58 protein-coding genes and 1 pseudogene (2 of these 59 cut by a window edge) are annotated in these 57,454 nt (G+C 55.1%); 12 read left to right on the forward strand and 47 right to left on the reverse strand.

All coding sequences use genetic code 11. The features are described 5' to 3' along the window. Positions 1-620 carry the 5' portion of an N-acetylmuramoyl-L-alanine amidase gene (locus ABLV11_RS11610; RefSeq protein WP_123830257.1) on the reverse strand. 211 nt of this gene lie to the left of the window's left edge, so only the first 620 of its 831 coding nucleotides appear in the window; its start codon is at positions 618-620; its stop codon lies off the left edge, out of view. Beyond that, positions 617-940 carry a heavy metal-binding domain-containing protein gene (locus ABLV11_RS11615; RefSeq protein WP_004100606.1) on the reverse strand — a complete coding sequence of 108 codons (324 nt, stop codon included), beginning with the start codon at positions 938-940 and terminating at the stop codon, positions 617-619. Before ABLV11_RS11615 ends, ABLV11_RS11610 begins: the two co-directional genes overlap by 4 nt. A 117-nt stretch (positions 941-1,057) precedes the next feature. Between ABLV11_RS11615 and ABLV11_RS11620 the strand changes: the two genes are divergently transcribed. From ABLV11_RS11620 to artJ, 6 genes are all read left to right on the forward strand, one after another. Next, entirely contained in the window at positions 1,058-1,573 is a 516-nt protein-coding gene (locus ABLV11_RS11620; protein ID WP_004100604.1) for a lipoprotein, read from the forward strand. Positions 1,574-1,897: 324 nt separating this feature from the next. After that, positions 1,898-2,626, forward strand: a complete 729-nt coding sequence (gene artP, locus ABLV11_RS11625; protein WP_126488861.1) for an arginine ABC transporter ATP-binding protein ArtP — start codon at positions 1,898-1,900, stop codon at positions 2,624-2,626. Positions 2,627-2,645: 19 nt separating this feature from the next. After that, positions 2,646-3,377, forward strand: a complete 732-nt coding sequence (gene artI / locus ABLV11_RS11630; protein ID WP_126488860.1) for an arginine ABC transporter substrate-binding protein ArtI — start codon at positions 2,646-2,648, stop codon at positions 3,375-3,377. Positions 3,378-3,383: 6 nt separating this feature from the next. Next, on the forward strand, positions 3,384-4,100 hold the full coding sequence (artQ, locus tag ABLV11_RS11635) for an arginine ABC transporter permease ArtQ (RefSeq protein ID WP_004100599.1): 717 nt from the start codon (positions 3,384-3,386) through the stop codon (positions 4,098-4,100). Further along, positions 4,100-4,768 carry an arginine ABC transporter permease ArtM gene (artM, locus tag ABLV11_RS11640; RefSeq protein ID WP_004100597.1) on the forward strand — a complete coding sequence of 223 codons (669 nt, stop codon included), beginning with the start codon at positions 4,100-4,102 and terminating at the stop codon, positions 4,766-4,768. Before artQ ends, artM begins: the two co-directional genes overlap by 1 nt. Before the next feature lie 171 nt (positions 4,769-4,939). Then, complete coding sequence (artJ, locus tag ABLV11_RS11645) at positions 4,940-5,671, forward strand: arginine ABC transporter substrate-binding protein ArtJ (protein WP_017146217.1); 732 nt, start codon at positions 4,940-4,942, stop codon at positions 5,669-5,671. A gap of 216 nt (positions 5,672-5,887) precedes the next feature. Here artJ and ABLV11_RS11650 read toward each other — a convergent pair whose 3' ends face one another. The 12 genes from ABLV11_RS11650 to ABLV11_RS11705 form a co-directional block, all read right to left on the reverse strand. Further along, on the reverse strand, positions 5,888-7,360 hold the full coding sequence (locus ABLV11_RS11650) for an ATP-binding protein (protein ID WP_004100593.1): 1,473 nt from the start codon (positions 7,358-7,360) through the stop codon (positions 5,888-5,890). After that, on the reverse strand, positions 7,357-8,073 hold the full coding sequence (locus tag ABLV11_RS11655) for a response regulator transcription factor (RefSeq protein WP_004100592.1): 717 nt from the start codon (positions 8,071-8,073) through the stop codon (positions 7,357-7,359). The genes ABLV11_RS11650 and ABLV11_RS11655 overlap by 4 nt, the downstream gene beginning before the upstream one ends. 78 nt (positions 8,074-8,151) lie before the next feature. Beyond that, positions 8,152-9,282 carry a 23S rRNA (uracil(747)-C(5))-methyltransferase RlmC gene (gene rlmC, locus ABLV11_RS11660; RefSeq protein WP_023320631.1) on the reverse strand — a complete coding sequence of 377 codons (1,131 nt, stop codon included), beginning with the start codon at positions 9,280-9,282 and terminating at the stop codon, positions 8,152-8,154. A 42-nt stretch (positions 9,283-9,324) separates the two neighbouring features. Continuing rightward, the gene (locus tag ABLV11_RS11665; RefSeq protein ID WP_004100588.1) at positions 9,325-9,813 is read right to left on the reverse strand and encodes a YbjO family protein; all 489 of its coding nucleotides are present in this window, start codon (positions 9,811-9,813) and stop codon (positions 9,325-9,327) included. A 57-nt stretch (positions 9,814-9,870) separates the two neighbouring features. Further along, on the reverse strand, positions 9,871-10,716 hold the full coding sequence (gene potI, locus ABLV11_RS11670) for a putrescine ABC transporter permease PotI (protein ID WP_064373587.1): 846 nt from the start codon (positions 10,714-10,716) through the stop codon (positions 9,871-9,873). Further along, complete coding sequence (gene potH / locus ABLV11_RS11675; RefSeq protein ID WP_004100583.1) at positions 10,713-11,666, reverse strand: putrescine ABC transporter permease PotH; 954 nt, start codon at positions 11,664-11,666, stop codon at positions 10,713-10,715. The genes potI and potH overlap by 4 nt, the downstream gene beginning before the upstream one ends. A gap of 10 nt (positions 11,667-11,676) precedes the next feature. After that, complete coding sequence (potG, locus tag ABLV11_RS11680) at positions 11,677-12,810, reverse strand: putrescine ABC transporter ATP-binding subunit PotG (RefSeq protein WP_004134592.1); 1,134 nt, start codon at positions 12,808-12,810, stop codon at positions 11,677-11,679. 102 nt (positions 12,811-12,912) lie between these two features. Beyond that, complete coding sequence (potF, locus tag ABLV11_RS11685; RefSeq protein ID WP_004111825.1) at positions 12,913-14,025, reverse strand: spermidine/putrescine ABC transporter substrate-binding protein PotF; 1,113 nt, start codon at positions 14,023-14,025, stop codon at positions 12,913-12,915. A gap of 348 nt (positions 14,026-14,373) precedes the next feature. Then, positions 14,374-14,853, reverse strand: coding sequence for a YbjN domain-containing protein (locus ABLV11_RS11690; protein ID WP_004100577.1), 480 nt, complete (start codon positions 14,851-14,853; stop codon positions 14,374-14,376). Between the two features lie 89 nt (positions 14,854-14,942). Further along, positions 14,943-15,845, reverse strand: coding sequence for a 30S ribosomal protein S6--L-glutamate ligase (rimK, locus tag ABLV11_RS11695; protein ID WP_004100575.1), 903 nt, complete (start codon positions 15,843-15,845; stop codon positions 14,943-14,945). Between the two features lie 116 nt (positions 15,846-15,961). After that, positions 15,962-16,684, reverse strand: a complete 723-nt coding sequence (nfsA, locus tag ABLV11_RS11700; protein WP_004111822.1) for a nitroreductase NfsA — start codon at positions 16,682-16,684, stop codon at positions 15,962-15,964. Continuing rightward, positions 16,668-16,958 carry a YbjC family protein gene (locus ABLV11_RS11705; RefSeq protein WP_348855317.1) on the reverse strand — a complete coding sequence of 97 codons (291 nt, stop codon included), beginning with the start codon at positions 16,956-16,958 and terminating at the stop codon, positions 16,668-16,670. The genes nfsA and ABLV11_RS11705 overlap by 17 nt, the downstream gene beginning before the upstream one ends. A gap of 203 nt (positions 16,959-17,161) precedes the next feature. On the opposite strand from ABLV11_RS11705, the gene ABLV11_RS11710 reads away from it, so the two are divergent. Then, on the forward strand, positions 17,162-17,425 hold the full coding sequence (locus ABLV11_RS11710; RefSeq protein ID WP_004100567.1) for a GrxA family glutaredoxin: 264 nt from the start codon (positions 17,162-17,164) through the stop codon (positions 17,423-17,425). A gap of 6 nt (positions 17,426-17,431) precedes the next feature. On the opposite strand, the gene ybjM is transcribed toward ABLV11_RS11710, so the two are convergent. Beyond that, positions 17,432-17,815, reverse strand: a complete 384-nt coding sequence (ybjM, locus tag ABLV11_RS11715) for an inner membrane protein YbjM (RefSeq protein WP_004100565.1) — start codon at positions 17,813-17,815, stop codon at positions 17,432-17,434. 267 nt (positions 17,816-18,082) lie between these two features. Between ybjM and ABLV11_RS11720 the strand changes: the two genes are divergently transcribed. Then, positions 18,083-19,768, forward strand: a complete 1,686-nt coding sequence (locus ABLV11_RS11720; protein WP_004100564.1) for an aspartate:alanine antiporter — start codon at positions 18,083-18,085, stop codon at positions 19,766-19,768. A 158-nt stretch (positions 19,769-19,926) separates the two neighbouring features. On the opposite strand, the gene ABLV11_RS11725 is transcribed toward ABLV11_RS11720, so the two are convergent. Continuing rightward, a complete protein-coding gene (locus ABLV11_RS11725) occupies positions 19,927-20,469 on the reverse strand; it encodes a TetR family transcriptional regulator (RefSeq protein ID WP_004100562.1) in 543 nt (180 codons plus the stop codon). Between the two features lie 181 nt (positions 20,470-20,650). On the opposite strand from ABLV11_RS11725, the gene ABLV11_RS11730 reads away from it, so the two are divergent. Beyond that, positions 20,651-21,853, forward strand: coding sequence for an MFS transporter (locus ABLV11_RS11730; protein ID WP_017146224.1), 1,203 nt, complete (start codon positions 20,651-20,653; stop codon positions 21,851-21,853). After that, entirely contained in the window at positions 21,853-22,668 is an 816-nt protein-coding gene (locus tag ABLV11_RS11735; protein ID WP_049593366.1) for a Cof-type HAD-IIB family hydrolase, read from the forward strand. Before ABLV11_RS11730 ends, ABLV11_RS11735 begins: the two co-directional genes overlap by 1 nt. Positions 22,669-22,715: 47 nt before the next feature. On the opposite strand, the gene ABLV11_RS11740 is transcribed toward ABLV11_RS11735, so the two are convergent. Continuing rightward, positions 22,716-23,951 (reverse strand): MFS transporter, encoded by a 1,236-nt coding sequence (locus ABLV11_RS11740; RefSeq protein ID WP_016808088.1) that lies wholly within the window; start codon positions 23,949-23,951, stop codon positions 22,716-22,718. A 319-nt stretch (positions 23,952-24,270) separates the two neighbouring features. On the opposite strand from ABLV11_RS11740, the gene ybjG reads away from it, so the two are divergent. After that, positions 24,271-24,864: an undecaprenyl-diphosphate phosphatase gene (gene ybjG, locus ABLV11_RS11745; protein ID WP_004100554.1), complete on the forward strand. Its 594-nt coding sequence runs from the start codon at positions 24,271-24,273 to the stop codon at positions 24,862-24,864. A gap of 124 nt (positions 24,865-24,988) precedes the next feature. Beyond that, on the forward strand, positions 24,989-25,747 hold the full coding sequence (gene deoR / locus ABLV11_RS11750) for a DNA-binding transcriptional repressor DeoR (protein WP_004100552.1): 759 nt from the start codon (positions 24,989-24,991) through the stop codon (positions 25,745-25,747). A 30-nt stretch (positions 25,748-25,777) separates the two neighbouring features. Here the strand turns inward: deoR and dacC are convergent, their stop codons facing one another. The 30 genes and pseudogenes from dacC to ABLV11_RS11900 all read right to left on the reverse strand — a co-directional run. Then, positions 25,778-26,980 (reverse strand): serine-type D-Ala-D-Ala carboxypeptidase, encoded by a 1,203-nt coding sequence (gene dacC / locus ABLV11_RS11755; protein ID WP_049128024.1) that lies wholly within the window; start codon positions 26,978-26,980, stop codon positions 25,778-25,780. A 771-nt stretch (positions 26,981-27,751) separates the two neighbouring features. After that, positions 27,752-28,942 (reverse strand): tail fiber domain-containing protein, encoded by a 1,191-nt coding sequence (locus ABLV11_RS11760; protein WP_142445525.1) that lies wholly within the window; start codon positions 28,940-28,942, stop codon positions 27,752-27,754. Between the two features lie 28 nt (positions 28,943-28,970). Continuing rightward, the gene (locus ABLV11_RS11765) at positions 28,971-38,285 is read right to left on the reverse strand and encodes a carbohydrate binding domain-containing protein (protein WP_201435320.1); all 9,315 of its coding nucleotides are present in this window, start codon (positions 38,283-38,285) and stop codon (positions 28,971-28,973) included. Positions 38,286-38,350: 65 nt separating this feature from the next. Further along, complete coding sequence (locus tag ABLV11_RS11770) at positions 38,351-38,941, reverse strand: tail assembly protein (RefSeq protein WP_201435322.1); 591 nt, start codon at positions 38,939-38,941, stop codon at positions 38,351-38,353. An 89-nt stretch (positions 38,942-39,030) separates the two neighbouring features. After that, the gene (locus tag ABLV11_RS11775; protein WP_126488854.1) at positions 39,031-39,303 is read right to left on the reverse strand and encodes a hypothetical protein; all 273 of its coding nucleotides are present in this window, start codon (positions 39,301-39,303) and stop codon (positions 39,031-39,033) included. A 5-nt stretch (positions 39,304-39,308) separates the two neighbouring features. Continuing rightward, positions 39,309-40,046 carry a C40 family peptidase gene (locus ABLV11_RS11780; protein WP_201435319.1) on the reverse strand — a complete coding sequence of 246 codons (738 nt, stop codon included), beginning with the start codon at positions 40,044-40,046 and terminating at the stop codon, positions 39,309-39,311. A gap of 1 nt (position 40,047) precedes the next feature. Further along, positions 40,048-40,803 (reverse strand): phage minor tail protein L, encoded by a 756-nt coding sequence (locus ABLV11_RS11785; protein ID WP_201435318.1) that lies wholly within the window; start codon positions 40,801-40,803, stop codon positions 40,048-40,050. Further along, positions 40,800-41,147, reverse strand: a complete 348-nt coding sequence (locus tag ABLV11_RS11790) for a phage tail protein (protein WP_047720855.1) — start codon at positions 41,145-41,147, stop codon at positions 40,800-40,802. Before ABLV11_RS11790 ends, ABLV11_RS11785 begins: the two co-directional genes overlap by 4 nt. A 50-nt stretch (positions 41,148-41,197) precedes the next feature. Then, the gene (locus ABLV11_RS11795; protein ID WP_201435317.1) at positions 41,198-44,344 is read right to left on the reverse strand and encodes a phage tail tape measure protein; all 3,147 of its coding nucleotides are present in this window, start codon (positions 44,342-44,344) and stop codon (positions 41,198-41,200) included. Further along, positions 44,328-44,600 carry a phage tail assembly protein T gene (locus tag ABLV11_RS11800; RefSeq protein WP_004111806.1) on the reverse strand — a complete coding sequence of 91 codons (273 nt, stop codon included), beginning with the start codon at positions 44,598-44,600 and terminating at the stop codon, positions 44,328-44,330. The genes ABLV11_RS11795 and ABLV11_RS11800 overlap by 17 nt, the downstream gene beginning before the upstream one ends. Positions 44,601-44,662: 62 nt before the next feature. Continuing rightward, positions 44,663-45,091: a phage minor tail protein G gene (locus tag ABLV11_RS11805; protein WP_004111804.1), complete on the reverse strand. Its 429-nt coding sequence runs from the start codon at positions 45,089-45,091 to the stop codon at positions 44,663-44,665. Between the two features lie 10 nt (positions 45,092-45,101). Next, positions 45,102-45,845: a phage tail protein gene (locus tag ABLV11_RS11810; RefSeq protein WP_047050089.1), complete on the reverse strand. Its 744-nt coding sequence runs from the start codon at positions 45,843-45,845 to the stop codon at positions 45,102-45,104. Positions 45,846-45,853: 8 nt separating this feature from the next. Then, the gene (locus ABLV11_RS11815; RefSeq protein WP_032448885.1) at positions 45,854-46,255 is read right to left on the reverse strand and encodes a phage minor tail U family protein; all 402 of its coding nucleotides are present in this window, start codon (positions 46,253-46,255) and stop codon (positions 45,854-45,856) included. Further along, positions 46,252-46,830, reverse strand: coding sequence for a phage tail protein (locus ABLV11_RS11820; protein ID WP_127719059.1), 579 nt, complete (start codon positions 46,828-46,830; stop codon positions 46,252-46,254). Before ABLV11_RS11820 ends, ABLV11_RS11815 begins: the two co-directional genes overlap by 4 nt. 3 nt (positions 46,831-46,833) lie before the next feature. Then, on the reverse strand, positions 46,834-47,076 hold the full coding sequence (locus ABLV11_RS11825) for a DNA breaking-rejoining protein (protein ID WP_230186246.1): 243 nt from the start codon (positions 47,074-47,076) through the stop codon (positions 46,834-46,836). A gap of 25 nt (positions 47,077-47,101) precedes the next feature. Beyond that, the gene (locus ABLV11_RS11830) at positions 47,102-47,428 is read right to left on the reverse strand and encodes a capsid cement protein (RefSeq protein WP_127719053.1); all 327 of its coding nucleotides are present in this window, start codon (positions 47,426-47,428) and stop codon (positions 47,102-47,104) included. A gap of 81 nt (positions 47,429-47,509) precedes the next feature. Further along, a complete protein-coding gene (locus ABLV11_RS11835; protein ID WP_127719052.1) occupies positions 47,510-49,531 on the reverse strand; it encodes a ClpP-like prohead protease/major capsid protein fusion protein in 2,022 nt (673 codons plus the stop codon). Then, positions 49,482-50,984 carry a phage portal protein gene (locus tag ABLV11_RS11840; protein ID WP_127719051.1) on the reverse strand — a complete coding sequence of 501 codons (1,503 nt, stop codon included), beginning with the start codon at positions 50,982-50,984 and terminating at the stop codon, positions 49,482-49,484. Before ABLV11_RS11840 ends, ABLV11_RS11835 begins: the two co-directional genes overlap by 50 nt. Further along, positions 50,984-51,196 (reverse strand): hypothetical protein, encoded by a 213-nt coding sequence (locus tag ABLV11_RS11845; protein WP_004111762.1) that lies wholly within the window; start codon positions 51,194-51,196, stop codon positions 50,984-50,986. Before ABLV11_RS11845 ends, ABLV11_RS11840 begins: the two co-directional genes overlap by 1 nt. Beyond that, positions 51,193-53,295 (reverse strand): phage terminase large subunit family protein, encoded by a 2,103-nt coding sequence (locus ABLV11_RS11850; protein ID WP_201435316.1) that lies wholly within the window; start codon positions 53,293-53,295, stop codon positions 51,193-51,195. Before ABLV11_RS11850 ends, ABLV11_RS11845 begins: the two co-directional genes overlap by 4 nt. Beyond that, positions 53,295-53,783, reverse strand: a complete 489-nt coding sequence (locus tag ABLV11_RS11855; protein ID WP_004111758.1) for a DUF1441 family protein — start codon at positions 53,781-53,783, stop codon at positions 53,295-53,297. Before ABLV11_RS11855 ends, ABLV11_RS11850 begins: the two co-directional genes overlap by 1 nt. Then, a complete protein-coding gene (locus ABLV11_RS11860) occupies positions 53,746-53,994 on the reverse strand; it encodes a hypothetical protein (protein WP_159103136.1) in 249 nt (82 codons plus the stop codon). Before ABLV11_RS11860 ends, ABLV11_RS11855 begins: the two co-directional genes overlap by 38 nt. Before the next feature lie 20 nt (positions 53,995-54,014). Next, positions 54,015-54,434 (reverse strand): hypothetical protein, encoded by a 420-nt coding sequence (locus ABLV11_RS11865; protein ID WP_049095305.1) that lies wholly within the window; start codon positions 54,432-54,434, stop codon positions 54,015-54,017. Beyond that, a complete protein-coding gene (locus tag ABLV11_RS11870) occupies positions 54,434-54,766 on the reverse strand; it encodes a hypothetical protein (RefSeq protein WP_049095306.1) in 333 nt (110 codons plus the stop codon). Before ABLV11_RS11870 ends, ABLV11_RS11865 begins: the two co-directional genes overlap by 1 nt. 90 nt (positions 54,767-54,856) lie before the next feature. Further along, a complete protein-coding gene (locus tag ABLV11_RS11875; protein ID WP_201435315.1) occupies positions 54,857-55,042 on the reverse strand; it encodes a hypothetical protein in 186 nt (61 codons plus the stop codon). Between the two features lie 293 nt (positions 55,043-55,335). Continuing rightward, positions 55,336-55,500: a YnfU family zinc-binding protein gene (locus ABLV11_RS11880; protein WP_217290983.1), complete on the reverse strand. Its 165-nt coding sequence runs from the start codon at positions 55,498-55,500 to the stop codon at positions 55,336-55,338. Positions 55,501-56,360: 860 nt separating this feature from the next. After that, positions 56,361-56,652 (reverse strand): annotated as a pseudogene (locus ABLV11_RS11885) (hypothetical protein). Further along, the gene (locus tag ABLV11_RS11890) at positions 56,649-56,843 is read right to left on the reverse strand and encodes a hypothetical protein (protein ID WP_227636709.1); all 195 of its coding nucleotides are present in this window, start codon (positions 56,841-56,843) and stop codon (positions 56,649-56,651) included. The pseudogene ABLV11_RS11885 and the gene ABLV11_RS11890 overlap by 4 nt, the downstream one beginning before the upstream one ends. Further along, positions 56,794-57,069: a hypothetical protein gene (locus ABLV11_RS11895; protein WP_201435313.1), complete on the reverse strand. Its 276-nt coding sequence runs from the start codon at positions 57,067-57,069 to the stop codon at positions 56,794-56,796. The genes ABLV11_RS11890 and ABLV11_RS11895 overlap by 50 nt, the downstream gene beginning before the upstream one ends. 7 nt (positions 57,070-57,076) lie before the next feature. Further along, positions 57,077-57,454, reverse strand: the 3' portion of a protein-coding gene (locus ABLV11_RS11900) for a glycoside hydrolase family 19 protein (RefSeq protein WP_201435312.1). The gene runs 252 nt beyond the window's last position; the window shows 378 of its 630 coding nt (coding positions 253-630); its start codon lies beyond the right edge, outside the window; its stop codon occupies positions 57,077-57,079.

Consider the following 57,454-nt stretch of genomic DNA (forward strand, 5'->3'; position numbering starts at 1 on the left):
CGCCCCTGCAGATAAAACGCCACGCGCCGGGCATCCGGCCATGCGCCAATCCCCTGCTCCGCCAGCCTGCGCCACGGGAACAGCGGCCCCGGATCGTCTTTGCGCTGCGGGGCAATGTCGGCATGCGCGACTACGTTCTGCGGCAGGATCTGATAGCGAGCGATGATGTCCTTCGCCAACGGGATCAGGGCGTCAATCTGCGCCGGATTAAACGGCGTAAAGCTTTTCACCCCCGCCGTTTTTTGCCAGCCGCGATTCTCCAGCTCAATGCCAATCGAGGTATCGTTAATGCGCGTGCTGCCGCGCCAGAAGCTGACCCCCGCATGCCAGGCCAGATCCTCTTCCGGCACCAGCTGCCAGATCCGCGGTTTGCCTCCGTGCAGCGGCGGTTTCTCCGGGATCAGATAGTGAGAGCTCACCTGATTATCCGTCAGCGTCGCTAAGGAAACGTCGAAATCATCGGCGGTATAGTGGATCACCAGCACTTTGATGCGCGGATAAGCGGCCTGCGCCGGATGGCGCGTATCCAGCTGATAGCCATCGCGATCGATAATACCTTTTTCGCTGACACAGCCCGCCAGCAGCAGCGCCAGCAGTACGCCTGCCCGGCATCGTTTCATCGGCGGGTCTTCACCGCGGTGCCGCTGACGCTGACCATCAGCATACTGCTGTCTTTTCCCACGGTTTCGTAGTCAATATCAATCCCGACCACCGCATTGGCGCCCAGCGCCTTCGCCTGCTCGCTCAGCTCTTCGAACGCAATTTCGCGGGCCTTGCGCAGCTCTTTTTCATAGGCGCCGGAACGACCGCCGACGATATCGCGAATGCTGGCGAAAAAATCGCGGAATACGTTGGCGCCGAGAATCGCTTCCCCGGTGACGACGCCGCAGTATTCAATGATGGGCTGACCTTCAAGGGTCGGAGTAGTGGAAAATTGCATGATGAAACTCCTTCTTTAGCGTTCAATGCGTTAGCTCTAAGGGTCAAGCACAATCCCTATCTGATACACTATGCTTGAAAAGATATTCTAACGTAGTGAGCTCATAAGGAAATCATCATGCGCTACAAAGTTCTTGCACTCGTCCTCCCCTGCGCGCTGGCGCTCAGCGCCTGTACTACCGTCACGCCTGCCTACAAAGATAACGGCACCCGTAGCGGCCCCTGCATCGAAGGCGGCCCGGATGACGTGGCGCAGAAGTTTTATGACTACCAGCTGCAGAATCGCAATAGCGATTTAACCGCGCTGCGTCCGTACCTGAGCGACGGTCTGGCAAAACTGCTGAACGACGCGCGTCAGGATCCGTCGAACAACGCCCTGCTGCAGTCTAATCTGTTCTCCAGCAGCAGTACCCCGGCCGACAGCGCCGAGGTCGCCAGTGCCTCCACGATCCCCAACCGCGATGCGCGCAACATTCCGCTGCGCGTGGAGCTAAAACAGGGCACCCAAAGCTGGAAGGATGAAGTGCTGATGATTCAGGAAGGCCAGTGCTGGGCGGTAGATGACGTCCGCTACCTCGGCAATAACGGCCATGCGCCGGCAGGCACCCTGCGTCAAAGTCTGGAAAAACGCTAACCGGCCGCTGGCTCCTGGCAAAGAATCCCCGGTCTCCTTCAAGGCGCAGACCGGGGGCCGGTAAAGGCGAGGCTCGTGGCTGAGCCGGGTAACAAAACCAACGCTTCTGCGGCCTGAAGTATGACGGGTATAACCCGGTAAAATGTCGGTAATTACTCTGGTATTGCCGACATTTACTCCCCCCGCCTCCACGAAGCCATATTTTGTGCTAACTTTAAATGTAAACGTGGTTTACATTTAACTTTTAACGCATAAATATTGCATAACTATTCTGCCAAAGGTACTATTTGCGGCCTCAATTGCTATTTGTATCAGACTGCCCAGATGAGCATTAAATTAAACGGCATTAATTGCTTCTACGGCGCGCACCAGGCGCTGTTCGACATCACGCTGGATTGCCCGCAGGGGGAAACGCTGGTGCTGCTCGGCCCAAGCGGTGCCGGAAAAAGCTCGCTGCTGCGCGTTCTTAACCTGCTGGAGATGCCGCGTTCCGGCACGCTGCACATCGCCGGGAACCATTTCGACTTTACCAAAGCGCCTTCTGACAAAGCCATCCGCGAGCTGCGCCAGAACGTCGGTATGGTGTTCCAACAGTACAATCTGTGGCCGCATCTGACCGTGCAGCAAAACCTGATTGAAGCGCCTTGCCGCGTGCTCGGTTTAAGCAAAGATCAGGCTTTAGCGCGCGCAGAAAAGCTGCTCGAACGTCTGCGCCTGAAACCCTATAGCGATCGCTACCCGCTACATCTTTCCGGCGGCCAGCAGCAGCGTGTCGCCATTGCCCGCGCCCTGATGATGGAACCGCAGGTTCTGCTGTTTGATGAACCTACGGCGGCGCTCGATCCAGAAATCACCGCCCAGATCGTCAGTATTATCCGCGAACTGGCTGAAACCGGCATTACGCAGGTCATCGTCACCCACGAAGTGGAAGTGGCGCGTAAAACGGCAAGCCGCGTGGTGTATATGGAAAACGGCCATATCGTTGAACAAGGTGATGCCGGCAGCTTCGCGCATCCGCAGACCGACGCGTTTAAAAACTATCTTTCACATTGATGTTTTCGGGGAAATGACGATGAAAAAAGTACTGATTGCCGCTCTTCTTGCGGGCATGAGCCTCTCCGCTACCGCTGCCCAGACCATTCGTTTCGCCACCGAGGCCTCTTACCCTCCGTTTGAATCGATCGACGCTAATAACAAAATTGTCGGCTTTGACGTCGATCTGGCGAACGCGCTGTGTAAAGAGATTGATGCGACCTGCACCTTTACCAATCAGGCTTTCGACAGCCTGATCCCCAGCCTGAAGTTCCGCCGTTTCGACGCGGTAATGGCCGGGATGGATATCACCCCTGAGCGTGAAAAGCAGGTGCTGTTCACGACCCCGTACTATGAAAACTCTGCGCTGTTCGTCGGCCAGCAGGGTAAATTCACCAGCATCGATCAGCTGAAAGGCAAAAAAGTCGGCGTGCAGAACGGCACCACTCACCAGAAATTCATCACCGACAAACATCCGGAAATCACTACCGTTCCTTATGACAGCTACCAGAACGCGAAGCTGGACCTGCAGAACGGCCGTATTGACGCCGTGTTTGGCGATACCGCAGTAGTGACCGAATGGCTGAAGAGCAATCCGAAGCTGGGAGCAGTCGGCGACAAAGTCACCGATAAAGACTACTTCGGCACCGGTCTCGGCATTGCGCTGCGCCAGGACAATACCGAGCTGCAGCAGAAATTTAATGCTGCGCTGGAAAAAGTGAAGAGCGATGGGACTTACCAGTCTATCTATAACAAATGGTTCCAGAAGTAACGCTGAATGAACGAATTTTTTCCATTAGCAAGCGCCGCCGGGATGACCGTCGGCCTTGCCGTTTGCGCCCTGATCATCGGTCTGGTGCTGGCGATGCTGTTTGCCGTCCTCGAGTCGGTGAAGCTGCGCCCGGTCGCCTGGCTCGCAACCGGCATTGTCACCCTTTTGCGCGGACTACCGGAAATCCTGGTAGTTCTGTTTATCTATTTTGGTTCCTCTCAGCTGCTGCTGACCCTTTCTGACGGCTTTACTATTAATCTCGGCATTGTGCAGATCCCGGTACAGATGCAGATTGAAAATTTTGACGTCAGCCCGTTCCTGTGTGGGGCTATCGCGCTTTCTCTGCTGTATGCCGCTTACGCATCGCAAACGCTGCGCGGGGCGCTTAAAGCCGTTCCGCAGGGGCAATGGGAATCCGGTCAGGCGCTGGGATTATCAAAAGCCGCTATTTTCTTTCGCCTGGTGATGCCGCAGATGTGGCGCCACGCGCTGCCGGGCCTCGGTAACCAGTGGCTGGTGCTGCTGAAGGATACCGCACTGGTGAGCCTCATTAGCGTCAACGATCTGATGCTGCAAACCAAAAGTATCGCTACCCGAACCCAGGAGCCGTTTAACTGGTATATCATCGCGGCAGCAATCTATCTGGTCATCACCCTGTTGAGTCAGTACATTCTGAAACGTATTGATCAGCGAGCGACGCGCTTCGAACGGAGACCAGGCTGATGCTTGATTACTTACCCGAACTGCTAAAAGGGCTGCATACCAGCCTGACGCTGACCGCGGCCTCGATCGTCGTGGCGCTGATTTTGTCGCTAATCTTCACCATCATCCTGACGTTAAAAACCCCGGGGCTGGTGTGGGTCGTGCGCGGCTATATCACGCTGTTTACCGGCACGCCGCTGCTGGTGCAGATCTTCCTGATTTACTACGGCCCGGGCCAGTTTCCGTCGCTGCAGGAGTATCCGCTGCTCTGGCATCTGATTTCCGAGCCCTGGCTCTGCGCGCTGATTGCCCTTTCTCTTAACAGCGCCGCTTATACCACCCAGCTGTTCTATGGCGCAATCCGCGCCATTCCGGACGGCCAGTGGCAATCCTGCGGCGCGCTGGGGATGAGTAAGAAGGATACGCTGGCGATCCTGCTGCCGTACGCTTTTAAACGCGCCCTCTCCTCCTACTCCAATGAAGTGGTGCTGGTGTTCAAGAGCACGTCCCTGGCCTACACCATTACCCTGATGGAAGTGATGGGCCACAGCCAGCTGCTCTATGGACGCACCTATGATGTAATGGTGTTCGGCGCCGCCGGCATCGTTTATCTGGTGGTCAATGGCCTGCTGACGCTACTGATGCGTCTGGTGGAACATAAAGCGCTGGCCTTTGAGCGACGCAATTAAAAACGCATATCCAGCCAAATCAAGACGGGTAGTTCACTGAATTACCCGTCTTTTTTTATTCCAACCAAATAAATATCCATATTTATTGAATATAAATTCATTTAGTGGCATTGTTACTGCCAGCCGCAGACACGGCACAACAACATAAGATTTACCGACGGGAGTTCCAAGATGAAAAAGTTAGTTCTGGCCGCACTGCTTAGTTCTTTCGCCTTTGGCGCCGCTGCCGCAGAAAAAATCAGCTTTGGCGTTTCTGCAACTTACCCACCGTTTGAATCGATGGACGCCAATAACCAAATCGCCGGTTTCGACATCGACCTGGCCAACGCGCTGTGCAAACAGATGCAGGCCGAGTGTACTTTTACCAACCATGCCTTCGACAGCCTGATCCCGGCGCTCAAATTCAAGAAATATGATGCGGTCATCTCCGGCATGGACATTACCCCGGAGCGCAGCAAGCAGGTGGCGTTTACCGACCCGTACTACGCTAACTCCGCGCTGGTTATCTCGAAGAAAGATGCTTTCCACTCTTTCGCCGATCTGAAAGGCAAGCGCATCGGGATGGAAAACGGCACCACGCACCAGAAATACCTCCAGGATAAACATCCGGAAGTGAAAACCGTGGCTTACGATAGCTACCAGAATGCGTTCATCGACCTGAAAAATGGCCGTATTGATGGGGTGTTTGGCGATACCGCCGTGGTCAACGAATGGCTGAAAACCAACCCGCAGCTGGGCGCGGCAACGCCGAAAGTCACCGACGCGCAGTACTTCGGTACCGGCCTCGGCATTGCGGTACGCCCGGATAACAAAGCGCTGCTGGAAAAACTGAACGCCGCGCTGAAGGCGATTAAAGCTGACGGTACCTACGATAAAATCAGCAAGCAGTGGTTCCCGGAGTAAACCCTCCCGGAGGCGGCGCTTGACGCGCCTGTCCGGGCTACCGGCCCGCAGACAGCCGTGGCCCCGTAGCCCGGGCAAGCACAGCGCAGCCCGGGAAGAAGCCACGCCAAAGTCTCCATCCCGGCGCATTCCCCGGGTTGCGGCGTAAACGCCTTCCCCGGGCTACCGTTGAGCAGACAGCGCTAAACCTGTATCCCGAGCGGCCAATCCGCCACCTTAAACCGGCAGGGTAAACTGGAAACAGGCTCCTGCCGGCGCTTCAAGCAGGCGAATATCGCCGCCGTGCAGCTGCAGCATCCGCCGGACAATCATTAATCCCAACCCTCCTCTCGATGCGCTTTGCGCGCCAGGTTCCAGCACCGAAGGTCGTTCAAACAAGGTTGCCCGCAGCTCGCCGGCGATGCCCGGCCCGCTATCGGCCACCTCGACGATAATCTCTGGCCCTGCCCGCCGAGCCGCCAGGCGAATAACCCCCCCCTCCGGCGTATGACGAATGGCGTTATCGAGCAAATTGGTCAACACCCGTTCAATCATTGAGAGATCGGCGGTGACCGGCGGTAATCCGGCAGCCAGCTCCAGCTGCAAACCGATATTGCGCGTCGCGACGGGCAGATCGAATTTTTGCGCCACATCCTGCACCAGCTCGGCCAGCACGAACGTTTCCGGCTGCGGCTTAATCCCACCGTGCTCCAGGCGGGCCAGCTCAAACAGCTGCTGAGAAAGATGGCGCACTTTATTGCCCTGGCGCAGCGCGATATTCAAATACTGCTTGTTCTCTTCCATCGTCAGGCGATCGGCCTTCAGGCTTAACGTTTCCAGATATCCCAGCAAGGAGGTGAGCGGCGTGCGTAAATCATGGGAGATATTGGCAACGAACTCTCGCCGCTGACGGTCGCTATCGGCCAGACGATCCCACTGCCCGGCAATCTGGCGGGCCAGTTCAATAAAGCGGTTATGCAGTACGGCGACTTCGTTTCCCGGATTCGCCTCCGGGGTTTGCGCCGCCAGCGCCTTAATCGCATGGATGCTGTCCTGCTCATTCGTAGCCACCAGCGCGGTGAGCTGACGCACCGGGCGCGTGACCCACCGCCAGGCGAGCAGTCCCGCCAGCAGGCCGAGAGCGGCCACCAGCAGCAGAGTCCACAGCAGCAGGCTGGACAGTGTTTTCAGCCAGGCGCTTGCCGCCAGTTCATTAAAGGTTTCGCCCTGCAGAATGATATACAGATAGCCGCGTAGCTGACCGTCCTGGCGCAGCGGCGCCACGCTAAATACTTTTTGTTTATCAAGGCTGCGCGGATCGTCGCCGTATACCGGCCACGCGCCGCCGGAAAGGAACGTTTGCACCGGCGCCAGATCGATGCGCTGGCGTTTGATATGACCAGGCGGCGCGGCGTCGGCCAGCAGCTCGCCGTCGGGCGAAAGCAGATACAGTTCCACGCTGGGGTTGAAGGTCATTAGCCGGTCGAAAAGCGGTTTCAGCATCCGGCGGTCAACCTGCCCCTGAGCGTCCAGCAGCGGCTCGCGAGCGGCGATTTGCTGCGCCAGACCGGCGGAAAGACGCTGGACCATCACGTTGCCGTACTGCGCGCTGCTGTAGAGCTGGATCAAGCAAACGGCTAACGCACAAAGCAGCAGTAACGAGGTAAACACCAGCGCCAGGCGCTGGCTGAGGCTGAGACGGCGGATCATGGCTGCGCCTCTTTGCGCTCCACGGCAAATTTATAGCCTTTACCCCAGACGGTCAAAATGATGTCCGGCTCGGCCGGGTCGCGCTCAATTTTGGTGCGCAGGCGGTTGATATGGGTATTGACCGTATGCTCATAGCCGTCGTGCTGATAGCCCCACACCCGATCGAGCAGCTCAAGACGGGAAAAGACCTCCCCGGGGTGACGAGCAAAATAGTATAAAAGATCGAACTCGCGCGGGGTGAGATCCACCATCTCGCCGCGCAGCTTAACGTCGCGGGATAGAGGATCGATGCTCAAGCCGTGGCTATTGATACGCCCGGCATCCATTAACAAATTTTGCCCCATCGCCTCCTGGCGACGAAACACCGCTTTGACCCGGGCGGTCAGTTCGAGAATCGAAAAGGGTTTGGCCAGATAATCATCCGCCCCCATTTCAAGGCCCTGCACCCGCTGGGTTTCGCTGGCGCGGGCGCTGATAATAATCACCGGCAAATAGCGGGTTTGCTGACGAATACGCCGACAAATTTCCAGACCGTCAACGCCCGGCAGCATCAGGTCGAGGATCACCGCATCCCAGAGATCCTTTTCCAGCTGCCGCAGGGCCTGCGCCCCGTCCGCTACGTGAACAATCTGATATCCCTCATCGAGCAGATTCAGGCGCAGCAGCGCAGCGATATCTTCATCATCTTCAACCAACAGAATTTTTTTTGCCACCGGCAGCACTCCGCTATTCTTACGTTCTGATAAGCCAAGCTTACCCGATCTTTGCCGGCTGAAGAGTTCACATTTTGTTTATACTTCGCGAACCAGCAGGGTCAACACCTCATAGTGGGCGGTATGCGGGAACATATCGAATAGCTGGACGCGCGCGATGCGGTAGCCATTCAACCGGGCGATATCTTTCGCCATCGTGCGGGCGTTGCAGCTGGAGTAGATAATAAAATCCGGCGCCATACGGTTTAAATAGTCGCACAGTCCGTCGCCGATACCCCGACGCGGCGGGTTCACCAGTACCAGATCGGGAATTTCGCCTTCGCCGGTAGCAAACTGCGTGGAATCGAGCGCCTGGAAATGCAGATTCTGCAGGCCGAGCTGCGCCGCCGATTGTCTGGCGCAGGCGATGGCCTCAGCGGCGATCTCAATCCCGGTCAGGCGCATCTCCGGCGTGGCGCAGTGCAGACCAAAGCCGCCAACGCCGCAAAAGAGATCCCACATATGATTAACCGGTAGCTGGCGCACCCAGTCGCGAGCGGTGGCATACAGCCGGCTGGCCACCGCCGGGTTGGTCTGAAAGAAGCTTTGCGGGCGGATCCATAGCGGCACGCCGTTAAAGTTTTCCGCCAGCGCCTGCTGGTCGGTGAGGAAAATTTCCCGCTCTCCTTCCATGATGGCCATATGCACCGGCTGAATATTGGCGGTAATCACTTTCAGCTGCGGCAGCTGCGCCTGGAGCGCCGGCAGCGCGGCGCGCAGCTGGGCCAGCTTGGTCTCCGAACGCAGAACAAAGCGCAGCATCATCCCGCCGTCGAGCCGGCTTTCGGTCAGCAGAATGTACTTCAGCTCTCCGCGCCTGCGGGCAACGTTATAGGGCGTGAGTCCGGCGCGGGCGATAAACGGCTTGAGCGCAGCGAAGACGGGGGCGAAGCCTGGCGGATAGAGCGGGCAATCGGTGAGGTCTTCCGGGGCGCCATCACGGTGCAGCATTCCGAGCAGCGGGCGCTCTACGCTACCGCTGACCACCATTTTCGCTTTGTTGCGAAACCCGCTTTCCGGGCCGCAAACCGGCGCGCACCAGTCAGCGACGGGGGCATCGGCGAGAAGCGTGCGCAAATCGGCCATTTTATCGGCGAGCTGTTGCGATACCGGCAGTTCCAGCCACTGGCAGGAGCGACAGCGGCCCGCGTCATAGAGTGCGCAGTGCATAACAAGACCTTTAAAAAAACAGGGGCGGGGATTGTATCACCGTTACTGTAAACGGAAAAAGCGTCGGCACGGGGCCGGCACAAACAGCATGGCCAGCACCAGTAGATCCGGCAGCTTTTGCAGCACCAGAGAACGAAATATCTCGCGCTTCGATTCACCGGCAATGCTAAACAGCTCAGGATAACCGTAGCCCAATGAAGCGGCCCACAGGTAGCCAATCACAATAATCTGCGTCAACAGGAACAGCCAACGCGCCCAGTTGCGCCCTTTTACCAGCGAAAACGCGCACCAGATTTCAATAAATACCAGCACCAGACTTGAGAGAAACACCAGGGTGAGCGCCCACGTCTGCACGCTGCGATGGACAAAATCCGCGATTCCCTGAACGCCAAGCTGGTTGAGGATCATCAGCAAATCCAGGCCGCGGATTAAAATAATGGCGAAGGCCGCCACCTGCACCAGCGCAGGAACGTTAAGACGAGCATGAGACGAACGCGTTTTAGTAAACAATCCCAACGTAAAGTCTTCCATGAAAACGGCGCCACAAATGCGGCGCCGATGTTAACTCTATTGCAGATTTTAGGTGGTTCAGCCGCTTCTTGCACGCTGGATATCGCGCACCCGCTGCTTTTCCGCGCGGGCCATCAAATACCAGGCGATAAAACCAACAATGCCGACCACGCCGAGGATTAACGTTGCCAGGGCATTAATCTCCGGGTTAACCCCCATGCGCACGCTGGAGAAGACCAGCATCGGCAGCGTCGTCGCCCCCGGCCCGGAAACAAAGCTGGCAATAACCAGGTCGTCGAGCGACAACGTAAAGGCCAGCAGCCAGCCGGAGACCACCGCCGGCATAATCATCGGCAGCGTAATGACGAAAAAGACCTTCAGCGGCGCGGCGCCCAGATCCATCGCCGCCTCCTCGATTGAGTGGTCCAGTTCACGCAGGCGCGATGAAATGACCACCGCCACGTACGCGGTACAGAAGGTCACGTGCGCCAGCCAGATGGTCAGCATGCCGCGATCCGACGGCCAGCCAATTGAATGCCCCAGCGCGACAAACAGCAGCAGCAGCGACAGGCCGGTAATCACATCGGGCATCACCAGCGGCGCGGTGATCATAAAAGCAAAGCCGTTTGAACCGCGGAAGCGGCCAAAACGCACCATCACCACTGCGGCAATGGTACCGAGGATCACCGCCGCCGTCGCGGCGCAGGCGGCAATGGTCAGACTTAAGCCTACCGCGCTCATCATCGCATCGTCATGAAACAGCTCGCGATACCAGCGCGTCGACCATCCGGCCCATACCGTCACCAACTTTGAGCTGTTGAACGAGTAAATCACCAGCATCAGCATCGGCGCATACAGAAAGGTAAAGCCAAGCAGCAAAATGACGATTCGCCACGGCGAACGGACTACCGGTAAATTATTCATCCGTGTTCCCCCACCTGTTTTTGCTGATGCTTGTGGAACCACATGATCGGTACGATCAGCAACAGCAGCATCACGATCGCTACCGCCGAGGCCACCGGCCAGTCGCGGTTGTTAAAGAACTCCTGCCACAGCACGCGGCCAATCATAATACTGTCCGGGCCGCCCAGCAGTTCCGGGATAACGAACTCCCCTACCGCCGGAATAAATACCAGCATCGACCCGGCAATAATCCCGCCTTTGGTGAGCGGGACGATCACCTGGAAGAAGGTCTTCAGCGGCCGGGCACCCAGATCCAGCGACGCCTCAACCAGCGAGTAATCGATGCGCGTGAGGGCGGTATAAATCGGTAGCACCATAAACGGCAGATAGGCGTAAACAATACCGATATAGACCGCCAGGTTGGTGTGCAGGATCTCCAGAGGCTGGTCGATAACCCCCAGCCACAGCAGGAAGTTGTTCAGCACGCCGTTGCTTTTCAGCAGCCCCATCCAGGCATAGACGCGGATCAGAAACGACGTCCATGACGGCAGAATGACCAGCAGCAGCAGGATATTCCGGGTCGATGGCTTACTGTGCGCCACCGCCCACGCCAGCGGATAACCCAGCAGCAGACAGCAGAACGTCGAGATCCCTGCCACCTGGAGCGACTGCAGATACGCCTCAAAATAGAGAGGATCGTCGGTAAGCTGCAGGAAATTACCGAGATTCAGCGTTAACGTTAGCTGGCCGTCGGCCCACTCCAGCAGATCGGTGTAGGGCGGGATCGCCCGCGCCATCTCCGCCAGGCTGATTTTAAAGACGATCAGAAATGGCAGCAGGAACAGCAGGATCAGCCATATGTAAGGCAGCGCAATCACCAGCTTGCGCCCGTGGGCCATCTGCAGCCGCGCCAGCCACAGCGCGAAACCGCCCGGTTTGTTTACGCCTGACGGGGGCTCTAATGTACTCATTGCCCTCTCCTCACACCGTCAGCACGACGCAGCTATCGGCGTCCCAGCATAAACGGACTTCATCGCCCCAGGTTGGCGCCCCTTTGCGGTAACGGTGCTCGTTCTGCAGCTGAGCGCTGAGCATCTGCCCGCTTTTCAGGCGCACATGGTAGATAGACAGGTCACCGAGATAGGCAATATAGATAACCTCACCTACCGCGAAGTTATAGCCATCCGCCGGTGGGTCCTCGCAGAGCATAATTTTTTCCGGGCGCAGAGCCACCCACACCGGGACGTTATCGACGACGGAGGCATCGGGATCGACCTTCAGCGGATGCGTCAGGCCCGGGGAATCCAGTACCAGTCCATCTTCCTGGCGCTCTTTCACCAGCCCTTCAAAGACGTTAACCGAGCCGATAAACTCCGCGCTGTAGCGGGTAGTTGGGTGCTCGTAAATTTCCTCCGGCTCGCCGATCTGTACGAACTTGCCGCGGTTCATAATGGCGATACGCCCCGCCATGGTCATCGCCTCTTCCTGATCGTGGGTCACCATCACGCAGGTGACGCCGACGCGCTCAAGAATATCGACCACTTCCAGCTGCATCCTGTCGCGCAGCTTCTTATCCAGCGCGCCCATCGGCTCGTCAAGCAGCAGCAGTTTCGGTCTTTTCGCCAGGCTGCGGGCCAGCGCCACGCGTTGACGCTGACCGCCGGAGAGCTGATGCGGTTTACGCTTTGCGAACTCCTGCATATGCACCAGCGCCAGCATCTCCTGCACCCGACTGGTGATTTCAGCCTTAGGCAATTTGTCCTGCTTGAGGCCAAAGGCGATGTTCTGCTCCACCGTCATATGGGGAAAGAGCGCATAGGACTGAAACATCATGTTAATCGGCCGCTGATACGGCGGCACCCGCGCCAGATCGACGCCATCCAGGACAATCTGCCCGGCGGTAGGCTGTTCGAATCCCGCCAGCATGCGCAGCAGGGTTGACTTGCCGCAGCCGGATGCGCCCAGCAGGGCAAAAATTTCGCCTTTATAAATGGTGAGATTGACATCATCGACGGCGTGCTGGCCATCGAAGGACTTCGTTAAATTACGGATTTCGAGCAGCGGGGTCAGCGCTTTGGGGGTTTTCGCCTGCGGGCGAGGAATTACATCATTCACGGGGTGTTCTCCGGCAGAAATCAAATCATGGTGCAGGCGCACCATAACGGTGCGCCTGTTGCCGGCAGCGCGACGCTTATCCGGCCTACAACTCACGGAGAATTACTTACCGCTTTTCACCTTCGTCCATGCGCGAGTACGCACGCGATCGATTTTCGGATCCTGGACTTTCAGGGTGAACAGCTTGGCGAAGACGTCAGCCGGCGGGTAGATGGCCGGATTGCTGCGGATCGCTTCGCTGACCAGCGGCGTAGATGCTTTGTTGCCGTTAGCGTAATAGACATGATCGCTAATATGCGCGATAACGTCCGGACGCATCAGATAGTTCAGGAATTGATAAGCCTCTTCTTTGTTTTTCGCATCTGCCGGCATAGCGAAGACGTCAAAGAACGCCAGCGCGCCCTCTTTCGGGATAAAGTAGGAAACGTTGACCCCGTTCTTCGCTTCTTTCGCCCGGTTAGCCGCCTGCCATACGTCGCCCGCCCAGCCGATCGCGACGCAGATATCGCCGTTCGCCAGGTCGTTGATGTACTGCGAAGAGTGGAAGTAGCGAATATTCGGACGCAGCTTCAGCAGCAGGTCGGTTGCCGGGCCAGTGTAGTCATCGGCTTTGGCGCTATTAGGATCTTTACCGAGGTAGTTCAGCACGGTGGCGAAAATCTCTTCCGGGGCATCAAGGAAGGAGACGCCGCAGCTTTTCAGTTTCTCCAGATTTTCCGGCTTCATCACCAGATCCCAGCTGTCCAGCGGCGCATCTTTGCCCAGCACGGCTTTCACTTTATCGATGTTATAGCCTATGCCGGTTGTCGCCCACAGGTAGGGAATCGCGTATTTATTGTCCGGGTCGTGCTTCGCGACCAGCTTCAGCACTTCCGGATCGAGATTTTTCCAGTTGGGGAGCTTGCTCTTATCCAGCGGCTGGAACACCCCTGCCGCCAGCTGGCGCTCGAGGAAGCTGGCCGACGGCACCACCAGGTCAAATCCGGTGCTGCCCGCCATAAGCTTACCCTCCAGCACTTCATTGGAGTCAAAAACGTCATACACCACTTTAATACCGGTCTCTTTTTCAAAATTCGCCACCGTATCCGGGGCAATATAATCAGACCAGTTATATACATGCAGGGTTTTTTGTTCGGCTGCGAGCGAACCGGCAGAGACGGCCATCAGCGCACCCGTAACCAGACCTGTTAACCATTTTTTACCAAAGGCGGTCATATCTCTTATTCCTTCTCAATGCCCGTTAACAAGCGGGCTGAATATACGCACTTGTTCGCATGCAATAATCATGCATATTTTTTCAATGCCTAAGAAAAGGAGAGAGGACCTCTCCCGGAATGGTTGCCCGCAACTGGAAGCAGCGTCAGAATAACTGTAGCCAGAATAAGAGGCTATAGCCCAGGAGAAAAAACGGCTTTTATCAATTTTTTATGCAATAAGGGTCTATGTGATAAGCCGAAAACGGCGGAATGGCGGTGAAAAATTCTTTACAGGAAGGTTAACAACAGAATAATCGCGGGTAATACGCAGCCACCATGGCAGTGACTGCGCTATTTTTCGCCAGCCTCAGTGAAGAAAATGGTACTGAATATTCTCAGCTATCGGCTCTTCTTCCTCAGACTTATACAGCACCTGGTTAGCGCTGGCTTCAAGGATGACCATCGATATCTGTTCTTCGCTCTGACGGAAAAACCATGCAAACTGATCGATCGTCACGCCGACGCCGACGGTCAACGCCTGGCAAACCACCAGTTTCGGCAGATTATCATCCTGAATATCGAGGAAAGCTTTCACCGTCAACGAGCTGGCGTTAATCGCAGAAAGATCGGCGGAAAGCGGCAGGAGCGCGGAGGGTTTCACCTCAGCCAGCGCAGAGAAAAGCACCACGTTATCAACCAGGTCAAGTTTGGCATCAAAAATGCCTTCGAAATTTTGCATATGCGGCAGGTGCAGTGCCTGGCAGGAATCACACTCAAAAAAGCTGATGCCCAATTCGTCGAGCCATTGACGTAACGTATCAAGACCCGGAACGACCAGTGAATCCATATGACCTGTGACCTCTTACTGTGAAAAATGCGACGCCATAGCTTACGCAAAAAAAGCGCCGTATTCCATGACGGTGTCGCGAAAGGCAGCTATCCCCCCATTTTCAGACAAAATCCGGGCGTCGCTTGTCGTTCAATCCAGGCGATCATCTTGCCGGCAATATCGACGCCGGTGGTGGTTTCAACCCCCTCCAGCCCCGGAGAAGCGTTCACTTCCATCACCAGCGGTCCGCGCGTGGCGCGCAGTATATCCACGCCCGCCACGTCCAGCCCGAGCGTTTGCGCCGCCTTAATGGCCATTTCACGCTCCTGCTCGCTGATAAGCGCCACCGAGGCTACGCCGCCGCGATGCAGGTTGGAGCGAAAATCGCCCTCCTTGGCCCGCCGCTCAATCGCCGCGACCACTTCATTACCCACCACGAGGCAGCGCACGTCCCGGCCTTTCGCCTCGGCGATATACTCCTGAACCAGAATATGCGCATTCAGGCCGCGAAAAGCGTCAATGACGCTCTCTGCCGCCTGGCGCGTTTCGGCCAGCACAACGCCGATCCCCTGCGTCCCCTCCACCAGCTTGACCACCAGCGGCGCGCCGCCAACCATGGCGATCAGATCGCTGGTGTCGTCCGGCGAGTGGGCAATACCGGTGAGCGGCAGGTCGATGCCCTGGCGCGCCAGCAGCTGGAGCGAACGCAGCTTGTCGCGGGCGCGCGTGATGGCTACCGATTCATTCAGCGGATAGCTGCCGAGCAGCTCAAACTGACGCAGCGCCGCGGTGCCGTAGTAGGTGATCGCCGTGCCGATACGCGGGATCACGGCGTCAAAATGCGGGAGCTGGCGGCCTTTATAGTGAATTGACGAGGCCACCGGGCTGACGTTCATATAGCAGGAAAGCGGATCGAGGATTTCCACCTGATGACCGCGTTTTTGCGCGGCTTCGCGCAGGCGTCGACATGAATAAAGCGTTCCATCCCGGGATAATATGGCAATTTTCACCCTGCACCTCTGCGAAAAGACCCGCTCTGGCGGGCCTCTGAGTAGCAAACAACGTTTTAAATTAGCGCTGACCTGCGGAATTTCCTTGCGTCAGACCGGGTGCAGTTTACACGCAATCAGCGCGTAGCCCATCCCTGCTTATGCAGATATTCCAGAATAAATGGCCGGCTTTCTTTGACGATAGTCCGGCGGATATGGTCGCTCCAGGTATCGCGACGCGTGTTGCTGCCGCGAGAGAGATAATAGTGCGCCAACTGCTCGTCATATTCAGCAAGGACCGTCTCATCCAGCGGCTGATAGTGATTTTCATGAACCAGCATCGCCGACGGCATGCGCGGTTTCACTTCCGGATTATCGTCAGGCCAGCCAAGGCACAGGCCAAACAGCGGCATTACGTGCTGTGGGAGCTTCAGCAGCTGGGTCACCGCATCAATATTGTTACGCAGCCCGCCGATATAGACGCCGCCCAGGCCAAGAGATTCCGCCGCCACCAGCGCATTCTGCGCCATAATCGCGGTGTCGACGCAGCCCAGCAGGAGCTGTTCGGCGAGACCCAGCTGAGCGTCCGGGCAGATTTGCAGATTGCGGTTAAAATCAGGGCAGAATACCCAGAATTCCGCAGCCTGCGCCACGTGCTGCTGTCCGCCGCTCAGCGGCACCAGCTGTTGACGTATTTCCGGGTCGGTAACGCGAATAATTGAGGTACATTGTAAAAAACTGGAGCTGGAGGCTCCCTGCGCGCTGGCGATAATTGCGGCGCGCTGTTCTTCGCTGATCGGCGCGTCGGTAAAATGGCGAATAGAACGGTGGCTACGCAGCAGCTCAATGGTCGGCGTCATCTCGTTTTTCTCTGTCAGGCAATGATGAAGGGGAATTTTTCGTTTGCGTCAACTGCGGAGCAACAACTTTCGCCACACGCCAGATTAACGCCACGGCGGCCGGAAGCATCAGCAGGATCCCCGCGAAGATCATCAGCAGCGCCGCTGTCGGGCTGGAAAACGGCGCAGGCAGGCTGACGTACTGATTAAGCGAGAGCCAGGACAGGGTCAACAGCACCATGCCGATAAACTCAACTACCAGAACGCTTTTGGGTAATGCTGCGGGCGATCGCATAACGCTCCTCCGGTCCAAAGCAATCACGCAACCGGGTAAAAAAGTCGCGTATCAGAGGGAGTATAGCGGTTTCATCAGCAGAATATTTAACAAACATAGCCTTAAGCCATCAAAGCAAAAGGCAGAACCTTCTTTTCCTCGTCGCCATAACGCGGCATGATACGCCCCATTCGCCATCCGGCTGAGGTTTAAGGAGAGAGAGTATGTTTACGGTAATTTTTGGTCGTCCAGGTTGCCCATATTGCGTTCGCGCCAAAGAACTGGCGGAAAAACTGAGCAACGAACGCGATGATTTTAACTATCGCTACATTGATATCCACGCTGAAGGCATCAGCAAAGCCGATCTGGAGAAAACCGTGGGTAAACCGGTTGAAACCGTACCGCAGATTTTTGTCGATCAGAAGCACATTGGCGGCTGCACCGACTTTGAAGCCTGGGCGAAAGAGAATCTCGGTCTGTTTGCCTGAGACGACTCACTCCTCTGACGAGGGCTTGCGTCTGGTATCAAGCCAGGCGCAAATAAATAAAAAGCACAGCGCGCCCAGCGCGCACCAGAACACCGCGCTAAATAGCCACGCCAGTTCCTGCCAGAAAGATCGTTGAGTGACGAAGAATAACCGCATGACGACCAGACAAATAGGCGCAGCCAGCATAGCGCCGATAAGCGGACGCAGCACCCGCTGACCCGGGGAGAGGCAGCTTGCCGCCGCACCGGGTAGCAAAAAGAACAGCAGCCCGAGCTCAGGGTTACCGGTAGCCCGAAAGGCGCCTTTCATATGTAACAGCAGCGATAAGCAAACCACGATAAATAGAAAGAACCCACAGATAATACCGGCCCAAGCACGCTCAGATTTCACGACATCCTCCTGATTTTGCCTCTAACCAACTTCCACTTCGCCCAGTCAGATAAAGATTCTGGCAATCCATGCCAATAAAAGATCCCGTCAAGGTAATAACGATTGTTGCTAGCCGCAGCCCCCAGGAAAGATTAAACTATCGACTATATTTTGCTGGTTATAACGGGATGCCAGAATAGCGTTCGGGACAACGCGAACACTGGACCAACCTTAGACCAAATAACCATTTCCTTCAACAACTTACTAGTAAATGAGAAGTTGGCTTTCGTGAATATAAACGTCGCAGATTTGTTAAACGGGAATTACATCCTGTTATTGTTCGTTGTACTTGCACTGGGACTCTGCCTCGGGAAACTGCGTCTCGGGTCGGTACAACTTGGTAATTCCATTGGCGTTTTAGTGGTTTCCCTATTATTAGGGCAGCAGCATTTCAGTATTAACACTGACGCCCTCAATCTCGGCTTTATGCTGTTTATTTTTTGCGTCGGCGTAGAAGCGGGACCCAACTTTTTTTCTATTTTTTTTCGCGATGGGAAAAATTACCTGATGCTCGCGCTGGTAATGGTCGGCAGCGCAATGCTGATCGCCATGGGACTGGGTAAGCTCTTCGGCTGGGATATCGGCCTGACGGCCGGGATGCTCGCCGGCGCGATGACGTCCACTCCCGTGCTGGTCGGCGCCGGGGATACGCTTCGCCACTTCGGCATGCCCAGCGATCAGCTCGCCCTTTCGCTCGATCATCTGAGCCTCGGCTATGCGCTGACCTATCTGATTGGCCTGGTCAGCCTGATCGTCGGCGCCCGCTATATGCCGAAGCTGCAGCATCAGGATTTGCAGACCAGCGCCCAGCAAATCGCCCGCGAGCGCGGTCTCGATACCGACTCCCGGCGTAAGGTCTATTTGCCGGTGATCCGCGCCTACCGCGTCGGTCCGGAGCTGGTGGCGTGGGCTGATGGTAAAAATCTGCGCGAGCTGGGTATTTACCGCCAGACCGGCTGCTACATTGAGCGCATCCGCCGCAACGGCATTCTCGCGAACCCGGACGGCGATGCGGTGCTGCAGATGGGTGATGATATCGCCCTGGTGGGTTACCCGGATGCCCATGCCCGCCTCGACCCAAGCTTCCGTAACGGCAAAGAGGTCTTCGACCGCGATCTGCTCGATATGCGCATCGTCACCGAAGAGATCGTGGTCAAAAACCACAATGCCGTCGGCCGTCGCCTGGCGCAGCTGAAGCTGACCGACCACGGCTGCTTCTTAAACCGCGTCATTCGCAGCCAGATCGAAATGCCTATCGACGATAACGTGGTGCTCAACAAGGGCGATGTGCTGCAGGTCAGCGGCGACGCGCGTCGCGTTAAAACCGTCGCCGATCGTATCGGCTTCATCTCCATTCACAGCCAGGTGACCGACCTGCTCGCCTTCTGCGCCTTCTTTATCGTTGGCCTGATGATCGGCATGATCACCTTCCAGTTCAGTTCGTTCAGCTTCGGCATCGGTAACGCCGCCGGTCTGCTGTTTGCCGGCATTATGCTCGGCTTCCTGCGCGCCAACCATCCGACGTTCGGCTACATCCCGCAGGGCGCGCTGAATATGGTGAAAGAGTTCGGCCTGATGGTATTTATGGCCGGCGTGGGGCTCAGCGCGGGCGCCGGGATTAACAACGGCCTCGGCGCCGTCGGCGGTCAGATGCTGGCGGCGGGCCTGATCGTCAGCCTGGTACCGGTGGTTATCTGCTTCCTGTTCGGCGCGTACATCCTGCGCATGAACCGCGCGATGCTCTTCGGCGCCATGATGGGCGCCCGTACCTGCGCGCCGGCGATGGAAATTATCAGCGATACTGCCCGCAGCAATATTCCGGCGCTGGGATACGCGGGGACCTACGCCATCGCTAACGTATTGTTAACCCTGGCAGGTACGCTGATTGTCATCATCTGGCCGGGACTACAGTGAATTTTTTAAGAAAAAAAACGCGCATACGCAGAACTTTTTTTGCTGGCATCAGTCATAAGTAGTGCCACTGCTTTTCTTTGATGTCCCCATTTTGTGGAGCCCATCAACCCCGCCACTTAGGTTCAAGGTTGATGGGTTTTTTGTTTTCTGCGCCCCGCTCACTCTCCCGCCAGCCTTCCCACCATCAGTCGAATTGCTTCTCTGGATAGCGGCGCTCTGTCGGTCACGAAGTGCAGCGTCATACCCTCGATAAAGGCGTCAAGCCCGCGGGCCGTTGCTGGTTCAAACCACTGTTCCAGAGTCTGCTGGCTGCGCAGCATCCAGTTTTGCATGACTGCTTTTAAATTCGGCTGACTGCTGCAAAAAGCATACAGCTGATACATCAGCTCCATATTGCGCGCGGTGGTCACCTGGGCGCTGAATATCAGCTCGGCAATCGCGTCACAGGCCTCTTCGCGGCTATGCACATCGGCAAAAAACAGCTGATACTGCGCCGACATCTGGCCGGTAAACAGGCTGAACGCTTCTTCGACCAGCGCCTCGATACCGCTGAAATAGTAGGTCAGCGAGCCCAAAGGCACGCCCGCACAGGTGGCGATTTTCCGATGCGTGACCGCGTGGATGCCGTGTATCGCGATCGTGTCCAGCGTCGCCTGCAAAATCCGCTCCCGACGCTGCGGGTCGTTTGGTCGACGGGCCATCAGTGTTCCTCTCTCATTTAAATAGGCGCTTAATCCCTTAGCGGATGCTGGGCGCATTCCTCAGGCTGAATCGAATCATAGAGGTCAATAAAAAAACATTCTTCAGCAAGCAGCCTGGATGTACAAATGTACACAACCTTGCTACTGTTGTCTGCATCTCTCCACTCTCGGGCATTTACGGATGACAGCGCAAACCTCCCGCAGAGCCCTTCAGCTAAGGCTGTGGGCGCTCTTCATGTTCTTTTTTATCCCTGGATTACTCATGGCCTCATGGGCGACCCGCACGCCGGCGATTCGCGATCTGCTCGCGCTCTCGACGGCGGAAATGGGGATTGTATTATTTGGACTATCAATAGGTTCGATGAGCGGCATCCTCTGCTCAGCGTGGCTGGTCAATCGATTCGGCACCCGAAAAGTGATTCGTACCACCATGTCCTGCGCGGTGGTCGGCATGCTGGTCCTCAGCGCCGCGCTATGGTTTACCTCGGCGGTGCTGTTTGCTGTTGGCTTAGCCATCTTCGGCGCCAGCTTTGGCTCAGCGGAAGTAGCGATTAACGTTGAAGGCGCCGCCGTTGAACGCGAAATGAATAAAACCGTGCTGCCGATGATGCATGGTTTCTACAGCTTCGGCACGCTCGTCGGCGCCGGAATAGGCATGGCGGTCACCGGCTTCGGCCTGCCCGCCGCGCCGCACATTCTGCTGGCGGCGCTGGTGGCTGTCGCCCCCATCGCTATCGCCATTCGCGCAATTCCTGAAGGTACCGGCAAGAATGCAGCGGAAGCGGCGCGCCATGAAGGCAAAGGCCTGCCGATATGGCGAGATGCTCAGTTGCTGCTGATTGGCGTCATCGTCCTGGCCATGGCCTTTGCCGAGGGTTCCGCCAACGACTGGCTGCCGCTGCTGATGGTGGACGGCCACGGCTTCAGCCCGACTTCCGGGTCGCTGATTTACGCGGGCTTCACCCTCGGTATGACCCTCGGCCGTTTTACCGGCGGTTGGTTTATTGACCGCTACAGCCGGGTGACGGTGGTTCGCGCCAGCGCGGTCATGGGCGCGCTGGGCATTGGCCTGATTATTTTTGTCGATAACCCGTGGGTCGCCGGCCTCTCCGTACTATTATGGGGCCTCGGCGCATCGCTCGGCTTCCCGCTGACCATTTCCGCCGCCAGCGACACTGGCCCGGATGCGCCGAAGCGCGTCAGCGTGGTGGCGATTACCGGCTACCTCGCCTTCCTCGTCGGGCCGCCGCTGCTGGGCTTCCTCGGCGAGCACTTCGGCCTGCGTAGCGCCATGATGGTAGTGCTGGCATTGGTGCTGGTCGCGGCCATCGTCGCCCGGGCAGTTGCGAAGCCACACTCTGAACCCGTGATGGAGAACAGTTAATGAGCATCAAATTGATTGCGGTAGACATGGATGGCACCTTTCTGAGCGATGCCAAAACCTATAACCGTCAGCGCTTCCTCGCCCAGTATCAGCGGATGCGCGAGCAGGGCATCCGCTTCGTCGTCGCCAGCGGCAACCAGTATTACCAGCTTATCTCCTTCTTCCCGGAGGTAGCGCACGAGATCGCCTTTGTCGCCGAAAACGGCGGCTGGGTGGTCAGCGCCGGAGAAGATGTATTTAACTGCCGGATGCCGCAGGAACATTTCAATACCGTCATCGATCATCTCCAGACGCTGACCAACATTGAAATTATCGCCTGCGGTAAGCGCAGCGCTTATACCCTCAACCAGTATAATGATGAGCTGAAAGCGGTCGCGGCGAAGTACTATCATCGCCTCGAACTGGTCGACGACTTTAATCATATTGCTGATGATGCGATTCTGAAATTTGGCCTCAACGTCCCGGACCAGCTGATCCCTGAGATACAGCCGAAGCTGCACGCCGCGCTTGGCGATATGGTAACCGCAGTCGCTACCGGCTACGGCAGCATTGACCTGATTATTCCTGGAGTACACAAAGCTAACGGCCTGCGCATCCTGCAGGAGCGCTGGGGGATCGACAATCATGAAGTGGTCGCCTTTGGTGATAGCGGCAACGATATTGAAATGCTGCAGCATGCCGGATTCGGTTACGCGATGGCCAACGCCGCCGCGCCGGTGAAGGCCGTTGCTGGCTATCGTGCGCCGCACAATAACGAAGAGGGCGTACTGCATATCATTGATAAAGTGCTTAATCGCGAAGCGCCGTTCGCCTGAGGGCGCGCCTGCTGCGGCGCGTAACGTCGCAGCAGGTCATTGGAGAGTTACTGCGGTTCGAGGGAGCTGCCTACGCGTTTGTCCTTCAGGAAGTAGACCGTCATCGCCAGCCAGAGCACCCCGCTAAGCAAATTCAGCAAACTGAAGAGTCCGCTGCCGCCAGACTCATAGGCGTGCTTGCTCACTTCAATACCCACGGTAAAGATCAGCATTTGCAGCATCCCCATCGCCGCCGATACCGTCCCCTTGCTCATTTCGCTGGCAAACAGCGTCAGGCGCACCAGCCCGGCGTTAGCAAGCCCAATGCCGAAGGCGTAAACGCTCAGCCCGGCGGTCATCCACAAATAAGCGTGCGTCGAGGCGACCGTAGCGACGGCGGAGATCAGCAGGCCAAGCATAATTGGCCAGCCGCCGAGGATAATCAACGAACGCACCGTTTTGCGGGAAGTCTGGCGCGCCAGCACCAGGTTACCGGCGATCAACGCGCCAAAGATTGGCACCTGCAGCAAGCCATATTCGTAGCTGGTCGCCTGCTCACCGCTAATGATAATCACCGGCGACTGGGCTATCCACGCCAGCAGCGGCAGGCTGACAAAACCGGTGGCCAGCGCGCCGGCGACAAAGCGCAGGTTTTTCAGCACTTCACGATAATCACGCCCCAGCTCTTTTACCGATAGTTTCTCGCCCATGCGGGTGGCGGTTTCCGGCATCGCCCGCTGTAGCCCGAAGAAGGCGATAGCGGCCAGTACGGCAAACAGGACAAACATCATCTCCCACGGCAAGATATGTACCCAGGCCGCGCCCACCAGCGGCCCAAGCAACGGCGCAATCAGCGCGACGTTGGCCATTAAGGCGGTAATCTTGATGCATACCGCCTCTTCAAAAGACTCCTGTATCGCCGCATAGCCAACCGCGCCAATAAAGCACAGGCTGATACCCTGCAAAAAGCGCAGCAGCGTGAACTGCTCAATAGTTTGCGCCAGCAGCGTCGCCAGGCAGGTCACGATAAACCACACCACTCCGGTCAGCATGACCGGACGGCGGCCGATGCGGTCCGAAAGCGGGCCCAGCAGCCACTGTAAAAACATACCGCCGGCGAGATAGGCGGTCATGGAGGTCGGAACCCATTCATTGCCAACGCCAAACTCTTCCACGACCGAGAGCATGCCCGGCTGGATCATATCATTGCCGATATAGGTGGCGAATTCGTATAACACCAGGCACAGCGGAAAGAGCAGCGCCTGACGTCCGAGGCGTTTGCCTGAAAGTGAAGAATTGTGCATGAAATCTCTTATTTAAATAAAACCGCGCAAAGTTTAATGAAAGTCGTGCCGGGGAGATAGCGAATTGTGAGCGATGACGAAAAATATCGCCATTCTGCAACCTCTTCGCCACCAGCGAATAAAAAACCCCGCTGTATGTATTTCGTTTATGTTTCAATTAGATTACACACTATATACTCCTTTATTCAGTCTGTTAACGAAGACACATGCAAGATTTCACTCATAACAAACTGATAATTAAGAAAATACTGCTTTACCTTAGCGCCACCGTTTCTTAGGGTGGGCGGCTTGTTGATAACGGATTAAAGAGCCCGGACGTATGCTGGAAAATATTAACTACTCGCTGTTTGCATTACTCAATGCCACTCCCTCGTCCCCGTGGTGGGCGATAGAGATCGCGACGTTTATCGCCAAAGACCTGATTATTATTGTGCCATTATTAGTATTAGCCTTATGGCTTTGGGGTCCAAACCAGCGTCAGCTAGTATTTAAGGTGATGATGGCATTAGCCATTAGTCTTACGCTGTCATGGATATTCGGCGCGCTTTTTCCGCACGAACGGCCGTTCGCCGCCGGTATGGGTTATAACTTCCTGCACCACTCGCCCAACAACTCCTTCCCGAGCAATCACGGCACCATCTGCTTTACCTTTGCGCTGGCCTTTATGTTCTGGCACCGCCTGTGGTCGGGAGTACTGCTTTTCGCCGTTGCCTGCGCAATTGCCTGGTCCAGGGTCTATCTCGGCGTTCACTGGCCGATGGATATGCTGGGCGGACTTCTCACCGCGATGAGCGCCTGTCTAAGCGCCCAGCTTTTGTGGCAAAGCGGCGGAAAGACCCTTTATCAGCATCTGCAGCGGCTGTACCGCCTGTTCTTTTCGCTACCGATTCGCAAAGGCTGGGTGCGCGAATAACCTGTTTCTCAGCCGCCGGTAAATTGCGGCAGAGCCCAACGCCTGCGCGTGACTAACCCTCTTTCGGCAGGTAAAATCGCCGCTGACGCCCTGTCGATGCAGGGCGCTTTAGCCTAGAGGGAATATGGAAACTCGTCGTGACGAACGCATCAGCCAGCTTATTCAGGCACTCAAGCGCAGTGATAAACTGCATCTAAAAGAAGCGGCCACCCTGCTTGGGGTGTCAGAGATGACTATTCGTCGCGACCTCAACGGCCACAGCGGCCCGGTCGTTTTGCTGGGCGGCTATATCGTTCTGGAGCCGCGCAGCGCGACGCACTATCTGCTAAGCGACCAGAAAACGCGCCTTGTTGATGAAAAACGCCGCGCCGCCCGCCATGCGGCAAAGCTGCTTGAGGCCCATCAGATGGCCTTTTTCGACTGCGGGACCACCACGCCGTGGATTATCGATGCCATCGACAACGCCCTGCCGTTTACCGGGGTCTGCTATTCGCTCAACACCTTCCTTTCCTTGCAGGAAAAGCCACAGTGCCGCGCGATTTTGTGCGGCGGTGAGTTCCACGCCAGCAACGCCATTTTTAAACCGCTGAGCCTGCAGGATACGCTAAGCCATCTTTGCCCTGATATCGCGTTTTATTCCGCCGCGGGCGTCGATTGCGAGCAGGGAGCGACCTGCTTTAACCTCGAGGAGCTGCCGGTTAAACACTGGGCGATGAAAAGCGCGCGCTACCACGTGCTGGTCGTCGATCACAGTAAATTTGGCAAAGTTCGGCCGGCGCGGATGGGCGATTTATCGCAGTTTGACGTGATTGCCAGCGACGTGTGTCCGGATGACGAGCTGCTTACGCTGGCGAAAGAAAAACAGATTTCACTCCTTTACTAAAACCGCGCCCCGCAGGGCGCGGCCTGCATTTTACGAGAACCAGCCGCCGAACCAGCCGTGCAGTTTCATCAGCACGAAATCGATCATCCGGCTAAAGAACCCGCCTTCATTGACCGCTTCCATAACAATCAGCGGCCGCTGTTCAATGGTTTTATCATTCAGTTTAAAGTCGATGGTGCCGACAACCTGCCCTTTAGTCAGCGGTGCGGTCAGCTGCGTATCATTCAGGGTGTAGCTGGCCTTCAGGTTTTTCAGCTGGCCTTTCGGCAGCGTGATGGAACCGGCCTCGCCCGCGCCAAGCTTCGCTTCACTGCTATCGCCAAACCAGACGCGCTGGGTAATGAAGGTGGCATCAGGTTTAATCGGCGTCACGGTTTCATAAAAGCGGAAGCCCCAGGTCAGCAATTTTTCAGATTCGTTAAATCGGATACGGTCAGTTTTGGTGCCGAGCACGACGGCAATCAGGCGCATGTCGTTTTGCGTTGCGGAAGAGACCAGATTGTAGCCCGCACCGGCGGTGGTTCCGGTTTTCACGCCGTCAGCGTTAAGGTTCGTGCTCCACAGCAGGCGGTTACGGTTCGGCTGACGAATTTTGTTGAAAGTGAACTCTTTTTCTTTGTGGATCGCATACTCTTCCGGCACATCATGGATCATCGCTTTGGTCAGCAGCGCCATATCGCGGGCGGTACTGAACTGACCCGGCGCATCAAGCCCGTGCACGGTCTTAAAGGTGGTATTGGTGAGGCCCATCTTCTGCGCATAACCGTTCATCAGGCTGACAAACGCATCCTGGCTGCCCGCCACGTAGTCGGCAATCGCGATGCTGGCGTCGTTGCCGGACTGAATGATAACGCCCTTGTTAAGATCTTCCACCGACACCTGCATTCCAGGCTTGAGGAACATCACCGAGGAGCCGCGCAGCGCCGGGTTACCGGTGGCCCACGCATCGCGCCCGATGGTCACCATATCCGTAGACTTAATCTTACCCGCCTTTAGCGCCTGGCCGACAACGTAGCTGGTCATGATCTTGGTCAGGCTTGCCGGATCGAGTTTTTCATCGGCATTGCCTTCGCTGAGTACTTTGCCGCTGGCATAGTCCATCAGGATCCAGGCGCGCGCGTCAATGGATGGCGCATCGGGGAGTTGTTCCGCAGCCTGCACCGCAGGCGCGACGAGAAATAAAAGCGCGCAGCCTGCCGCGAGGCCGCGAAGGGAAAAAGCATCATGCGTCATAAGAGCCACCCAAGTATCCTTTCCAAACAAAAATATGCCGCCACACTCGTTCCGCGCCGCAGCAGCCGGTGAGTAAAGCGTACAAATGACCTTAAAGAAACAGCGAGTTGGTAAAGTTTTTAAAGTTTACGCAATAACCTCGCGCGGCGCTGCAAACAGCGCAATTTTTTTGATCGCGGTTGCCTAAATATTAACTTTATTATGGCATGCAAAAAAATAGTTTAGCAAATTCAATGATCTGCAATATTTTCAACATCATAGCGTTATTGACTTCTTGTCAAATGCGGACAAATACGGACATATGCTCGCCCCAAATCATGCCCCAAATACCATTTTGCCCCAAAATCTGCCCCAAATAATGATTCACCAAAGAGCAGCTTAGACTACTCTGAAAGACGCTCGGGAATCGGCAGATGGCTGGTTTGTATGCTGACCGGTCTGTACAATCACCCACGGTGTTTATTCTGCTCGAATAGCACCAGCCCCACCAGGTAGCTCTTGCATACGGCTACCTGGTGGGGCACCTTAAGCTAGGTAGCAATACTTCATTGTTTTGTAAAGCTCAGCAACTATTTAGATGTCGTGGTGTCTAATATGTGATCAATAAAAACACAGGCTCTTAAATGACTACTTTACTTGTTGCCGCAACGCTCTTTACTGTCTCAGGACTCATGATGTTTGGGCTTTTACAACTGTGGGAAGGCATATCGAATAATCACGAAAAGTTTTGATAGCCATTAGGCTTAAGCTCATCCTGATACTGGCAATTATTTACAGATCGTCTTCACCCCTACGTCGATCATGTCTTGAGCCTTCCTCCTGAACTTGAAGTTTTTTCTCCAGAGCTTCAACTTGCTGAATTAGCACTTTAACCACCGCCAGTGTATCCATCAAGAGCACATTGTTATCGAGCTGCAGGCGGTCATCGTCCACCCTCTCACCGTTGAGCATATACGACGTGTTAATCTGCTTAACATACTGTTGATCGACCTGCTGTGCCTGCTGAGCGATTATTCCCCGACGCGTCCTGTTCTGCTCATCGTCGTTGTAGACGAACGTCACCAGCTCAAGCTGACGAATGCGATCGACTGACAAATGGCCGTCAGTCGGTTCAATGCTGTGTTTCAGCCGTTCGTCGGACGTCCCGTTGAACGCAACATCGCCGCGCGAACTGCTATAGATCCGCCCGTCCGGCAAGTGTTGCCAATACTGAACAGGCTGACTAAACCCGCCCAGCATGAAAACTAGCCTGTGATTTGTGCCGACCTGCTCCTCGAACCACATAGCCCCCTGCCCGCCGTCCACGTTGCTGTCGTTACCGCGCGTGTTGAATCTGGTGGTCATCCTGGGCGAAGCGATGATTGTCCCGTTAGCTACGTTACCCGGATCTGTGTTCAACCTGGCGATGAACCCCTGCCCGTAGTTTTCGCCGTACTGAGTGCAAACGCCGTAAATCCCGAATCCGCCACGGACGCGCAAGCCGGGATAAATAGCCAGCGCGCCGTCTTCGGTGATAATTCGATGCGTATAGTCTGCAGCGCTGCCTTTGTGGTGAAAATCAATAAACGGCGTGGTGTCACTGCTGATCTCCAGATTCCCGGCATCAATCGCAGTGAATTGCGTGCTGCTGTTCTTCCTGAGTATTTGCCCCGCTGCTGTAATAGTAGCGCTGAACGTTACGCCCTTACTGAACGTCTGCGTCTGCGTCCATGTGTTTGCCGCTGTAGTCTTCGCCTGGTTTTTATTGGCTGCGGTGATTGATGAGTCGATAGCCGTCTGCCGCGTAGCGTATTCGCTTTGGAACTGCGCCCACGATTTCACAGTCCCGGTCGTGCCATCCGGTTTAGTTACCGTCACGTTACCGGAGCCGAATAAAAATTGCTGCTGATTGGCCAGATCCACGTAGGTACGTTCAAAGCACTTTTGAATACTGGCCGCCAGTTCATCACTAATGTTTGCCATAGTTACTCGCCCCCGAAGGGGCGCTCCTTTAAGGTGCGGAAATAATCTGATTGCCCATGCGGAAAATGGTAAAAATTAACTTTTCGCGCTGGCTTGTCCTGGCTGCCGAGGATGGGTCAAACACCGTGCCGTTCCATACCTGTGCCAATGGGGTATATGTCCTATAGCTGAACCCACGCCCATTCTTACAGTTGATCCATACACGGTTACGCTGACCTTTACCTGCGGCGTAGATTTTCAACCCTTTCAGCGGAATTGCACGTGACCCACCATCGTTCCCGGCGTCCCATGAATAGTGAATGTAATCTTCACGGCCAGGGGTACTCACAACAATGTCACCATAGGACCTGAACGATGATGACATCTGACAGATCAGGTTGGTGTCCAGGAAACGGTCGAAGGTCTCCCCGCTGATGTAAAACAGGTCATACTGTCCGGAACCCAACATATCTTTCTCAACGAATGGCAATGTTGCTACCTCGCCAATCATCACATCGCCTTCAATTTTGTTGGCGTAAACGGTGCCGTTAAAATAACCGTCAGTCGCGCGTACGGTCCCCGTAAAGGTGCCGCTGGATGCTTCGACATGTCCGCGAATGGTTACGTTATTAAATACCGCTGACCCGGCTTTGTTGATCGCCCAGCCGACGGTGTCGCCGTTCCAGTTTGTCGACTGGATATTATTGCTAATCTGCGCAAAATCGATGACCAGATTTCGGGCCATCGCCTGCTGCATATATGCGCCGTTACCGTCGACACCGAAGACCAGATTGCTTTTATCACCGTTGGGCACATAAACACCGAACTGGTCAGCCTGCACCAGGAACTGTGATTGCCCGCTGCCGTTTATCCCCAGCTGAATCCCCGCAACGTAGTTCTTGCCGCCGGAAGACGTGTTGACCTTCACGCCCCATTGCGCACCCAGTTTCCCGTTTAAGTCCGCCACGGTTGATGCCGTCTGCTGAACGGTCGCTGACATATCCCCAACCTGAGAGGTCAGCGTGGAGATCTGCTCAGTGGTTGATTTTTCCAGGTCAGCAACGGTTTTGCTCGTCGTTGTAATTGCAGCGCTGTTGTCACCAATCATGCTGCGCATCTGGTTAAAGCCGTTCGACATCGCCAGGCCGTTTGCGGCGATCGTTTCGTCCTGCCGGGTTATTCGTGATTCAGCGTCACCTACACGTGAGACCAGGCTTGTGATTTGCCCTGCCTGTGCTTTGATATCCTTGCCCTGCTGCGTCACGGTGGCAGAGAGCGCTGTCGTCGCATCGGCAGCGGCTGCGGCGTCTGCTTTCGCATCCTGCGCGTCGGTCACGTCGACGATTGACAGGTTATCGATAAACAACGAATAGCCGGTACCGCCGGACGTACCACGGCACGAGACCCATAAGACGCCTACCGCATGCGTATCATTGATTGTGGCAACGCCGGTTACCTGCACCCATTGATCACGTTTGCCGCCTAACGACCCGGATGCATCGGAGACTACGATCCCGGCAGGCCACGAGTTCGGCGTGCCACCCTCCCCGCGCGTCATCATACCGATGGCCGTAGACCATCCCGAGGTGGGTTTTTCCGTGCTTTGCATCATCACCCAGGCGGAGAAACGGTATTTACCTCCCGCCCGGATCGCCATCCATGTTCCTGTTGTCTTATCGCTGTTCCCTGTCTCGCCGCTGTTACGTGTCACCTTACCGGACTTGCTGCCGTCACGTTTGGCCTGAGTCGTGGCGATGAACTGTGCGCCCGCCACCCTGTAGTTATCCGCATACGACTCAAACGATCCGTCAATGAATGGGTTCGTCATCTTAGAGGATACGGTAGACAGGTCGGCTTTAACCTGCGTCACTGCGTCCGCCTGGGCCTGAATTTGATCTCCCTGGCTCTTAACAGTGCTCTGTATGGTAGACAGTCCTGCTGCGTTTGCGGCGATGTCCACGGCATCGGTGACGTCCATCAGATAGAGATCATCAACATAGAGGTTACCTTTGGACAGTAACGCCATGAAGCTGACCTGGGCGAACGTGGTGGCCGTCGCTTTCCAGGTCTTACTAATCTCTGTCCACTGCGATCCGGTCTGGTAGTTTTTCGGGTCAAACTGGACTTCAATAACCGGGTTGGTCTGGCCGGTGATACCCATGCGTATTTTGTTATTGCCCTGCGCCGTCGATGGCATCTCGGCATTGCCATCGGCACGAATCCACCCACCCAGCTTATACGTGCGGCCTTTCTGGATCGGGATGTCATACTTCTGCGCAATGGTGTCCTGCGCGGAGTTGTGTGCGGACAGCTTCAGGATACGACCGCCTGAGTGCGGCGACTGCGCGTCGATAACAGTGGCAACGGTGGTTGAGCCTTGCGTCCAGGAGTCCAGGCCTCGCTCGAAGCCACCATTCGCGACAAGATTACCGGCCATCTTATTATCGATGTCCGCCAGCGCAGCCGTGAGGTTAGAGGATACTGCGGTGGTAGCTGCTGCGTTCGCGATGATGTCCTGCTCTGTCTTCGTCACACGCTGCGTAAGCTGCTGCGTCGCGCTGGTGTTGGCCGCGATTAGGATGGCATCGGTGATGTCGTAGATCGCCACGTAATCGATATCCACCTCGGCGGCGTCCGGGAAGCAGTAGATCCCGAAGGTGACCGCCACGGTGCCGTCCGGGCAAGCGTTGAAGTCGTATGTCTTGACGTCGAACGCCGTGGCGAACTGTAGCGTCTGCTGCTCGTAGCCGCTGGTGCCATCCGGGCGGTGCGCCCAGCGTCTGACCATCAGGTTACCTGCCCCGGAAACTTTCTTCGCTTTGACAACAATGCGGTATTTCTTATTCCCGCCATCCACCTGAAATTTGTGCTGCCCGTTTGGGAAGATCCCGGAGTAGTTACCGGAAGCCCACTTTATGCGGACGCCCGCTTTACCCTCTCCATAATCACCGAATTTAATCTGCCCGCCTTCCTGAGTGGTCCACGCGACAGACCCCTGGCGAAAATCGTAGTTTGGGACCAGATTAGCGCCAGCGTCGCGTAGAGACTCGACCCATCCCGCGACGCTGGTTAGCGCCTGGCTGGTCGTGTCGATGTCTTTGCCCTGCTGCGTTGTGGTCTGCTCAAGCTTCGTGATTGCCTGACTGTTCGCCGTATTCCCTTTTTCGACGTTAGTCACGCGCCCGGTGACGGCGGTAATTGCGTCGCTGTTCGCCTTGATATTTTTGCCTTGTTGCTCGACGGTACCGGACAGGCTCGACACACTACCGGCAGCGGCATCTGCAGCGGCTTTGGCTTCTTGAGCGGCCGTGACTTCCCGCAGATGCCAGTCGGTAGCGTACCAGACAGACTTAAACGGGCTGCTTTGGTTAATCTGCAGGAACGGGCGCAGATATCCATAAGTCCAGCTGGCCGGGACCGTCCAGCGCCAGACGACCTGTCTCCAGGTTTGTGTCGGGGCCACGTTGCCGTTTGAATTGCGCGCCGTACCGCCGCCTGTGGGCGTCGTTGTGCTGGCGATATACAGGTTAAACGGCGCCGTCGCGTCTGCGCGCGCTGCAACCCATACCGACATCTCAAAGACCTGGCCCGGTTTAACGGGGATCGCCGCGAGGTTGGCGAAGTGGTCACGGCGATCCAGGCGGACGACATAGCGGTTAGGGCATCCCGCCGGGATGTCCGCATCATAAGGGATTGAGTCGTCGGTCGCGTCGTCGACGGTATCACGACGCGTAAAGCCGAAGCTGCTATAGGCCGGGTCAAAGGTCGGATTCGGGATGTAGTCCCCACCGGACGCCGTTGCAGCGTTCAGGCTGGCGTTGATGCCAGTGATCTGCTGGCCTGTCGTGGTCAGCTTGCCCTCGGCGGTCGACACGCGGGTGGTTAGCTGATTCAGTGCCTCAATGGTAGCCGCCTTAGCCACTTCACCTTCTATTGTGCTCACGCGGCCTTTCAGCGATGTGACGGCGTCGCTGGTCGTCTTAAGGTCTTTGCCCTGTTGCGTAACGGTCTGTGACAGCACGGTGACCGTGGATCCATCCGCTTTCGTGGCGATAGTTTTGCCGAGGTCGGTTTTTACGTTGTCGATCTTGCCGTCCAGGCTGGTGATCTGTCTTGACTGCGTAGACAGAGCCCCTTCGGCAGCAGTAACACGCTGGGTCAGACCAGTGATAGCCTGGCCCTGCGCGGTGTTTTTGTCGTCGGCGTCCTTTTTGTTCGCGTCGACAGTATTAGATAAGTTGGTGGTGCGCTCGGCCTGCGCGGTAATATCTTTTCCCTGCTGCGTTACCGTGGCCTTCAGCGCATCAACCGCTGCCGTGGTCGCCTTCTTCGCGACTTCTGCGTTAGTCGAATCGATGCGCCCGCCCAGGCTGGTGATTTGCCCGGCTTGTGTGGTGATATCCTTCTCCGTCTTCGTTACGCGGGATGATAGATCCGTAACGGCTTGCGCCGACGCCATCCCGGCGATCCCGTTAGACGCTGACAGCATGAAGTTGCGGAAATAGAAGCGGGCCGCCGCCGGAGTCCAGCCGCCGCACGCCAGGCGCAGATAGACCCACTGTCCGGGGAAATCATTCGGGATCTTCAGCGTGATAGTTTTCGTCTGCCAGGCGGTGGTAAGGCCGGAATTCCAGTCGAATTTATTCACTAACCACGTGGTCGGGTCACTCCACGTTTTAATCAGGCCAATATTAAACATCTGCGTGCCGGTGCTGATCGTGGCATCTGACACTTTGACATCAAAGGACAGGGTAAGCGTCTGCCCGGCTTCTACGGGTACTTTCGTACCGTTCGCTACGCGGCACGCCGGTTTATCGGTGGTCAGCGCCTTCTGCGTAGCGTCGAATACCGGCGCGCCGTCTCCTGAGCCGGATAACGTCCACGATGAGATGCTGGCGGTCGCGTCACCGTTCAGTAGCAAGTTGCCGGTATTCAGGCGGTTGATAAGGTTCGTCGTCTGGTTTGACGTCGTTTCTAACTTACCTTCGGCAGCGGTTACCCTGGTGGTTAGCCCGGTCATGGCTTCAGCGGTGGCGTTGTCCTGCGGCGCTTCGCTCCACTCGGTGGCGACGTTACCCACTTCGAATTTAGGCGAGTTGATGAAGAGCGTACGCGCGACAGTAGCAGGTTGCAGACGTCCCAACAGCAAACGTTTTGTGCCGGTTCCGGCGGTCTGTTTCCACTTGACCCAGTATCGCTGCCATTCAGTCGTGATATCGAAAGTAACACCGCCATCACCGGCAGATCCTTTCTTGCCCTGGCTGGTTTCCCATGATCCGGTGGTATTCGGGTTGTAGAAATAGGCGTTAAATGTCAGCGCAACGGACCCTTTCGCATAGAACGAATAGACGTACTCGGTACCGTCAACCGGTGCGGCAAGTTTGACCTCTGTCTGATTGTACGCGGTGCCGTTCGCCGCGACCGAGATAGCCAGGCTGGCGTTGCCTTTGAAACGCCCTGATTTGCTGGCGTTGCCGTAGCCGGTCAACTCGCCCGAATTCGGCAGCAGGTTGGCCCCGCCCACGCGCATGTTGTCCAGCCTGGAGTTAAGACCGGTAATGCTCTGACCCTGGGATGCGATCGTGCCGTCCTGCGCGGTATTCTTCGCTTCGATGTTCTGAATCGCGGTCGTATGCCCGGCGATAACACCGTTAGCGGCGGTGAGATCAGCGGCTACCTGGTCCGTTTTGCTCGCGGTGGCTTCGAGATCGCTGGCGATAGTGTCCATGCGAGACGAGGCCGCTGCCGTTGATTTATCGTAGTCCACGCGCAACGTGTCCACGCGAGAGCCGATCGCCTTCTCCGCTGTTACGCGAATTTTGCGCTCTTCGTAAATCAGGCCGCTGGTCAGCAAGTCCGGGTTGGTGCCAGTCTGCGTGCCGCGAAGCTGGACCGCTAATTGATTGCGGGTGGTAGCCTCGGCGCTATCGGCATCGGTCATTGCCTGGCGTAGTTCCTGAATCTGAGCCTGTGACGCCCCCGGAGTCGGGCGGCCCACGGCGAACCAGTCGACCTCAAAGTGGTTAGCCGTGGACAGGCCCGCCGTATTGAAGTCCAGGCGTACACGACGGATGTCTGCCGATGCGGTCCAGGGGATGTCCGCGATAGACACCACGGCGATCCCTGTGGCCGGGTCGAATTGTGGTTCAGGTACGGTGATTCGGCGAGCGTCGACCCATCCTTGTTCAGTCTGGCCGGTCCACCACAGGCGAAGATTCCACGACGGCGAGCCGATTTTGCGGACGCGAAAGCGAATGTATTTATACGCTGTGGCGTCGATTTTGGTGGCGTTCGGGCTGCGCATTGTGCCGGTTGGCCCTGCCGGAATCAGCCAGCCATCAGAGGTAATCGGCAGCGGTAATTTCCAGCTATCATCCTCGGCCCATCCTTCGGAGTCTTTATCGAAGTAAGAGATCGAGGTGAAGTCGAATTGTTCGCCAGATCCCGCGCTGATAGACGCGATTTGCAGCGCTAACGAATCGTTAACGTTCTGGATAGTGGTATTTACCGTCTGGATCTGCGCGTCGACGGCGTTCTTCTGTGCCAGGAGGTCATCGGCCGCTTTCTTAGCCACGGCTGCGTCGTCTGTCTCGGCCTTCGTTATTGCATCGGCGACTTTCTTCGCAGCGTCGGAAGCTGTCGCGGCATCACCTGCTGCGCGGTCTTTGACTTCCTGCGCCAGTCCTGCAGCGGTGGTGTTGCCCTTTGAGATTGCTGCCGTTAAGTCTTTGCCCTGCTGCGTGACAATAGCACCCTGCGCGGCAACGTCCTTCGCAGCCTGGTCAGCGATGACCTGGGCGGCGTCCGCAGCCTGCTGTGCAGCGTCGGCGGCAGCGCTGTTGTCCTGGATACCTTTTTTCAGTTCCTCATAAGTATCCGAGCCTTTCAGCGCATCGTCGAGCTGCTGGTAATAGTCATCAACGTTATCGCTGGACATTCCCTGCACCCAGTTGGTCCACGGAGAGACATTACCCAGGCGGTCAACCAGCCGCGCGCGATACCAGAAATGCGTGGCGATCTGCAGGCCCATCTGCTGATACTGCTTGCCTGGATACGCTAAATCGGTCAGCGGCATCGCACCGTTCCCGCTCTTGTCCGGGCTGTACTGCAGCTCTGTGCGCTGGGTATCTTCTGAACCTTCCGGGAATTCCCAGCGAATCTCGATACCTGCGGTCAGTGAAACGGTCGTCAACGACAGCGGCGGCTGCGGCTCACCGACTTTCCCGGTCAGGGTCTTTTCTTCCGAGTACGCCCAGCTACTGGAAATTTCCGCCGCGTTGATTGCACGGACGCGTACCAGATAACGGCCGGCATAAATGCCGCTGACCTCAAATGACGTGGTCGAGCTGCGCGGCACGTTAATCCAGTTACCATCATTGCGGCGCCACTGTGCCTCATAGGCGATAGCATTTTGCACCGCGTCCCAGTTGGCCTGCAGGGTTTCGACGCTGATCCCCTGATTCACCACGGAGAATGACGTCAGGAGGATGCCATCTGGCGGAGCCTGATTGCCTGGCGGGATAACACTAATCGGGCGCTGGTCGATGATTGCGCCGGTATCGATACGCGCAAATTTATCCGGGTCGTGAGCCACGCCGGTAATGGTGAGCGTGCCGTTATTGTTGTCCTTTACACCGATAACACGGTACTGCTGCGGCACCAGGTCGGTATATTCAACGATCCAGACGCACTCCGCCTCTGGTGTCTCGCTGTATCCCGTCGTGACCGTTACCTGCCGGCGGCCATTCACCGACTGGATGGTCCTGGCCTGCGAGATACCCGATGGCAGATTCAGATGCAGGCGGTCGCCCTCTTTTGCATCGATATCACGGTCGAGCGTGATGACGCGTCCATTCACCGCGCTGATACGACCACCATTAACTCGCCCGGCCAGCCGTTCGTCGCCCAGCCCAATGATGTAGCCCGGCTGCGGGATCCTGCCGTCAAGACCAACATCAATCTCGACCATGCGGTCCTTGTTATTAGTTAGGATCCCCCATAACCCTTTACGATGGGCTTCACTCTGCCGCGTACACCCAATGGCCGTGACTTCCAGTTGGTTAAAACTGTATCGGGAAACCAGTTCGGGGATAAATGCGGGCTCAATCGCATCGGCATAGGCGTTATCCGGATCAGACCATGAGACCAGCGCATTGGTGTATCGGGCCTTACTGGTGCTGCTGGAATAACGAGGACTACCGATAATATTCGCGCGCGTATAGTTGAAATCAACATCACGCGGCATATCGGCCTGCACGATAATCTGTTCACCACTCCAGCAGGTCATCCCCCGGAAAATAGCAGCGAAATCACGCAATACGGTGTAGGCGTCGTTGCGCTCCTGAACATAAACATTACAGAGATGGCGAGGTTCCATGCCATCGCCACCCCTGCCATCGGGTATCAGTTGATCGCAATACTGCGCAATCGGGTAAAGCGCCCATTTGGAGATATTCGCACTGGTTAGACGATCGCCAAGACCGAAACGATCAGAGACAACGATGTCGTAATAAATCCATGCCGGGTTGTCAGTCCATGCCCATTTGAAGCCCCCTGTCCATGTGCCGGTATATTCACGCGTTTCCGGGTTATAGTTGTCCGGGACGCGGACAATACGCCCGCGCGGCTCGCAGGAGATTTGCGGGATAGAACCATTGAACTGGCTGGAGTCGAATTCGATATAAAGCAGCGCTGTATGTGGGTAACGCAGCTTCGCGTCAATAACTTCGGTATAGCTCTGCAGCGTCATGACGTCGCCGATTTTGACGCTGTTTGCGTCCGGCGATACCTTGCGAAGACGCAGTGTCCAGGTGCTACCTGCCTGCGGTAAATCGATGCGGTGGCTACGTTCATACCCGGAAGTTGTTTTTCCTGAGACGGCGGTCTCCAGTACTGTCTGCCAGGCGCCGCCGTCGGTCTGCAGGTCAATCGCATACTTGACGGTATTCCCCACTACATCGCCGTCGTCTTCCTGCTTCATCAGGGAGGGCCATTTCAGGCGGACACGAACGGCAGAAAGCTGGGTATTGGTAAATGTGTGGGTCCAGGCGGTCTCACTGGAAACTTCCGTCCCTACCGAAATTTCATTTTCAGTACCTGGAATACCCTGAATATAACTTTGTGCCTGCGTCCCAGGTCGGAATTCCCAGGCCACACCACTGAAGTTTTGCGAACCATCGGCATTCTCAAGAGGGGTACCGTCGAGATAAATATCTTTCCCGGTTAAACCACCAGCAAACTCCCCCTCACCCAATGCGATAAGAATTTTGGCTTTTGCTACAGACTGTAAATCGTCCGGCTGTTCCGTGGGCGTACGCTGTTTAGAGCTGCCACCCTTACGCCCTTTAATGATGTTATTTGCCATATTACGCCCATAAAAAAAGCCACCGCAAGGTGGCCTGAATGGATGGTATTACTTATTAAAAATATTTATTGCTGGTCTTCGACATAAATACCGGCGGAAATAATCGCGCCGCCAATTCGTCGTTTGCCGTAAAGAAGGCCAACCGGATAGCCCTGCGAGGCGGTATTGGTTACGCCGCCAAAGGCATAGCTGGCTTTATTGTCGGAGGATTCTTTACGGGCAAGGCCACCGGGCTGAGGAGAGAGCATCTGGATCACGCCTCCAAGCATCATTGATGCGCCCATACTATAAAGATATGGTGCAGCGGCATTAGCAGGAGTGAATGTGGAGATGAACCCCGCGACCACAAGCACTGCACCGAGAATAGTTTGTAAAAGGCCAGCCTTTTTACTCCCAATAACAACTGGTGTTATTCGTATTACCTCACCTTTTACAGGGAAACCTAGGTCATCCAACCCTATATTTTTTTCATTCTTAAACACCGCGTAGGTTAGTCCACGATCTTTACTGGTAATCATGAACTTTTCAAAGCCAGGAATTGTTTTTGCTAATGCAACTACTGCCTCCTTCGTGGTAGAAATAAGCCGATAATGAACGTTCCCAAATTTTTCACCTAATGGTCCATTTAATTCAATGCGAGACATAACCTCTTTCATTTCAGCTCCAAAAGAAAAGGCCACAAAATGGCCTTTTCTAAAAAACGTTAAAAACAAACAACTACTTCATAAAATAGTTGTCTCAATATTTATTTTGACATTATAAAGTCATGTATTTCTTTTGCTTCTCGACATGTGTCATCACGCTGCGCCGCTGAAATATTTGAGCATTCAATGTAAACATTTTCATTTGCAACAAGATAACTCATAGTTGAAAAAAATAACTTTTCACATGAGGAAGGGTTATGGCTATTGATACAAATATTACTTGCTGTGTTATTTAATTTTTCGGTTATCGATGATTGTTCTGCATGTGCAGCGGTCACAAAAATAGATGCAATCAGTAAGATGTATTTAGTCACTTATATCACTCCATTAGTCGATTTGAACAGATTCTATCATATTTACTGTATCTGACGACTTTCATCGTCCTGTCCATCCAATAACCTCCATAAGGTACACGCTGACTGAGATGACCATACAGATGATGCAGGAGCATATTACCATCCAGAAGGATCCCGGCATGGTTCCATTTGTCCGACTGCACCTGCATGATAACCATATCTCCGGACTGCGGTGGGCCTTTAAATTCACGGAAACCACATTCATACCAACAATCGTGGTAGAAATTTTCTGGATAGTCATTTTCCCACCAGGGATAATCAACGCGGTAATCGTGCAGCTCGATGCCGTGGGTCTGCCGGAAATAGCTCATCACCAATCCCCAACAATCGTAGTGGCCAAGTACGAATGGTCGGCCGAGGAGAGGCAACTCCCCGCGTGGATGGATGGTACGCAGATCTCCTTCCGGCCAACTGATGATATGCCAGGGGAGCAGAGTTGCATCGCACTGCGCCTTGTCCAGTTCGCTGGGTTGCGTGGTCGCATCAGGATGGCTGTGAACAATGCCGATGATCGTTCCCCAGTCCTCTACCGCTGCGTAATCCTCCGATGACAGTACAAAATTATCATTCGACTCTCTGGCCAGGTTCCTGCATGGGAAATATCGCTCTACTCGCCCCTTTTGGGCAATCAAGCCACACGCCTCACGCGGGTAATCAGCTGCAGCATGAGCCTGTATCGCCTCAATCGTTTTCTGGCGCATATCAGCTCCTTATCAGCGACGTGCCAGGGAACCCGCCAAACGGCAGTTCGTTATGCTCGCCAAAACGCAGTTTGCAGGCAGTGAGTGTTCCGTTGCAGACGTCCTTCGATGGGTCATCAACCGGCTTGTTATTCTTGTCGAAATACTTTGTCCCGGCATAATCGCAACCATCGCCACTGCGGTATTTATTGCGAATACACCAGGTACAAACCGAATGATACTGACGGGTTGGGATCAGCTTCCCCTGCAGCCCCATCGGGCTATCTAGCGCGAACTCCACCGTTTCATCGGTTTCAAGACTTTTGGTGTCGATAAAATAGAGGTGCCGTTTCTCCTGCGATGGATCCGCGGTGGCATTACCCTCAGGGAAATTTCGCGCATCCAGATACTGCTTTTGTGTCTCATGGATAATGACCCGAGCCATTGCCAGATCGTCATAATGCAAACACAACGCGGAAATCGAACCATCAATGTTGCCCACCCTCAGTGTCGGCTGAGCGTCGCTTCCAGAAGTCGAGGATTCGATCCCCTCTAATTCACACGGCCACGCTTTATATTCGGTTCCCTGCCACCAGATACTTTTAGCGGGCAATTTCGATTCATCGCCACCAGCGGCTAAAATTTCCGCTTCAGTATGGGGAATGTTATATCCGTGGAAATATAAAATATCCCCCATATTAAAAGCACTACCATCAATTTCAAAAAGCCGGATTTCATCTCCCGGCTCCAGTTTCTGATAATCAGCGTGAAGACTCATGGTACGAATGCCTGTTCAAATGTTGCGGTGACTGTCATGACTCTGTTGTTCAGAACGGCTTTTTGCAGACTGTCAGCCTGAACCCGCCATAGCGCCAGCTCGTCATACGGAGGTTTAAACGCAAAGGATTTTGTTTTATGCCGTCGCAGGAATTTATAAATATCCAGTCCTGTTTGCAGTTCTCCGGTAAATGAAAATGCATAATTTAAGGTTTCCGGGTTTATTCCCTCCCCTGAAACCTGCGCATAGCCGTCGCCAAATTGCGCCTTGCGAATATTATCCTTACTCGTTATCGCGGGCTGACTGGCAGCCTGAATTCGCCAGGAAAATGTTTCAATAGTCATAAATAGCCTTTATCTCAGCCAGTAAAAAAGCCGCAAAGCGGCCTCAGGTATTAACGCCCTTCTTTTATTGCCTTCCACAGCGGCGTCCCGGGCCGTTGGGCCTGTTCGCTGACGACGCTGATGATGGCGGGTTTCAGTTGCTTAAGGATACCGTTACTGTCAATCGCTGACCGCTGCGTAGACTGCTGTTCGCTGCCGCTGCTGATATAGACGCCCCCCATGTTGACCATCACACCGCCAGGGGAGACACTCGCCGGGCTGGCAGCGTTGCCGACATACCCGCCGGCAGCATAACCGCGCATCATCCGGTAAAGATTGCTCACCCCAATGCGGCTGGTCGCCTCTTTTGTGAATACAAACTCACCGCGGTGCACAACGCCAGCAGGCTCATATTTACCGCCGTGGCCAGTGTAGCCGCCGCCGTCGTATCCTGGCGGACGATATGAGGGTACCGGAACTGATTGCCCAGATGATGTATTGCTTGCGCTACCGTTGATCCACCCCATAGCCGCCTGAATGGTATAGGCCACGATCAGCTGATTGATGACCTGAACAATCATCTTCAGAATGGATGTGGTGAACTCCTTAAAGCTCGCCTTTCCGGTTGTTGTCAGCGCTGTCAGCTGGTTGGCCAGACCACTGAATGTGGCCTGAGAAATATCTTTCACAGATGAGAAAACATCTGTGGCCGAATCCTGATACTCCGCCCATCCCTGTTTGGCGCCGGCCAGCCAGTTACCGCGTAATGCATCCTCAGCTTCATAGGTGGCTTGCTGTTCGGCTAGCACCTTCCGCTGCGCATCAGGATTGAAGGCGTACGTTTCACTCAGCTTTTCAAGCGTGGTCCTTCTGTTCGACTCCCTGCCAGAAAGCCCGTCAGCCTGAGCCTTTATCCCCGCCCGGATCGCACTCTGCTGCTGCGCGAATTTATTTGCCTGATCTGCAAGATTATTCAGCTTCTGCTGCCGGGCAACCTTATCACCGAGATCGGCAAGCTGGCGTTTGTATTCCAGCGTTTCATTTTTGTGGGCCAGCAGGGATTTTTCCTGCGTGGACAACTGGCGGCGGCCGGCGGCCTCCTGTAAAACGGCATACTGGTTTTCCGTCTGCCAGAGATCGCGGCGCTGCTTACTGATCACATCGTTAACGTCGGTATGCTGCTGCAGGGTTTTAAGCTGCGCCTGCAGCGTCAGCAGCTCCGCCTGCGCCCCTTCTTCTGCTTTACTACCGGCGGGCGTAGTATATTGCCTGCCCTTCGGCGTTTTCGGGTCTTTGTATTTGCTATCGATGCCCGCGCGAATTTTCGCGATATCGCTTTCCGTCCAGCGGGTGGCAACCCCATCGATGGCATCCTGTTTATTTTTCGCAACCAGCTTATTAAATTCTTCCTGAGCGCGGGCCCGCCGCTCGGCAGGTTTCAGTCCGGCATCAAGAAGCTGGTTAAACTGCTGCTGATTCCTTATTGCCTGCTGCTGCTGGTCATTGCGCATCTTCTCGCGCGCCGCGGCTAAACCTTCCTGGGCGTATGCTTTATCAGCCTCATCATAGGCCTGTTTTTTGAGAGACAGCTGCTCACGGGCGTTTCGCAGACGCTCTGCATCAGCTTTCACCAGCGGGTTATTCCCCGCATAGTCAGGATCGACTTTAAGGTTTGACGACAGCGCGCGATATTCCTTTTCGGCTGTCTGCCAGTCCGCAAAAGCCCCCTGCCGCTTCATGGCCGTATCAGGATTGCGACCAATGCCCATCATGGCATCCCAGGCGCCGTTGGCAGCATTTTTCACCCAGTTCCACGCGGTTTCCAGTGTCCCCAGATTTTCCTTCACCGCATTCGCACGCTGGATAACGCTGTCTGAATAGGCCCGCATCGCGAGCTCGGCAGCGCGCTGTGAATCCCCCATCGCCTGAGCAGCTGAAATCTGTTCAAACTGGCTTGCGGTCAGAAAATGCAGCGACTCATTCAGCGTTGCAACCGCATTAACCGGATCATCTTTCAGCCGTTTGAACTGGTTAATAGTTTCATCCACCGCCTGGCCGGTCGCCTGCTGGAGCCTTGCAGCCACGTTGGCAACGCGCTCGACGTCGGCGCCACCGAATGCCCCACTTCCGACAACCTGCGCTAATACGGCTGCCGCGGCATGCTGTGTGACCCCATTTCCTGAGATGTTCCGCGCCAGCGCCTGCAGTTGTCCCGAGGTTTTCCCTGCATAATTCCCGGTGAGAATGAGCTGTTTGTTAAACTCCTCTGCTTCCTTCCCGCCGTCGTACCAGGCCTTCCCCAGCAGAACGACGGATGCCGCTATACCGCCGACAACACCAGCGATGCCGAGACCGCGCAGCGTCATTAATTGATCTATCCATCCTGCCCGGTTAGCCAGGGTGATCCCGGAGCCGCGAAGCGCTCCAAAGTTACCACGCAGCAGCTCCCCCATCAGCACGCCAAGTTCCCTCCGCGCGCCAGCACTCTCGAGACCAAGGCTGTGCGTGGCGACCTTTGCCGCCTCCAGTTTACGGATATAGACTTCAGCTGCATCGCCGGCGCCAACCTGCGCCGCTTTCATTCTCAGGAGCTCTGTGCCAGAAAGCTTTTGCTCAACAACCTGCGCCTTCAGCTGACGAAGAAATTTCTCGCGCGCCTGGTTCGCTTTTTCCTCAACCTGCTGAAGTTCTTTCTGCCGCGCCGTGGTGCGGGAAATCAAAGAGAGATAATCACCCTGAGTGATGTTCCCCTGTGCGCGGGCCTTGCGAAATTGTTCCTGGACACTGGCCAGCGACCGTGTTTCACCACTTAGGGATCGAACGCCATCTATCTGCCTGAAGAACGATTCCGCCAGCGCATCCTGCCGCCGTGCCAGCGCCTCTGCCTGAGCGTCATTCTCCCGATAACGCTGGTTTAACCCGGTAACACGCTGGTAAGTCTCATCGACCGATTTGGAGACCCGCTGCAGTTCGCTCTGAAGCCCGGCGGCGGCATCCGCCTGTCGCTTCTGCATATCGGACACAGCCCCTGCGCTGGCGGTGCTGGTGGTTTTCAGCGCGCTGATTTGCGCCTCCGCCGCACTGCGCATGCGCGTCTGCACTTTGTCCGATTCATCCGCCATACCGGACAGTTGCCCCTTAATCCTGGCGATCTGTTCGTTGAATGTGGCGCTGTCGACATCCAGGTTGATGACAAGATCGCTAATCTGCTGGGCCATATCTGGTGCCTCCCGTTATTCCCTCTGCGGCCAGCATCATGGCGTCATCATCCTGCACATGATCCGCTGCAGCCTCAGCGGAGGGGGACAGCAGGCTGAAGTGTGCAGGGGTGATGTCCGGATCCCGGTATAAGAAGGTTGAAATGGTGTAAAGCAGCCCGGAGAAGTGGGCATCGAGCTGCGCGTCCTGAAAAAAACGCTCCCGGTAAAAGTGATGCCAGTCGCCCAGCTCGGAGGACGTCATGCCAGCAAGCATGGCGCGCCAGTCGGGTCGCCCGAACTCGCGCGCCAGCTTCAGGACAAAATCAAGCTCACTGGCTAGGGCTTTTCCGCTGTAACAGGTTCATCACCCAGCGCGGTGGCATCAATGTGTTCATCCGCGGGTTGATCTTCTTCGACAACCGGCGCCAGCATGCCGGAGAGCAGCTTGATCTGCATTTCCGCTTTGCCAATCGCTTCCGCCGGCCAGGTACTCATCACCTGCTGGTGGAGTTCCTCTTCAGATGGCCCCTTCGGATCGTTATGCCAGAGCGAGAGCGCAATCAGGCGCGCGCCTGCGCGAATACTCATGCTGACCAGCCCGGCGGACATTGTCTGGTCATCCACGTCATCAGAAATGGCGGATAAGGCTTTTTCTTCTGCGGCCAGATATTCGAGATAAGTAATGCGCTGCAGTGCCGACAATTCGGTGATCGTCACCGTAGCGCCGTTATGGGTAAATTCGTCTTTCTTCAAAAACATGCTCATGCCTTTATCCTCAGGACGCCGTCACGGTGGTTTTGCAGGTCGCCACAAAATTACCGTCATTGCTCATGACAATAATGTCGGCCGTGCCAGCCGCCACGCCGGTAACAATCAGAGATTTGCCACTCACGGCCACGGTCGCCTTCGTGCTATCCGAGGTCGACGCACGGAAAGACTGTTCCGACGCGCTGGCAGGCAGGAAGGTGACGTTTAGCGTTGTGGTTGCGCCGACGGCCACGCTGGCTGTTGCCTTGTCGAGTTTGATGCCGGTCACTGCGATCGGCGGGTTGCCGCTTTCTTCCGCCAGTTCTGGTTTCCCGGTATTGGTGATTTTGGCGGTACGCGTGATCACTTCCTTCGCGGGGATGGCTTTACCCAGGCTACTGCACCAGCCTTTGAACACATCCACGGTGCCATTCGGGTATTTAATTTTGTAGGCCCGCACATCGCCATCGACAAACCAGGCCACCAGCGACTTTTGCCCTTCTTCACCCGGTTTCCAGGCCAGCGTTAATGATGTATCACCTGCCGATTTTGCCCCCTGTGCAGTCGCGGTCCAGTCTGCGTCGTCATCGTCAAGGTAGGTGTCATCGTAGGACTCCGCCGTCATTTCGCCCGGCGTGAGTTCCTTAATTTTTGCCAGGCGCTGCCAGTCGGCATCGGAAAGTGGGTTAGCGTAGGGATTTCCCGTTCCGGTATATAACCAGAGCGTGGTGCCCGCCCCTTTAACCGGGGCCATTGGATTTGGAGTAGCCATAAAATTCCTTATCTCAGGTAAGTGAGGGTGTACGTCAGGTCGACCGATCCCCAGGTAGCCATTTCGTCATCGCGCTGGTAGTCGTAGCCCATGGGGATCATCGTTTCGATTAAGGGAGATAGCGCCGGGATAGTCTCAAGGGCCGGGTACACCTTTTCCTCCATCCACGCATCCAGCGCGCTATCCGGCGTGGTGGATTTCAGAAATACCTCGATATGGAGGACTGATTGCCAGCTATCCTCATCAAGGCTGTCTCCCGTGTATTCTGCATCAGACAAATAGACTGCCAGCGCCGGCAGGTCCTGCTCTTCCAGAAAAACAGGCCGCCCGTCAAACCATGTCACACGATCTGGAATGGACGCCCTTAGTTGTTCCAGTACGGCAAGACGAATAGCAGTGTGTTTGCTCATCGCTTCAGGTGGATCCTCAGTTGATTCTTCAGCGCTGCAGACAGCTCCTTCGGCATATCGCTGTCGATAAGCTGCTTTGATATCGCGGTGAAGTTTTGGGTTAATGGGGTTACGAGAGGAACTTTGACAACATCTATCGGGTAACGAGATTTACTCAGCCGGCGCATAACCTGCCATCGCCCGTTCGCCAGCTGCTGGATAAACGCATTTCTGAAAATGTACGGGCCAATACGTAACACGCTACCCCGCCCGCGCTTTTCTCCTTTACGCCTGGAGAGATGCACACGCGCGGCACCCAGCTTGATTGCAGGCAGGTTTCCGCGGTTGATACGAATTGCCGCCACCAGCCGTTCAGGCTTTGCACGCTTAAGACGCGAACGCTGGCGGACCAGCTTCACCGGCAACCCCTTTTTGTGGTTATCGCCCACTGTCGCTTCTTTTGCGACCTTCCTGCTGCCCTGCGTAATCGCCCGCCCGGCGACCCGATTTAGCGCCTGGGCGGCAGCCGTTGGGACCATCAGACGGCTCAGACTGTTCAGGTTCTGGATCGCACGCTCAAGACCTTTCAGTGACATCATTCACTCCAGCCAGATTTGAGGCTTCCCGTTAAAAAGCTGATAACGGGTAACGATCCAGTCTTTACCGTCATATTCGACGGCATCGTTTCTGGCGGGCCGATAGTCAGCAGCAAAAACAACCAGCACCGTTGCGGTACCGGACAACGCGCCCATCTCCTCCAGCAACTCAGCAGGCACGACGTCAACGCTTATGCCGTTAATGACCGCTTCCCTGCCCATTTTTTTGAGGGTGGCGGCATCCATCCGGGCCGCCATCTTGTCGAAAGGGTTAGGCATTGATTTTGACATCAATGACGGTACTGTTAGCCGCAGCATTTTCCCAGGCAACACCCGCCAGGACGGCATCAGTGGCTTCCAGTTGTACTTTGCCCGCCTTGATGTACACTTTTTCCCCCGCGCTGATTTCATCGGCGGCCAGCTTCGCCAACTGGAATACTCCTTCGGTAAGGCCATCACCTGTATCGCCGCCCGGAATATCCGTGATCGCAACCGCAATCATTTGACCGATAACAACCGGCGCCCCGCTCAGGATGATTTCCTGTCCGGCATTCTCCACAGGGATAGTCTTTCCTTCCTGCACATAATTTTTAGCCATAACATCTCCTATCAGCCCGGTAGGGCTGATTTCAGGTATAAAAAAAGCCCGTTTGGGCTAAGAGGTTTGAGTGGGTGGGGATTACTTACCAGTGGATTTCGTCAGACCGCGGAAGTCTAACGGCGCTACGCCCGCATCGATGCGTACCTTCGTAGCAATACCATCGGTATTGAAACCTTCCTGCTGGTCAATGTAAGGCGTATCAACACCATTCAGATATGCCACTTCGATGGTATCGGTGCCTTTAGCCGCAGCCAGATACCAGGCGTTAGGATCCTTGTGGTCCAGTCGCGGTTCAGAAATAACTTCCGCAAAGTTCTGAATAGGGTTGTTAATCCCGGAGTTGATATCTGCACCCTTAACGCTTGCCGATTTAATCGTCTGATTGGCCAGCGTTTCGAGACCCACCGGCACCAGCATATAAGCCGGACGAATGTTCAGAGTGCGCTCGCCCTCTTTCTGCAGGCGCATCAGTTTGCGGGCATCATCAATACTCGAAACAGAAATGGCGCCAGAGGAGAGGTTTTTGTGATCGGCATGGAACAGCGGTTTGCCGTCGGACAGTTTCGGGTTATCCAGCAGAATCGCATACACCAAATCACCAATGGTGGCTTTCGCGGCGCGCCCCATTTTCGCCGGGACGTCGGTTAATGCGTTCAGATCATCGTTGATAATCGCCTGGCGGGTGATGGAGAAAATTTCCCCATAGGTAGCCAGTGCGATCGTTTCACCTTTATCGCCCGTGGTCACATATTTATATTCAGCCCCTTCGCGAACCTTACGCAGGGAGTTAAAACCACCCATTCCCACGCGGTGAGCCGTTTTAAAATCAGACAGCTGGCCTTTCTTCGTCCACAGATCAAAGGTCTCTGCTGCCTCATCCCAGCCCTGAAGAAGCGCCTTATTCGCTACGTCGAGCAGAATATTGCCAAAATCAGAGGTGCTGTGAGTCAACGCCAGGCCGACCATCTGCATTGGGTTGTAGCTTGAGACACCAATGCCGCGTTCGGTCAGCGCCATACGCGCATATTCGCGCAGCGTCATCCCGTTGTACACGTTATCACGTTCCTGATTTTCATACCCTGCGCGGGCCATCAGTGCCTGACGGATGCCATCGCCAACAAAATTCCCGTTCCCGGCATAAATGTGCGGCTGATCGCTTTTGTTCGATGGGGTGGCAACCTTGCCCAGAGCAGCCAGCAGCACATCTTTCGCCTGCTCCACAGTGCAATCTGGGTCCGCAATACACTGGTTTTGCAGATCCTGGTGCTTACCGCCAAACATAGCGAACAGATCATTAATCCCGTTCACACGGTTGCGCTGTTCGGCATGAATCTGCGCGCGGATAGCATTCTCATCCGCGCCAGTAGGCTGAGGGGCGATCGGCTGTTGTGCCTGAGGCTGTGGTGCTGGTTGCTGCGGTTCGCGCTGAGTGGAGTTACGCGGCGGGGTGACCATGTTACGAATGCTGTTTGGCATTTTTTCAAATTCCTCAATACGTTTTGAATGGATACAGGCCATGGCCTGAAGGGATGGGATCACCTGGTCAGCAAAACCCATGGCAAGGCATTCAGCGCCGTCGAGCCAGGTTTCGTCTTCCAGCATTGCCGCAATCTCATCAGCGGTTTTTCCGGTTTTTGCTGCGTAGGCGGGGATCAGCACCGATTCAACTTTGTCCAGTAAATCAGCGTAGTCGCGCATATCGTTGGCATCGCCGCCAGCAAAGCCCCACGGCTTATGGATCATTATCATGGTGTTTTCCGGCATGATGACCGGGTTTCCCACCATTGCGATGACAGAAGCCATGGAGGCGGCCAGGCCATCGATGTGAACGGTGATCGCGGCGCCGTGATGTTTCAGAGCATTAAAAATGGCGATGCCATCAAAGACATCGCCACCAGGCGAATTAATGTGAAGGTTAATGTGGCTGACATCACCCAGCGCTTTAAGATCGTTAACAAACTGTTTGGCCGTTACTCCCCAATAACCAATTTCATCATAGATATAGATATCCGCTTCATTGTTGGCGCTGGCCTTCATGCGGAACCATGAATTACTTTTTACGCTGGCTTTCGGACGTTGATATGCCCGTTTCTTTGGCATCGGCACTGGTGCCTCCTCTGTCATTGGCAGGATCAGTATCAAATACCAGCCCCTGCTCACGGTTTTCGTCTATTTCGGCCTTGCGGCGCGCTTTAACATCATCTGGATGGCGCCCACTGGCGCGAACCCAGTCTGACTCCGTCGCCGCGCCACCACGGATTTGAGCCTTCCAGGCATTAGCCTCCTTGACGGGATCAATCCATGGCATCACGGGACCGGAATACACTGCGGTGTATAAAGACTCGATATCCAGCCCGCGTGGTAAAGTAATTTGGCCGCTGGCGACAGCCATCTTCAGCCAGGCGCGATACATCGGACGCGTCACGGCCCCAATAAACCAGTCCTGAAGAATGAGATAACCGTCTGTCGATTCCACCAGCTCCTGCCGCTGAGCACTGTAAGTGCCGTTGTAGTTTCTGGCGGTACTGGAAAAACTCAGGCGGCTGCCGGCGGAAACGGCACGCAGCTGGCCGTTGCGGAAGGTTTCAAGATTGGGATTCGGGCGATCGGATTTCACCATGCCGATATCCTCGCCAGGCAGCAGGTCGTCGTAGATAATGCCGGGCTGAATATTCAGCTCACGATCATCATCCTTACCGGCGTTTTCATCCCAGCTTTGCCCATCCCCTTTTTTGATATACATCCCGAGGGCGGCGGCGATGCGGGCTGCTGTCAGCTCGGCATCTTCATACTCTTTCAGCGCACTGAGACGCATCAGCACCCCGGATAACAGGGAGGTACCGCGCGTCTGATGCAGCCGCCGGACAAACTTCAGGTGCAGCATATTTTCTGCATCAATCCGTTTGGTATCCATCTGACGACCAGAGACCGGCTGGCTTTTATAGACCAGATAGCCCTTCGGCCTGCCCCAGTTATCGGTATATACCCCCTGATTTAGCTTGTCCGACTCGCTGCTGGTCTGGGGAACAAAATCAGCTTCCAGAGCTTCCAGCCAGAACGGCACCCCGGCGGTAGGCGTCAGGCCATTGCCTGTGCCGCTGACTATCTGTGCAAAAACCTCCCCGTCGCGCAACCAGCTGCGTAACATCAGGCGCTCCAGCATGGGGCGGGTAAACTGATGGGTCACTTCTGGTCGAATAGACCATTCACCCCATTTCTGACGGATATCCGCCGCCAGCTTTTTAGCGATCTTGCCGTTCTTGAGCTTCGGATGCGGCTCCACGATAATCCCGCTTTTACCTACCACCCGCTCTTCAAGCTTATCGAAAATGCCAATCACTAAATCGTGGTTATTATCAAGCCACCGCGCCTGCTCCCGCAACGAGGCAGCCCCCATCTGGCTGAGTTGATCAGCCGAACGATTTTCCCGACGGGCTTTGTGGGTGCGTGTGGGCTTAACGGCCTCATATGCCTGTATCATGGCGCGTGAGCGTAGCCTTGCGGCCTTCCAGCCAGGGGAAATGACACCAATCGCATCATCAAGTAGAGACATTACAACCTCGCCAGTTTGTAGCCAGGCCGTCCCCGGCGCTTATTATTCAGGGAAGAAAGGCGCCGCTCCCATTCCTGTCGTCCTTTGCGGATTTCAGACAGGTTTTCCATGGTCATTTCCTGACCATTAAATTTGATGGATTTGCCATCCAGTACCGCCATTTCCGCTTCGGCATAGCGCTGGATCATGGCCTCAATATCACTTTTATTCACAACCAGCCTCCTGAGGTGGCCCATGGGTTAGCGTCATCTGTTACGGTTTTTTTGCGTTTGCGCTTTTTGGTCTGGACAGGCGCTGGCGCCGGGGGTGCTTCTTCGCCAGTTTCCTGCGGCACGTTCTCCATCCACGTTTCCCTCCTCGCCCATTCAGGCGCATCAGGCCATTTAATTTTTTCGTATCCGCGAAGGATAACCAGCGCATCAGCGTAAACCAGCAGGTCAAAAGCTTCGTTGGCGCCGCGCCCTGGCTTACTCCATTTGCCATCAGAATCACGCTCCTCATAAGTCAGTTCGTCGTAAAACCAGCTTCCCAGCCACTTCGGGAAATGGATGTAGTTCGGTCCGGGAGTATCGCGCCACAAGGCGTTGTTTACCCGGTCTTTGAGGTCATTGGTTTGCAGCAGATAAAGAGGAACATCCCCGGCGGCTTTCGCCCGGCGCGCTGAACGGCCGGTGTTATCTGGCAGGGATTGGGTGATCAGCTTTTCGCGTCGATGACCGTCACCTTTAAACAGGTAAACATTCCGGCCAATTCCCTCCCGACGGCATTTACGCCAGAATCGATAGGCATTATCGGTGACACCATCTTCACCGCCGGAATCGACTGCCATTGCCATCAGGCGCATACACCGGCGGGGATCGGATGCCATTCGCCACGTCTTGTAAAAGACATCAGTCAGCAGCAGATCCCAGTCCTCCGGGTAACTGGCTGGGTCGATAGGCAGGCTTTCACCGTTCGCGTCGCACCGGAGCGACTGGCGAATGTTGTAACGGTCCACCAGCCACCGTTCGCCCATGCTTCCGTAGCCAGTAACCTGAACGACAAAGCGGCGATTACGTCCCCCCTGCACGTCGACAGTCGCCACCAGGAAACAAACACCATCAGGCACACAACGTTTCGGGACATCCTCGGCCCGCTGTTCGAGCAATTCGCTTTTACGCTGTTCGGTACTCGCGCGCGGAAGATAAGGGCGACCAAAGTCAGTGTTAACGACCGTTTTTAGTGTCTCTTCGCTTTGGGTTTTTTCGTATTCCTGCTCAGCCGCCAGATATTTATAAATTAGCTGTGACCAGGTCTGGTAAGCAGCTGCTGGCCCTTCCATCCAGAAAGAAGCAATGCGTGACCGCCGGCCCTCCCCTGTAATGTTTCCATCCCGATCAATTGACTGCCCGTCACGTAACCAGACGCTTTTCATGTTCAGCTCGCGCTTCATCGCAGGAAGCACTTTTCCTTTGCAGGCCGGGCATTGCAGATAGGCCGCTTCGCTGGCTGTGACCAGGTCCGTCGTGTCACGGTAGCCCGTCATGTTGGCAACTTCAGGCTGAAAATATTCCCCACAATGCGGGCAAGGCCAGTAAAGCCGCCGGCGGTCGCCGCGGTTATACAGCGACAACACGCCCGTCGTGGGAGGTGCTTCATGGGGTGAACTCTGCCGCCATTTCGTATCGAGAATGTCGCGGCCCGGTGAGCTTTCGACCAGGGTCATACCCGAAGACATAAACGTAGTAGTACGTTTGGAGGCAAGCGAGAATCCGTCCCCCTCCCCGTCGATGTCTTCCGGGAAGCGGTCGTAGTCGGTTAGCGCAACAAATTTATAGTCCGACGAGGACATAATATTGACTGAGGGCCAGCCAAGTTTCAGATAGTTACCAGCGCGGAAAGTACGATCGTGAACGTTGTTATCGTTACGACGCGGACTCAATCTGGTTTTTACTTCAGGGCTGCATCGGAATGTCCGGTCCAGACGTTTTTTCGAGTGTTCACGTGCTTTTTCTTCTGATACCTGAATAACCAGCATATCCGCCGGATCACAAACAATGCTGTATACGATCCATCCGTCAATCAGGCCAATCGTCTTACCCGTTCGCGCGGGGCCAACGAATACCACAGCATCGTACTCACGCGATGCCAGGCAGTTCATCGGCTCTATAACATATGGGGCCAGATTAGGATCCCATGGGACCGAGTTACCGGCGCCCATCGGCACACGCATATATTCGGCTACCGCGTCGGCAACCAGCATGCGGCGTGGCGCGCGTAAAATTCCGGAGACATCCCGGCGGTTCCCCCTGGCGGATGCCCGCTTTGCCATCAGTCCTCCTCTGGCTCAACCTCCTCTGCTTCGGCTTCCATGACCTTTTGGGCCATCTGGTCGCGCAAATCGTCAATCACACTCTGCACCCGGGCAACCGCTGCAGGGGAAAGCGCGCAATCTCGCTCGAGTACATCGGGGAGCGTTTCGAGCACCATCACAACGGCTTTAGCCATGACTGAAAACTCTCTGGCCACTTCATCTGCCGGTATAAGCTGCCCCGTATCCTGCTCAAACTTGATCCGCTCGTTCTCGGCCTTCCAGTGCGCCAGCCTGTCCGCCGGTGGCATATCCTCCAGACTGGTTGCAACCGTGGGGATCATTAATTCAGCCAGAACGTCGGTCACTAAAAACAGTTTTAGTTTGCTGTTGCTGCCCGGTGCTGGTTCGACATTTTTCAGCCTGGCGGCCACCGTCTGGCGGTGGACATTGGTTATGCCCGCCAGCTGATTAATATTCAGCTTCAGAGAAGCGATTTCCTGATCCATGATGGTGAACACTTTTTAACCGTTTCGACATCATTGCAAAACAGGCATCAATAAAATCAAAAACCTGCGCAAATGATGATGATGACCATGGATCCAGAAAACTAGCCGATTCCCGCGAGCGCGCCGCCCCGTGGAAGACCACCCCACCGGGAGGACCCATGCAATAATGATTGTCATTTGCAATAGCTGACCAATCATCGAGGCCGCTCACTGAACGACCTCTGTGAATGCTCAGCCTGCGGACGCGCCGCCGTCAGCCTGCAGCACATCCTCGGGGATGCGTGCCGCCAGCGGCTCATTCTCGAAGACCTTCAGCCCATTGAAGCCGAGGAACGTTGAAGACTGGCTGATGTTCCCTGCGATGAAGTCGCCAACATCGTTCAGAAATCCGGTCACGACCGTCTCAGTGTTCCGGCGCCAGTAGTCCTCAAGGGCAACCAGCAGCGGATCAGAACCATTGGTGATCATCTGCTCGCCAACGGAATAAGCCTTCTTACCTGTCTTATCAGTGATGCATTGCAGCTTGTTGCTCTGCATGGCCACCATGTCGGAATTGTTCACCTGAACGGTAAGTGACGCGACCTTATCGCCGTCATCATTCGTGCTGGAAGCATAGAAGAGTGAAAGCGTCAGATCATTACGATTAAACATTACTGGCTCCTGTTGCGGTTACGGTTGCGATGACGGGGGCGACGCGCCGTTCGTGGCGCAGTATCATTCGGCGGCAAGAGCTCACCTTCTTTTACTGGCTGCACTTCTTCCACGACAGCTGGTGGCTGTTCTGACTCTTCCGGTTGTGGTTGCGCTGGTGCTGCAGGTACGAATGGTGCGCCACCAGCTTCAATCTCAATCTTGAGGTGCGGGAATATCTTAGCGGTATGGTCGAAATGGATAGCTGAAACAGGCAGATGCGCGTAAGACACGCCGTCCCGCTCCAGCGCCACCAGCACGCCATTAACGTATTCAATCTTGATATTTTGCATCGTTTACCTTCACGAATAAAAAAGCCCCGCTATTGCGAGGCGCATATTTATCAATGGGTTGCTATAAACGGAGATAGTTATAAAGGCTATTTAGGTATAAATCGAACCCGCAATCCCTACTACCGCAGCTAGCATCAAAAAGGTGACTGCAGTTCTACGCATTTGCACGACATAAAATGAGAGGGCCATCCCAACGAATACCACAATCAGAACGCGCCACATAGCCAGAGCGAGGAAGATATAGCCTTCCATGGCACTATCAATTAGCACATCCACACATCATTTCCTTTTCAATCCATTACCGTTGGTAATGATTTTATCATGTCCAAGAGACGGATTGTTATGTCGTTAGCTAATCCGGACTTACTCATTATCAGTAGTTTTCCTTTAGCAGTCCGCTTGCTCTGATTTGTTGTGCTCCAGAATGTCGCGCCTGGTCTGCTTTTATCTTTTCGAAAGAGAAAGTAACAACCATTCGACTTAGCAGTACAGAGTCATCCCGCAAAGAGACCCTCTAATTCAGGCAATAAAAACCGCCCTGAGGCGGTTAGTTTCAGTCTGGCGGCATGTTACCTGTGAATGACAAACAGTGATTTGCATCTCGGGCAGAGTAACGCCTGTTCCTTGCGTACCTTTGTAGTCGGATGATTGGATTTATGCCCGCAAACAGGACAAGTCACTGTTATTTTTGACGCAATATTTATACGTTTTAATGCGTAATCGAAAAATGACATGATGATTACCCTTTCAATAAATGGGTCTTATCATATCACCAATAGAGCGTTTTTTAATCAACTCAGCGCTTACGTTTGCTGTTTCCGGGATGACTCCCTGACTAAAGTGGCTTCGCAATACCATAAAAAAACCGGGGATGGCCTTTCTGATGACTATGAAAAAGGCCGCAAAAAGATGCGGCCTTTTGTCATGCGCAGTTCTCAATTAAATAAACTCTCAGGAGCCATCCGGGAGAGCATCACTTAAACGAGTAACTGACCCCCGACAGACTGGTGTTGGGACGGAGGTGCAATGAGAGTAGTGTGTTTCATTTTTTTTCATACCAGCAACCACACAATAATGGCAGTTCTTCTTGTTAATCGATAACTGCTATTCAATTAGTCTGGCCAGACGGATGATTATCCTGCCAGGGGTCATCACACTCATACGATGAAAATCTTTAAAATAAAACATTAGCCGGTTCACTCGCCTTCGAACAGGTGCAATGGCCTTGCACTGACGAAATTAGATTTAATCGTTCGTTGCCATCTTCCGTACGAACAAAATAGTCACAAAAAAATAAAGGTTAAAAAGTGAGCTATTTACTGTCCTGTGGTGTATGGTTAGCAATCACTCACGAGGATAAAACCATGTCTATGCTCAAAGACAAGATACGTACACTCAGGCCTGTAAAAAGCACTTGTCCTCACTGCTCTCGCCAGTCCACATATAGCCTGTCAAGGATTAAAAACGATATAACATTGATCTGCCCATACTGCGGAAATATTTTCCTCCCCTCAGAAAGTAAACCTATCAAGTAACTGATCGACTACTTTTCTGAAGCTTAAGTACACTCTTAGGCTTCAGAAATCGAAACGGCTCAGCAATCAGCATCAGGACGCGCTACAGCTCGGCAAGCCCACATACAGGCTTCCTGCATTTGGTGGGGGCGATTGCCAGGCAGCGCAAAGCTTCATCAATCTCCCGAGCCTGCTCAGCACTTAACATTGCCGGGCCATTACGGACAGCCAACAATTCACCTCGCTCGGTATCAAGCAAACTACAGAAGTGGCGGCTGACGCTTTTGAGGCGGTTCATGCGCTCAATGTCGCCGCGGTTAATGTGCGGTAGCCCTTTACTGTGGTGCCGTTCTGCGGTTTTGCTTCACTCATTTCGTAGCCTTTTCGGTTGATTGCGGGCAATTGGCCTGCACTGCTTTGTTGTGCGCCAGAATGTCGCGCTTCGTCTGACGGTCGAGAACATCGATATCGTGGTCTGTTAGGTAGATGATCCGTACCCAGTTGCACGCGGTATCAACGACTACCGGGGCGGGTGAATTGCTCGCGCAGCTCCAGATCAACATCGTCATCAGGCATATGGCTAACAGTCTGCTGTACATTGCTGGCCTCTCTGGTGGCTTCCTCTTTCCGTTCCGCCGCTGCGACGCTGGCAGCGGCATTATCTTCGGTTCGCTGCTGATCGGCTTTGGCTTCTGCCTTGCTGCTGCCACGAGAATGGCCTAACCCAAATGCGCCAGCGACAATGGCTAGCAATGCAGTTGCCAAACCAATAATCATTTCAATGCCCATAGCGACCTCACACCAGTACTGATTTAGCCTGGTTAAACAGCGCTCGGCGTTTATCCAGACCGTTGCGGCCACCATTGATAAGCAGCGTTACGCGCTCAACATCACCGGAATGAAGCAGGCAACCGTGGGAGACATAAAACCATGCGGCCGAACGTGCAGCGTAATCATCTCGCTCCAGCAGCTCAGGCTGGGTAACAAGGTCGAGCTTCAGCGCCTGTCCGCAGCTGCGATAGTTGCTCAAGCCCGTTACTTGCTTCAGGCCGCGACCGCGATATTTCCAGCCATCACCGGCAAACTGATTTCCGAGGTTCTTTTTCCCCCACTCGCCCCCATACACCAGATTAGCGATTGCTCGCTGATTAGCTGGTTGTGTTGCCGTTCTGCC

Origin of the sequence: Klebsiella sp. GW_Kp181, from assembly GCF_040062315.1 — a bacterium.
In the GTDB taxonomy this organism is placed as follows: domain Bacteria; phylum Pseudomonadota; class Gammaproteobacteria; order Enterobacterales; family Enterobacteriaceae; genus Klebsiella; species Klebsiella oxytoca.

Coding starts and splice junctions, on each gene's coding strand:
- ABLV11_RS11615 (WP_004100606.1), bottom strand. CDS start 940: ATGCAATTTTCCACTACTCCGACCCTTGAAGGTCAGCCCATCATTGAA.
- ABLV11_RS11620 (WP_004100604.1), top strand. CDS start 1,058: ATGCGCTACAAAGTTCTTGCACTCGTCCTCCCCTGCGCGCTGGCGCTC.
- artP (WP_126488861.1), top strand. CDS start 1,898: ATGAGCATTAAATTAAACGGCATTAATTGCTTCTACGGCGCGCACCAG.
- artI (WP_126488860.1), top strand. CDS start 2,646: ATGAAAAAAGTACTGATTGCCGCTCTTCTTGCGGGCATGAGCCTCTCC.
- artQ (WP_004100599.1), top strand. CDS start 3,384: ATGAACGAATTTTTTCCATTAGCAAGCGCCGCCGGGATGACCGTCGGC.
- artM (WP_004100597.1), top strand. CDS start 4,100: ATGCTTGATTACTTACCCGAACTGCTAAAAGGGCTGCATACCAGCCTG.
- artJ (WP_017146217.1), top strand. CDS start 4,940: ATGAAAAAGTTAGTTCTGGCCGCACTGCTTAGTTCTTTCGCCTTTGGC.
- ABLV11_RS11650 (WP_004100593.1), bottom strand. CDS start 7,360: ATGATCCGCCGTCTCAGCCTCAGCCAGCGCCTGGCGCTGGTGTTTACC.
- rlmC (WP_023320631.1), bottom strand. CDS start 9,282: ATGCACTGCGCACTCTATGACGCGGGCCGCTGTCGCTCCTGCCAGTGG.
- ABLV11_RS11665 (WP_004100588.1), bottom strand. CDS start 9,813: ATGGAAGACTTTACGTTGGGATTGTTTACTAAAACGCGTTCGTCTCAT.
- potI (WP_064373587.1), bottom strand. CDS start 10,716: ATGAATAATTTACCGGTAGTCCGTTCGCCGTGGCGAATCGTCATTTTG.
- potH (WP_004100583.1), bottom strand. CDS start 11,666: ATGAGTACATTAGAGCCCCCGTCAGGCGTAAACAAACCGGGCGGTTTC.
- potF (WP_004111825.1), bottom strand. CDS start 14,025: ATGACCGCCTTTGGTAAAAAATGGTTAACAGGTCTGGTTACGGGTGCG.
- ABLV11_RS11690 (WP_004100577.1), bottom strand. CDS start 14,853: ATGGATTCACTGGTCGTTCCGGGTCTTGATACGTTACGTCAATGGCTC.
- nfsA (WP_004111822.1), bottom strand. CDS start 16,684: ATGACGCCGACCATTGAGCTGCTGCGTAGCCACCGTTCTATTCGCCAT.
- ABLV11_RS11705 (WP_348855317.1), bottom strand. CDS start 16,958: ATGCGATCGCCCGCAGCATTACCCAAAAGCGTTCTGGTAGTTGAGTTT.
- ABLV11_RS11710 (WP_004100567.1), top strand. CDS start 17,162: ATGTTTACGGTAATTTTTGGTCGTCCAGGTTGCCCATATTGCGTTCGC.
- ABLV11_RS11725 (WP_004100562.1), bottom strand. CDS start 20,469: ATGGCCCGTCGACCAAACGACCCGCAGCGTCGGGAGCGGATTTTGCAG.
- ABLV11_RS11730 (WP_017146224.1), top strand. CDS start 20,651: ATGACAGCGCAAACCTCCCGCAGAGCCCTTCAGCTAAGGCTGTGGGCG.
- ABLV11_RS11735 (WP_049593366.1), top strand. CDS start 21,853: ATGAGCATCAAATTGATTGCGGTAGACATGGATGGCACCTTTCTGAGC.
- ABLV11_RS11740 (WP_016808088.1), bottom strand. CDS start 23,951: ATGCACAATTCTTCACTTTCAGGCAAACGCCTCGGACGTCAGGCGCTG.
- ybjG (WP_004100554.1), top strand. CDS start 24,271: ATGCTGGAAAATATTAACTACTCGCTGTTTGCATTACTCAATGCCACT.
- deoR (WP_004100552.1), top strand. CDS start 24,989: ATGGAAACTCGTCGTGACGAACGCATCAGCCAGCTTATTCAGGCACTC.
- dacC (WP_049128024.1), bottom strand. CDS start 26,980: ATGACGCATGATGCTTTTTCCCTTCGCGGCCTCGCGGCAGGCTGCGCG.
- ABLV11_RS11760 (WP_142445525.1), bottom strand. CDS start 28,942: ATGGCAAACATTAGTGATGAACTGGCGGCCAGTATTCAAAAGTGCTTT.
- ABLV11_RS11765 (WP_201435320.1), bottom strand. CDS start 38,285: ATGGCAAATAACATCATTAAAGGGCGTAAGGGTGGCAGCTCTAAACAG.
- ABLV11_RS11770 (WP_201435322.1), bottom strand. CDS start 38,941: ATGAAAGAGGTTATGTCTCGCATTGAATTAAATGGACCATTAGGTGAA.
- ABLV11_RS11780 (WP_201435319.1), bottom strand. CDS start 40,046: ATGCGCCAGAAAACGATTGAGGCGATACAGGCTCATGCTGCAGCTGAT.
- ABLV11_RS11785 (WP_201435318.1), bottom strand. CDS start 40,803: ATGAGTCTTCACGCTGATTATCAGAAACTGGAGCCGGGAGATGAAATC.
- ABLV11_RS11790 (WP_047720855.1), bottom strand. CDS start 41,147: ATGACTATTGAAACATTTTCCTGGCGAATTCAGGCTGCCAGTCAGCCC.
- ABLV11_RS11795 (WP_201435317.1), bottom strand. CDS start 44,344: ATGGCCCAGCAGATTAGCGATCTTGTCATCAACCTGGATGTCGACAGC.
- ABLV11_RS11800 (WP_004111806.1), bottom strand. CDS start 44,600: ATGCTTGCTGGCATGACGTCCTCCGAGCTGGGCGACTGGCATCACTTT.
- ABLV11_RS11805 (WP_004111804.1), bottom strand. CDS start 45,091: ATGAGCATGTTTTTGAAGAAAGACGAATTTACCCATAACGGCGCTACG.
- ABLV11_RS11810 (WP_047050089.1), bottom strand. CDS start 45,845: ATGGCTACTCCAAATCCAATGGCCCCGGTTAAAGGGGCGGGCACCACG.
- ABLV11_RS11815 (WP_032448885.1), bottom strand. CDS start 46,255: ATGAGCAAACACACTGCTATTCGTCTTGCCGTACTGGAACAACTAAGG.
- ABLV11_RS11820 (WP_127719059.1), bottom strand. CDS start 46,830: ATGTCACTGAAAGGTCTTGAGCGTGCGATCCAGAACCTGAACAGTCTG.
- ABLV11_RS11825 (WP_230186246.1), bottom strand. CDS start 47,076: ATGGATGCCGCCACCCTCAAAAAAATGGGCAGGGAAGCGGTCATTAAC.
- ABLV11_RS11830 (WP_127719053.1), bottom strand. CDS start 47,428: ATGGCTAAAAATTATGTGCAGGAAGGAAAGACTATCCCTGTGGAGAAT.
- ABLV11_RS11835 (WP_127719052.1), bottom strand. CDS start 49,531: ATGCCAAAGAAACGGGCATATCAACGTCCGAAAGCCAGCGTAAAAAGT.
- ABLV11_RS11840 (WP_127719051.1), bottom strand. CDS start 50,984: ATGTCTCTACTTGATGATGCGATTGGTGTCATTTCCCCTGGCTGGAAG.
- ABLV11_RS11850 (WP_201435316.1), bottom strand. CDS start 53,295: ATGGCAAAGCGGGCATCCGCCAGGGGGAACCGCCGGGATGTCTCCGGA.
- ABLV11_RS11855 (WP_004111758.1), bottom strand. CDS start 53,783: ATGGATCAGGAAATCGCTTCTCTGAAGCTGAATATTAATCAGCTGGCG.
- ABLV11_RS11865 (WP_049095305.1), bottom strand. CDS start 54,434: ATGTTTAATCGTAATGATCTGACGCTTTCACTCTTCTATGCTTCCAGC.
- ABLV11_RS11870 (WP_049095306.1), bottom strand. CDS start 54,766: ATGCAAAATATCAAGATTGAATACGTTAATGGCGTGCTGGTGGCGCTG.
- ABLV11_RS11880 (WP_217290983.1), bottom strand. CDS start 55,500: ATGTCATTTTTCGATTACGCATTAAAACGTATAAATATTGCGTCAAAA.
- ABLV11_RS11890 (WP_227636709.1), bottom strand. CDS start 56,843: ATGTTGATCTGGAGCTGCGCGAGCAATTCACCCGCCCCGGTAGTCGTT.
- ABLV11_RS11895 (WP_201435313.1), bottom strand. CDS start 57,069: ATGGGCATTGAAATGATTATTGGTTTGGCAACTGCATTGCTAGCCATT.